Annotated in this window: 43 protein-coding genes (2 of these 43 running past the window's edge); 20 read left to right on the forward strand and 23 right to left on the reverse strand. The window is 45.6% G+C overall.

Annotation, left to right across the window (positions count from 1 at the left end; all coding sequences use genetic code 11):
• The 3 genes from gltS to folX all read right to left on the reverse strand — a co-directional run.
• Nucleotides 1–898, reverse strand: the 5' portion of a protein-coding gene (gene gltS / locus JM642_RS07680) for a sodium/glutamate symporter (RefSeq protein WP_037426727.1). Its footprint begins 326 nt before the window's first position; the window shows 898 of its 1,224 coding nt (coding positions 1–898); it begins with the start codon at nt 896–898; its stop codon lies off the left edge, out of view.
• Between the two features lie 550 nt (nt 899–1,448).
• Complete coding sequence (locus tag JM642_RS07685) at nt 1,449–2,339, reverse strand: TIGR01777 family oxidoreductase (protein WP_047537029.1); 891 nt, start codon at nt 2,337–2,339, stop codon at nt 1,449–1,451.
• A gap of 82 nt (nt 2,340–2,421) precedes the next feature.
• Nucleotides 2,422–2,790 (reverse strand): dihydroneopterin triphosphate 2'-epimerase, encoded by a 369-nt coding sequence (folX, locus tag JM642_RS07690; RefSeq protein WP_037419769.1) that lies wholly within the window; start codon nt 2,788–2,790, stop codon nt 2,422–2,424.
• 98 nt (nt 2,791–2,888) lie between these two features.
• Between folX and JM642_RS07695 the strand changes: the two genes are divergently transcribed.
• Both JM642_RS07695 and JM642_RS07700 read left to right on the forward strand, forming a co-directional pair.
• Nucleotides 2,889–3,995, forward strand: coding sequence for an AI-2E family transporter (locus tag JM642_RS07695; protein WP_203433354.1), 1,107 nt, complete (start codon nt 2,889–2,891; stop codon nt 3,993–3,995).
• 6 nt (nt 3,996–4,001) lie between these two features.
• A complete protein-coding gene (locus tag JM642_RS07700; protein ID WP_203433356.1) occupies nt 4,002–4,913 on the forward strand; it encodes a class I SAM-dependent methyltransferase in 912 nt (303 codons plus the stop codon).
• Nucleotides 4,914–5,502: 589 nt separating this feature from the next.
• Here the strand turns inward: JM642_RS07700 and JM642_RS07705 are convergent.
• The 3 genes from JM642_RS07705 to ackA all read right to left on the reverse strand — a co-directional run bounded on the left by JM642_RS07705 (nt 5,503) and on the right by ackA (nt 9,870).
• The gene (locus JM642_RS07705; protein WP_203433358.1) at nt 5,503–5,937 is read right to left on the reverse strand and encodes a hypothetical protein; all 435 of its coding nucleotides are present in this window, start codon (nt 5,935–5,937) and stop codon (nt 5,503–5,505) included.
• Nucleotides 5,938–6,395: 458 nt separating this feature from the next.
• Entirely contained in the window at nt 6,396–8,549 is a 2,154-nt protein-coding gene (pta, locus tag JM642_RS07710; protein ID WP_037419786.1) for a phosphate acetyltransferase, read from the reverse strand.
• Nucleotides 8,550–8,670: 121 nt separating this feature from the next.
• A complete protein-coding gene (gene ackA / locus JM642_RS07715; protein ID WP_203433360.1) occupies nt 8,671–9,870 on the reverse strand; it encodes an acetate kinase in 1,200 nt (399 codons plus the stop codon).
• A 141-nt stretch (nt 9,871–10,011) separates the two neighbouring features.
• On the opposite strand from ackA, the gene yfbV reads away from it, so the two are divergent.
• Complete coding sequence (yfbV, locus tag JM642_RS07720; protein ID WP_086023991.1) at nt 10,012–10,455, forward strand: terminus macrodomain insulation protein YfbV; 444 nt, start codon at nt 10,012–10,014, stop codon at nt 10,453–10,455.
• A gap of 14 nt (nt 10,456–10,469) precedes the next feature.
• Here yfbV and pflA read toward each other — a convergent pair whose 3' ends face one another.
• Both pflA and pflB read right to left on the reverse strand, forming a co-directional pair.
• Entirely contained in the window at nt 10,470–11,210 is a 741-nt protein-coding gene (pflA, locus tag JM642_RS07725) for a pyruvate formate lyase 1-activating protein (RefSeq protein WP_203433362.1), read from the reverse strand.
• Between the two features lie 63 nt (nt 11,211–11,273).
• Nucleotides 11,274–13,556, reverse strand: a complete 2,283-nt coding sequence (gene pflB / locus JM642_RS07730; RefSeq protein ID WP_203433363.1) for a formate C-acetyltransferase — start codon at nt 13,554–13,556, stop codon at nt 11,274–11,276.
• Nucleotides 13,557–14,584: 1,028 nt separating this feature from the next.
• Here pflB and focA point away from each other — a divergent pair.
• The gene (gene focA / locus JM642_RS07735; protein ID WP_037426738.1) at nt 14,585–15,571 is read left to right on the forward strand and encodes a formate transporter FocA; all 987 of its coding nucleotides are present in this window, start codon (nt 14,585–14,587) and stop codon (nt 15,569–15,571) included.
• Between the two features lie 272 nt (nt 15,572–15,843).
• A complete protein-coding gene (gene yfcC / locus JM642_RS07740; protein ID WP_203433365.1) occupies nt 15,844–17,412 on the forward strand; it encodes a putative basic amino acid antiporter YfcC in 1,569 nt (522 codons plus the stop codon).
• 154 nt (nt 17,413–17,566) lie between these two features.
• Here the strand turns inward: yfcC and JM642_RS07745 are convergent, their stop codons facing one another.
• The 4 genes from JM642_RS07745 to cysK form a co-directional block, all read right to left on the reverse strand.
• On the reverse strand, nt 17,567–20,221 hold the full coding sequence (locus JM642_RS07745) for a TonB-dependent receptor (protein ID WP_047537372.1): 2,655 nt from the start codon (nt 20,219–20,221) through the stop codon (nt 17,567–17,569).
• A gap of 652 nt (nt 20,222–20,873) precedes the next feature.
• Nucleotides 20,874–21,869 carry a TDT family transporter gene (locus JM642_RS07750; RefSeq protein WP_037419806.1) on the reverse strand — a complete coding sequence of 332 codons (996 nt, stop codon included), beginning with the start codon at nt 21,867–21,869 and terminating at the stop codon, nt 20,874–20,876.
• A 119-nt stretch (nt 21,870–21,988) separates the two neighbouring features.
• Nucleotides 21,989–23,065, reverse strand: a complete 1,077-nt coding sequence (locus tag JM642_RS07755; RefSeq protein WP_069455210.1) for a methyltransferase — start codon at nt 23,063–23,065, stop codon at nt 21,989–21,991.
• Nucleotides 23,066–23,285: 220 nt separating this feature from the next.
• Nucleotides 23,286–24,254 (reverse strand): cysteine synthase A, encoded by a 969-nt coding sequence (gene cysK, locus JM642_RS07760; protein WP_011622282.1) that lies wholly within the window; start codon nt 24,252–24,254, stop codon nt 23,286–23,288.
• Nucleotides 24,255–24,499: 245 nt separating this feature from the next.
• Here cysK and JM642_RS07765 point away from each other — a divergent pair, with 245 nt between their 5' ends.
• The 3 genes from JM642_RS07765 to JM642_RS07775 all read left to right on the forward strand — a co-directional run bounded on the left by JM642_RS07765 (nt 24,500) and on the right by JM642_RS07775 (nt 27,532).
• The gene (locus tag JM642_RS07765) at nt 24,500–25,792 is read left to right on the forward strand and encodes an RDD family protein (protein ID WP_203433367.1); all 1,293 of its coding nucleotides are present in this window, start codon (nt 24,500–24,502) and stop codon (nt 25,790–25,792) included.
• Nucleotides 25,789–26,910 carry a beta-ketoacyl-ACP synthase III gene (locus tag JM642_RS07770; RefSeq protein ID WP_069455208.1) on the forward strand — a complete coding sequence of 374 codons (1,122 nt, stop codon included), beginning with the start codon at nt 25,789–25,791 and terminating at the stop codon, nt 26,908–26,910. The genes JM642_RS07765 and JM642_RS07770 overlap by 4 nt, the downstream gene beginning before the upstream one ends.
• A 172-nt stretch (nt 26,911–27,082) precedes the next feature.
• Nucleotides 27,083–27,532, forward strand: coding sequence for a hypothetical protein (locus tag JM642_RS07775; protein WP_088585429.1), 450 nt, complete (start codon nt 27,083–27,085; stop codon nt 27,530–27,532).
• Between the two features lie 59 nt (nt 27,533–27,591).
• Here JM642_RS07775 and JM642_RS07780 read toward each other — a convergent pair whose 3' ends face one another.
• Together JM642_RS07780 and cysZ are read right to left on the reverse strand one after the other, a co-directional pair.
• Nucleotides 27,592–29,952: a carbohydrate binding family 9 domain-containing protein gene (locus tag JM642_RS07780; RefSeq protein WP_203433760.1), complete on the reverse strand. Its 2,361-nt coding sequence runs from the start codon at nt 29,950–29,952 to the stop codon at nt 27,592–27,594.
• 186 nt (nt 29,953–30,138) lie between these two features.
• Nucleotides 30,139–30,918 carry a sulfate transporter CysZ gene (cysZ, locus tag JM642_RS07785; RefSeq protein ID WP_037426752.1) on the reverse strand — a complete coding sequence of 260 codons (780 nt, stop codon included), beginning with the start codon at nt 30,916–30,918 and terminating at the stop codon, nt 30,139–30,141.
• Nucleotides 30,919–31,159: 241 nt separating this feature from the next.
• On the opposite strand from cysZ, the gene smc reads away from it, so the two are divergent.
• From smc to JM642_RS07825, 8 genes are all read left to right on the forward strand, one after another.
• Entirely contained in the window at nt 31,160–34,588 is a 3,429-nt protein-coding gene (gene smc, locus JM642_RS07790; protein ID WP_203433369.1) for a chromosome segregation protein SMC, read from the forward strand.
• A gap of 26 nt (nt 34,589–34,614) precedes the next feature.
• Nucleotides 34,615–35,655, forward strand: a complete 1,041-nt coding sequence (gene zipA / locus JM642_RS07795) for a cell division protein ZipA (protein ID WP_088585431.1) — start codon at nt 34,615–34,617, stop codon at nt 35,653–35,655.
• 98 nt (nt 35,656–35,753) lie between these two features.
• Nucleotides 35,754–37,823 (forward strand): NAD-dependent DNA ligase LigA, encoded by a 2,070-nt coding sequence (gene ligA / locus JM642_RS07800; protein WP_203433370.1) that lies wholly within the window; start codon nt 35,754–35,756, stop codon nt 37,821–37,823.
• Between the two features lie 161 nt (nt 37,824–37,984).
• Entirely contained in the window at nt 37,985–38,623 is a 639-nt protein-coding gene (gene pdxH, locus JM642_RS07805; protein WP_055648129.1) for a pyridoxamine 5'-phosphate oxidase, read from the forward strand.
• Nucleotides 38,624–38,641: 18 nt separating this feature from the next.
• Entirely contained in the window at nt 38,642–39,097 is a 456-nt protein-coding gene (locus JM642_RS07810) for a YaiI/YqxD family protein (RefSeq protein ID WP_203433372.1), read from the forward strand.
• 145 nt (nt 39,098–39,242) lie between these two features.
• On the forward strand, nt 39,243–39,818 hold the full coding sequence (locus JM642_RS07815; protein ID WP_047540190.1) for a YceI family protein: 576 nt from the start codon (nt 39,243–39,245) through the stop codon (nt 39,816–39,818).
• Nucleotides 39,819–39,989: 171 nt separating this feature from the next.
• Nucleotides 39,990–40,346, forward strand: a complete 357-nt coding sequence (locus JM642_RS07820) for a DUF3802 family protein (protein WP_037419846.1) — start codon at nt 39,990–39,992, stop codon at nt 40,344–40,346.
• Nucleotides 40,347–40,708: 362 nt separating this feature from the next.
• On the forward strand, nt 40,709–41,089 hold the full coding sequence (locus tag JM642_RS07825) for an STAS/SEC14 domain-containing protein (protein WP_037426761.1): 381 nt from the start codon (nt 40,709–40,711) through the stop codon (nt 41,087–41,089).
• A 67-nt stretch (nt 41,090–41,156) separates the two neighbouring features.
• On the opposite strand, the gene JM642_RS07830 is transcribed toward JM642_RS07825, so the two are convergent.
• The 3 genes from JM642_RS07830 to nhaB all read right to left on the reverse strand — a co-directional run bounded on the left by JM642_RS07830 (nt 41,157) and on the right by nhaB (nt 46,156).
• A complete protein-coding gene (locus JM642_RS07830) occupies nt 41,157–43,775 on the reverse strand; it encodes a cache domain-containing protein (RefSeq protein ID WP_203433374.1) in 2,619 nt (872 codons plus the stop codon).
• A 156-nt stretch (nt 43,776–43,931) separates the two neighbouring features.
• Nucleotides 43,932–44,459 carry a disulfide bond formation protein DsbB gene (gene dsbB, locus JM642_RS07835; protein WP_037426767.1) on the reverse strand — a complete coding sequence of 176 codons (528 nt, stop codon included), beginning with the start codon at nt 44,457–44,459 and terminating at the stop codon, nt 43,932–43,934.
• 95 nt (nt 44,460–44,554) lie between these two features.
• Nucleotides 44,555–46,156, reverse strand: coding sequence for a sodium/proton antiporter NhaB (gene nhaB / locus JM642_RS07840; protein ID WP_203433376.1), 1,602 nt, complete (start codon nt 46,154–46,156; stop codon nt 44,555–44,557).
• 302 nt (nt 46,157–46,458) lie between these two features.
• Between nhaB and fadR the strand changes: the two genes are divergently transcribed.
• Nucleotides 46,459–47,184 carry a fatty acid metabolism transcriptional regulator FadR gene (gene fadR / locus JM642_RS07845; protein WP_037419862.1) on the forward strand — a complete coding sequence of 242 codons (726 nt, stop codon included), beginning with the start codon at nt 46,459–46,461 and terminating at the stop codon, nt 47,182–47,184.
• Nucleotides 47,185–47,293: 109 nt separating this feature from the next.
• Here the strand turns inward: fadR and JM642_RS07850 are convergent, their stop codons facing one another.
• The 4 genes from JM642_RS07850 to sodB all read right to left on the reverse strand — a co-directional run bounded on the left by JM642_RS07850 (nt 47,294) and on the right by sodB (nt 52,934).
• Nucleotides 47,294–48,820, reverse strand: coding sequence for a SpoVR family protein (locus JM642_RS07850; RefSeq protein ID WP_037419865.1), 1,527 nt, complete (start codon nt 48,818–48,820; stop codon nt 47,294–47,296).
• Between the two features lie 9 nt (nt 48,821–48,829).
• Nucleotides 48,830–50,098: a YeaH/YhbH family protein gene (locus JM642_RS07855; RefSeq protein ID WP_037419869.1), complete on the reverse strand. Its 1,269-nt coding sequence runs from the start codon at nt 50,096–50,098 to the stop codon at nt 48,830–48,832.
• Nucleotides 50,099–50,163: 65 nt separating this feature from the next.
• Nucleotides 50,164–52,098 (reverse strand): PrkA family serine protein kinase, encoded by a 1,935-nt coding sequence (locus tag JM642_RS07860; RefSeq protein WP_037419872.1) that lies wholly within the window; start codon nt 52,096–52,098, stop codon nt 50,164–50,166.
• 251 nt (nt 52,099–52,349) lie between these two features.
• Entirely contained in the window at nt 52,350–52,934 is a 585-nt protein-coding gene (gene sodB, locus JM642_RS07865; RefSeq protein ID WP_011622352.1) for a superoxide dismutase [Fe], read from the reverse strand.
• Between the two features lie 227 nt (nt 52,935–53,161).
• Here sodB and JM642_RS07870 point away from each other — a divergent pair, with 227 nt between their 5' ends.
• Nucleotides 53,162–53,494: a Grx4 family monothiol glutaredoxin gene (locus JM642_RS07870; protein WP_007649079.1), complete on the forward strand. Its 333-nt coding sequence runs from the start codon at nt 53,162–53,164 to the stop codon at nt 53,492–53,494.
• Between the two features lie 106 nt (nt 53,495–53,600).
• On the opposite strand, the gene JM642_RS07875 is transcribed toward JM642_RS07870, so the two are convergent.
• Nucleotides 53,601–54,839: a uracil-xanthine permease family protein gene (locus tag JM642_RS07875; protein ID WP_037426776.1), complete on the reverse strand. Its 1,239-nt coding sequence runs from the start codon at nt 54,837–54,839 to the stop codon at nt 53,601–53,603.
• A 215-nt stretch (nt 54,840–55,054) separates the two neighbouring features.
• Between JM642_RS07875 and JM642_RS07880 the strand changes: the two genes are divergently transcribed.
• A complete protein-coding gene (locus tag JM642_RS07880; protein WP_037426779.1) occupies nt 55,055–56,137 on the forward strand; it encodes a DUF2066 domain-containing protein in 1,083 nt (360 codons plus the stop codon).
• A 76-nt stretch (nt 56,138–56,213) separates the two neighbouring features.
• Complete coding sequence (gene hda / locus JM642_RS07885) at nt 56,214–56,924, forward strand: DnaA inactivator Hda (protein ID WP_037419883.1); 711 nt, start codon at nt 56,214–56,216, stop codon at nt 56,922–56,924.
• A 112-nt stretch (nt 56,925–57,036) separates the two neighbouring features.
• Here the strand turns inward: hda and JM642_RS07890 are convergent, their stop codons facing one another.
• Nucleotides 57,037–57,671, reverse strand: the 3' end of a protein-coding gene (locus JM642_RS07890; RefSeq protein WP_203433762.1) for a hypothetical protein. It continues 1,318 nt past the right edge of the window; only the last 635 of its 1,953 coding nucleotides appear in the window; its start codon lies off the right edge, out of view; its stop codon occupies nt 57,037–57,039.

The following is a 57,671-nucleotide window of genomic DNA, read 5'->3' on the forward strand; positions in this document are numbered from 1 at the left end:
ATGCCATAGAGAGGAATAACGACAGTGCCACTGTGCCTATCACATCGATACTCTCAGTATGCGGTTTATAACCACGGGTGACTTCGGTGATGTTGGCGATGATAACGCCAAGAAACAGGGCATAGACAAAGTCTGGCATCTTGAGCCAATTCAGCTGATATTCGCTGACAAACACAGTAAACCATTTTGCCCCCGCAACGCAGATCAGCAGTACAAACAGGGTTTCGATGATTGTCTTGGCGGTAACTTGGTCCTCTTCGAGCTGATCATAGGTTACCAGTTGTGGATGCGTGGCGTGGTGCTTACGGCCCATGCCGTAACTAGATATCAGATTGTGCTTGCCAATGAGTCGCTGCGCGACAGGGCCACCGATAATACCGCCCATGACCAAGCCAAAGGTCGCCGCCGCCATGGCAAGTTCTAAGGTGTTGATGCCGTAGTTTTCGGCAAAGGTTTGTGACCAAGCAACACCTGTTCCATGGCCGCCAGAGAGGGTAATCGAGCCTGCGATAAGTCCTAAGATAGGGTCTAAACCAAGGAGGCTCGCGAGACTCACGCCAACCGCATTTTGAATAATAATATAGACCGAGGCCACGCCGAGAAAGATAAACACTTTCTTGCCGCCACTAAGCAGTAGCTTATAGTTAGCTGATAAACCTATGGTGCTGAAAAACATCAGCATTAAGGTATTTTGCATGGGTAAACTAAAGATGAGAGTGATGTCTTGGAAATGTAAAAAGGCAACGACTGCGGCGATGACCAGTCCACCTACGATAGGCTCTGGAATATTGTATTGTTTAAAAACACGCACATGGCGATTGATGGAATGGCCAATAAACAGCACGAAGATAGCAATTAAGAACGACTCGAGTTCGCCAATTGTGTAAGTGGTGTGCATGATAGTTCCTTACAAATGGTTTGTGTGGGAATACCGCTAGACTCAAGGTGAGTTAGGGTGACCCATCTCATTGTTTAGCTCTCGCTAATGCTAAGTGTTAAACGCGCGATCTAAGGACCGATTCTTGTCAATCCCCAAGGTTGGAGAAGAAATATTAAGCGCGAATATGAACCGTATTGGTATAGTTGATCAGCATCGCCACCGAGTGGGCGAGTACTGAAGATAATGGTCTTGCTTGGGGCGTTAACTGTGCTTCAGTGCGGGTGCTAACACGACAATATCGATAAGCAAGAGGCGAAAGTGTAACAGAAAAATGGGTTCATGTCGCTAAATAGTCTTTAGAATCATTGTGTTGTATTTATGTTTTGATGCTGTTGCCAAATCGGTCTAATCAGCCTTGTTGCACTAGGCTGATAAACAAATTCTATACTTGGTTTTTTATCTCTGATTTCTAAGTCATTCTTCAGTATCATATTAACGCTTGCCGATTGGCTTGATAACATTTTATTACCAAGCCAGTTACGGGGTATGAATGACGCCATAAAACAGATTAACTTGTGAGTAGGTCTTTAAGTGCTGGCTCAAGTTGAGCAAAACGGAAACTAAAGCCTGCGTCGAGCGCATGTTTGGGGAGAACAAATTGGCCTTCGATCAGCAGATCCGCCATTTCACCCATTGCGAGTCGTAAAACTGGTGCCGGTGCTGTCATAAAGGCTGGACGGTTTAATACTCTACCAAGAGTTTTAGAAAATTCAGCATTACTGACAGGATGGGGGGCTGTGGCATTAAATATGCCTTGGCAAGTTTCATTACAAAGTAGAAAGTCGATCAGGGCCACCATATCGTGGATGTGTATCCAACTCATCCCTTGACGGCCATGACCTATCGGCCCGCCAAGACCGAGTTTGAAGGGCGGTAACATTTTTGCCAGCGCACCGCCATGCCCAAGCACAATCCCCGTACGGAGGATACAAACGCGGGTTTTGCTCGTCGCTTTAAGTGCCAATCGCTCCCATTCTTTACAAATGTCATGGCTAAATTCAGGGTGGGGCACTGCGTGCTCATCAAGGGGAACCGCGCCTTGGCGGCCGTAAAAACCAATGGCTGAGCCACTTATCATTACCTGTGGTGGATTGCTACTTTGCAAAATCAGTTGGCTAAGCCTTGCAGTAATATTCCAGCGACTATCGCAGATGCGCTGTTTTTGCTGAGCAGTCCAACGTTTCGCCACTATCGGTTCGCCAGCAAGATTTATAACGGCATCGATATGATTTAAATCATCAATTTCGTCTAGTGAACTAAGATATTGATGCTGAGGGCCTAATAATTGCCGACTATTGGCAGGATGGCGAGTCAGCAATAACAGTTGGTGATGGTTGGCTAAATGGGCCACTAATTGCTGACCAATAAACCCACTTGCTCCCGTTATCAAAATCTTCATCGTCAAATCCTTAGGTGAGGGTGGCTATCTTTTATTTCAAACCTTATAAGCAATATACGGCAACGGACAAGTGGGGATCACTTTATTGATTTTTTTGGTAACACAGTTCCATCGATACCGAATCAGCAAAGCGCAAGGCATGGGGCTTATCGATTTCGACACTGGCAAATTCAACCCAAGGATGCTCGCTGGCAATGGCTAAGGTTTGGCTGGTAAGGTTTTCAAGTAGTGAGAAGCGATTGTTTTCAATCAACTCAATGATCTTTTTTGTGATAGTACGATAATTAAGCGCATCATCGACATTATCGCTGTTGCGAGCTTTGGCGGCGCAGTAATGGATAACGACATTAATGATTACATCCTGCCTATTTTGGATTTCATCTTCTTTTATGCCGATAAAAGTGCGCAGTCTTAAGTTTTTAATGCGTATAATCGCGGTTTCTGGTTTCATAATAACAATCTAGTATCTAATGCTTAGGTGATTGAGTTTGAGACATTTCTTAGGCTAGCCTAACAACTTTATCGAAGATCAAGAAGGATTTTTACTCCATGACACGATCCAATTCGCCGACTGCCGCCTATAAAGGTTTTGCAGTTATGGCTTTTGTAGTGATTATTTTGGCAGGGATAAAGGCCGCCAGCCCGATTGTTGTTCCCTTTGTTTTATCCTGTTTTATTGCGGTGATTTGTAATCCTGCGATTGTCTTGATGACTAAATATAGGTTGCCTAAATGGCTTGCCGTGATCCTGCTAATGGGGTTTATCGTGTTGATGGGCTTATGGCTCGCCTCTTTAGTGGGCAGTTCAATCAATGAGTTTTCTAAGCAGTTGCCCCAATATCGCGATCAGCTGGTGGAGCAGTTTTCTTGGGTGCTACATAAGTTACAGGCACTCAATATTCAAATCTCTAAGGAGCAAGTGTTAGCCTATTTTGACCCTGGCATGGCGCTATCTATGACCACCAATATGTTGTCGGGTGTGGGTAATGTGATGGCGAATTTGTTCCTTATCATCCTGACCATCGTCTTTATGCTATTTGAAGCGCAGTCTTTACCGAAAAAACTGCACTTGGCCTTGGATGACCCGGATATGCGCTTGCAACAGATTGACCGTTTTCTGCAATCGGTAAATCAATATATGGTGATTAAAACCCTCGTTAGTTTAGCGACGGGCTTGATAGTCGGTATTGGACTGGCCTTTATCGGTGTGGATTACGCGCTGCTTTGGGCGGTTATCGCCTTTTTATTCAACTATATTCCCAATATCGGTTCAATTATTGCCGCTATTCCTGCTGTATTGCTGGCCTTTATCCAATTAGGCCCTGCCGCAGCAGGCGGAACCGCGCTGCTTTACATCGGCACGAATATGGTGATGGGCAATGTGGTCGAGCCTAAATTTATGGGCCGCGGTCTCGGGCTTTCCACTTTAGTGGTATTTCTATCGTTAATTTTTTGGGGCTGGTTGTTGGGTTCTGTTGGCATGTTGTTGTCGGTTCCCTTAACCATGGTGGTTAAAATTGCCCTTGAATCCAGTAAGAGTGGTAGCTGGTTAGCCATTTTATTGTCCGATGATGTGGATGATAAACTGGTGAGCCAATCGACAAGCACTACTCCGGTTTCTGAACCTGTCGATACTCATTCAACTGATAAGAAGTAGTAGATAATGCAAGGTTTTATAGATGCACTGGCGACAATAAAAGTCAGTGAAGATGCCACGCGCTTATTCCACGGCCGCGGTGGACATTATCCAGGTTGCGAGCATCTTTGCTTAGACTGGTTCGCGCCCGTATTGTTATTGACCAGTTTTTCGGCCCTTGAGGCAGCTGAGCTCGCCCTTTGCCAACAGGCCATTACGGCACGTTGGCAAGTGATACAACCCAATCAGCCATTAAATTTGGTGTATCAATACCGCAGTGGTGGCGAAACCTTTAGTCAATTACTGGCGGGTGAGGTGCCAGAGCCTCATATCGTGACTGAAAATGGTGCGAGGTTTCAGGTACATTTACTACGTGGTCAAAACCACGGTTTGTTCCTCGACATGGCCAATGGCCGTCAATGGGTCAGAGCCAATGCACGCCACAAGAAAGTGCTGAATTTGTTTGCTTACACCTGTGGATTCTCGGTGGCAGCACTGCAGGGCGGCGCCGATGAAGTGGTGAATATGGACATGAGTAAGGGGGCACTTGCGATAGGTAAGCAGAATCATCTGCTGAATGGCTTTACCGCTGGCGCGCGTTTTTTAGGGCACGATATTTTTAAATCGTGGGGTAAATTGCGTAAGTTAGGCCCCTATGACATCGTGGTTGCTGATCCGCCGAGTAATCAAAAGGGCAGTTTTGTAGCAACTAAGGATTATGTGCGTTTGCTCAGGCATTTACCCGAGTTGTTAGCCGATAATGCTGAAGTCTTGCTTTGCTTAAATGCGCCAGAGCTTGACACTCAATTTTTGCGTCAGCAGGTTGCGGAGGCGGCTCCTGAGCTTGAATACCTTGAACGTTTACCTAACCCTGCATCCTTTGCAGACATCTCTGAGGAGAAATCATTAAAGGTGCTGCGGTATCGTTTAAAAGCGTAAACTACAGTAGTCATCAGGGTTAAGTGGCCTTGATGACTACTTTTATAGCATCGATATTATCTTTCTACGCAATTGCTCCCAGTTTGCACTCATCTTCTTATATGCTTTATTTATCAACCACAATTCTTTAGCACATCATCCTACACCGGCTGAAAGTCTTTCATGGTTTAATACTGCTTTTTGGCATTTTAGATGATAAAGCACCGATTTCATCTTTAAGTTGGAAACAAAACTGAAAGTTTTCTGTAATTGTTGATTTTGCTTTGGTATACTCAGCGCCACGGAAATTCCCTTTCCTCATGGGCAAAATGTCTGCATAGAACGACATGCCTTTGCGACCTTACAAAATCGAGCAGGAGTTGTTATGGAAGTTCATGAATACGAAAACGCTTACTACCAAGTTAAAGACGATGTGATGACGTCTTTACCTGCGCAGAACGAAGAAGAAGCGGTCTAAGTTCTGTAAGCCATTCGCTTACAGTACAATTCTGAGTCTGAAGTAACAAATACAAGCACATGAAAATAGCAACCTTAAGGTTGCTATTTTTTTATCTGAGTTTGGATACTAGATTGATGCGTTATCAAGATATTAGCCATTGACCTTACGTTTTTCAGGCATAATCTCAACGATAATCCATTTACCATTAATTTTATGTAGGCGAATGGTTCTGTCATCAATCCAAGGTTGCCCTCCCTTTAAGCCCTTCATCTTGACGACCACCATAACGTCTTTGGTGAACTTACGGAAAAAGTCGATATCAATATCATCAATTTCCATTTCGACATTAGTCATAGACAGGCTAAGCACATTACGTTGTACTGCGGCTGCAATGTAGTAGTGGGTTAGGACTTCTTTGAGCGGAGCATCAACGTATAACTTTGCTTTCTCTACATCTCGGTCAACATAAATGGCGCTAAAAAAGCCTAGGCTGACTTCTTCGGGCGTGAGCACGTGTTGTTCTTTGTCTGTGGGTTCGCCACAGCCAAACAAAAACAGTAATGAAAGGAAAAATAAGGTTCTCATGGCTTTTAGTTATAGGAATTTGTCACGAGTATCGCGATTTTAGCTGCTATGTTCAAGTTTTGTAATAATGGGCATCTTTGGCGAGAATGTCTTGACTCCTGTCTAATGGTTGTGGCATACCTTAAAGGATTCGCTTTTTAGGTTATCCACAGAATCTGTGGAAAAGTATGTTGAAGACTAGATGGATACTTTATAAGTGTCTGATACTCTAGCGCTTTATTGGCTGGTTAAAAAGTGACGCCTTTCTGTTAAGCCTTATTTCTGGCCTTTCCTTGTGGATATTTTTATAAAACTTTCCAGTCTATTCACAGCGTTTGTTTTTCATCAGCAACATTTTCACCGTATTTTGGCTTTAATTTAAGCGTTTAATGCTGTCTGTTTTGCGACCATTTGCCTCTGGAAATAAAAAAGCACTGAACAAGTCAGTGCTTTTAGGTTGAGCGTGTTGTTAGCTCAATTTACGATTTTTTAGCATCGTTTTGTGACGCTTGAATTGCCGTGAGGGCGATAGTGTAGACAATGTCATCCACTAACGCGCCACGGGATAAGTCGTTCACAGGTTTACGCATGCCTTGTAGCATTGGGCCAATACTGATCAGGTCAGCACTACGTTGTACAGCCTTGTAGGTAGTGTTACCCGTGTTGAGATCGGGGAACACAAACACAGTGGCTTGACCTGCTACAGGGCTGTTAGGTGCCTTAGAGCGAGCCACGTTTGGCATAACGGCCGCGTCATATTGCAGTGGACCGTCAATAACCAGATCAGGACGTTTTTCTTTGGCGATACGAGTGGCTTCACGTACTTTATCCACATCTGAACCAGTACCTGAGTTACCCGTTGAGTAGCTGATCATCGCCACTCTTGGCTCGATACCAAAGGCCTTAGCAGATTCTGCCGATTGAATCGCGATATCGGCCAGTTGTTCGGCATTAGGATCGGGGTTAATCGCGCAGTCACCGTAAACCAGCACTTGATCCGGCATCAACATAAAGAAGATGGAAGAAACAAGGCTCGAGCCTGGGGCTGTTTTGATCAATTGCAGCGGTGGACGAATGGTGTTGGCGGTGGTGTTAACCGCGCCAGAGACAATGCCATCGACTTCGTCTTGTGCCAGCATCATAGTGCCGAGCACCATGTTGTCTTCTAACTGCTCTTTGGCAACGACTTCGGTTAAGCCTTTACTACGGCGTAGATCCAACATTGGCTCTACATAGCGATCACGTACTTCATCGGGGTCGACAATAACAACGCCTTCACCCAGAACGACATCTTGCTGAGCCGCTATACGCAGAATTTCATCTTTTTTACCTAATAGCACGCAACGCGCGATACCACGTTCAGCACAAATGGCCGCGGCTTTGATCGTACGAGGTTCATCACCTTCAGGCAGCACCACGGTTTTGTGGGCGGCACGGGCAAGCTCGGTTAGCTTGTAACGGAACGCTGGTGGTGACAAGCGATGTTCCCGCGGAGAGTTTTTCGTGACACTCTCAATCCACGTTTGGTCGATATGGCTAGCGACATATTCCTGCACTAAGTCGATACGAACGGCATCATCGACAGGCACTTCATGGTCGAAGCGTTGGATATTTAATGAGGTTTGCCAAGTATTGGTATCAATCAGGAAAACCGGTAAACCTGTCTCAAAAGCTTGTTCACAGAGTTTAAGGATCTCTGGCTCAGGCTCGTAGCTACCTGTCAGCAGCAGGGCACCAATCTTCACGCCGTTCATGGCGGCAAGACACGCAGATACAATCACATCGGAGCGATCGCCAGAAGTCACCAGTAAGGAGTCTGTCTTAATATGGTTGACCATATTAGGCAAGCTGCGAGCACAGAAGGTGACTTTACGTAGACGGCGAATATTCATCTCACCGGCATTAAGAATCCGTGCGCGTAAATGTTTAGCTAAATCAGAGGCGCGTGGTGCGACTAAGTCTAGGTTGTAAGGCACGCTACCTAAAATGCGCAGTGGGCTTTTACCCGGCAGTTGGAACATGATAGAGGCATCAGAGCGTTGTACACCTTGATGATCAAACACTTCTGATAAGTCAGGGCGTGCACGACCTTCATCGTCCACCGGTGCACCAATCTTATTGATCACGGCACCAATCAGACGTTTGTTGTTTTTGCCACCCCAAGAGTTGTAGGCAATTTCGAGGCGATTCATTAACCCTGTTGGAGTATCACTGCCAGGAGTGGCAATGAAAATCACGTCCGCATCCATGGCTTTAGCGATAGCGTAGTTAACGTCATCGGCAAAGGGATGGTTGCGGGTAGGTACCAGACCTTCAACAATCAGGGTTTCGGTGTTGCTGGCGCATTCTGCGGCGCGGGCAATGATTTGCTCCATCAGCACATCGGTTTGATCGGCGCGGATCAACGCTTCAGCATGGGCCATATCGAAGGGCTCTAACGGATTAACCGTTGGCGATTTGCTTAAAATCGTGGTTGAGCGTTCTGGACCGTTGTCATTCGGACGAAGCTGTGAAATAGGCTTAAAGAATTGGACTTTTACCCCGTGGCGCTCTAATGCGCGCACCATACCAAGGCTTAAGGAGGTCAGGCCGACTCCTGTACCTATGGGGATTAACATAATATTTCGAGACATAAAAACCTCTAAGTTCGATGGTTTTTGGCAGAGTAGTCTCTGCGGATTTGCTTGTGTTTGTTTAGTTGTAGGTCACTAATAATAAAGCCGTTTGACGACGCAAACGGCTTAATGAGTCTTATTATTTACTAATGAGTTTAATTGAATCTTCGGCGATAACCCACTCTTCGTTGGTTGGGATGACCATAGCGACAGTACTGTTGCCGGCGGTGATAATGCCTTTCTTACCGAAGCGTGCCGCTTTGTTGCGCTCGCTATCAACATGGAAATTAAAGATTTGCAGCATGTTGAGTACTTTTTCGCGGATAATATCGGAGTTTTCGCCGATACCGCCAGTAAAGACTACGGCATCTAAACGACCAAGTGGAACAGTATAAGAAGCAATGTATTTCGCTAGACGGTAGCAGAAAATCTCCAGTGCTAAGGTTGCACCTTTATGGCCATCGGCATAACCTTCTTCGATGCCACGGCAGTCGTTAGTCAGTTCAGAAATCCCCAGCAGACCACTTTGCTTGTTCATCAGGTTGTTGACTTCTTCCAGCGTGTAACCGAGTTGGTGTACTAAGTGGTAGATGATCGATGGGTCGAGATCGCCACAGCGTGTGCCCATGACTAAGCCTTCAAGCGGCGTCAGTCCCATTGAGGTATCAACGCTCTTGCCGCCTTTAACCGCCGTCACAGAGGCACCGTTACCTAAGTGCGCGCAGATCACATTGGTTTCTTCTAAAGGCTTGTTCAACACTTTAGCGGCTTCACGGCTGACAAACAGGTGGCTAGTGCCGTGCATGCCATAACGACGGATACCGTGCTCACGGTACAATTTGTATGGCAGGGCGTAGATGAAAGCGCGCTCTGGCATACTTTGGTGGAACGCAGTATCGAACACCGCCACTTGTGGCAGTTTAGGGAAAGATGCAATGGCGGCGCGAATGCCGATAAGGTGCGCAGGGTTATGCAGCGGTGCTAGAGATGAACACTCTTCAATACCTTTGATCACATGCTCGTCGATGATCACAGAGCGGGTGAACTTTTCTCCACCGTGTACGATACGGTGACCAACGGCTTGAATTTGTGCGGCTAATTCAGGTTGACCGGCAAGGATTTTATTGACGATAAATTCAACGGCTTCACGGTGAGCGGTGAATGCACCTAAAGAGGACTCATGTTTTTCACCGTTGATTTTCCATTTAATGCGCGAGTCTTCTAAGCCAAAACACTCGGCGAGGCCAGAGATCTGATCGTCACCTGTTTGCGCGTCAATGACGGCAAATTTGAGTGAGGAGCTACCGCAATTGAGTACTAAAACCAGTTTATTAGACATGTGTAAACCTTTTGCCATTGTGTTTAAGTTAACGATTCAAAATCTTGGGAACACGCGAGTAATTTGCCATCACAGTCTTGGGGCGAAGTGCCAGATTGTGCTATGGTAAAAGCAGTATTCCTCTGTAGTAGGTGTCTAAAATTGAGTCTCAATATTCTCAAAACCTTAGGTGACGGTCGTCGTTATATGAAGACGTGGCCTATGGTTAGACAACTGGGTTTGTATTTTCCTGAGTATCGGGTGGTACGCGCCACTCAGCTTGCCATTCTGGTGATGCCAGTATTGGCAATTTTAGCGAGTGTGAGTCAGCTCTATACCTATGGTTGGGGATTTTTACCCCAAGCACTCACTATCGCGTTGTTTTTTATCAGCCTGCCATTGCAGGGCTTGTTATGGCTAGGCTGGCGTGCGCGCCATCCATTACCGTTATCGCTGTTCGACTGGAGTAATCAGTTGAGTGCGAAATTGTCTGCCATGGGCATTCATTGCCAATCCTTGGGCGCTAAGGCGTGTTACCTTGATATGGCGCTCATCTTAAAAATAGCCTTTGAGCGCTTAGATGCCAGTTATTGGGAGGAGCTTTAAGCCTCCCTTGGCGCTTAATATGCCGCGTTAATCCCCTGTGAGCTAAACACGGCTTTAATTTTTTCCATGGTTTCGCGACTAGGTGGTGCGACACCATCGAGTTGATAGCTTTCTCCCATCGCTTCCCACTTGTGTTTACCCAGCTCGTGGTAGGGCAGGAGTTCTACTTTTTCAATATTCTTCATGGGTTTGATAAATTCGGCCAGTTGTAATGCCGAGGCTTCATCATCAGTAAATCCACCCACAACCACATAACGTATCCAAGTTGGCTGATTGCGTTTGGTGAGGTACTCGGCAAATTGCAGCGTTCTGTGGTTGCTAACCTTGGTCAGTTCAATGTGTTTATCGTCATTCATCTGTTTGATATCGAGCAACACCAGATCGGTATTATCGAGTAGCTCATCAATCACTGGCGTGTACTTACGCACAAAGCCATTGGTATCTAAACAGGTATGAATGCCTTCTTTTTTACAGGCTTTAAAGAGTTCGGCGACAAACTCCGCTTGTAATATGGCTTCGCCGCCGCTAGCGGTGACGCCGCCGTTGCTGGCATCGAGGAAGGGGCGGTAGCTAATGATTTGGCTCATTAACTCGTCGACTTGTACTTCCTTACCGCCATCAAGATCCCAAGTATCACGGTTGTGGCAATATTGGCAGCGCATTAAACAGCCCTGCATAAAGGTGATAAACCGTATGCCTGGACCATCCACTGTGCCAAAGGATTCCACTGAGTGGATCCGACCGGTAACTGCCATTGTGACTCCTGTTGAAATAAGTGAGGCTGTAGCACATTGTACTACAGCCTTACCTAATTTAGCTTACAGACCTTTTGTGAACGTACGCGTGATCACATCTTGTTGCTGTTCTGGAGTCAGTGAGTTGAAGCGAACTGCATAACCAGAAACACGAATGGTCAGTTGTGGATACTTGTCTGGGTTGACAACCGCATCCTCGAGCATTTCACGGTTCATCACGTTCACGTTCAAGTGTTGACCGCCTTCGTGTCCTTCGTTGTGGGCAAAATATCCGTCCATCAACGCTGCTAAGTTGGTACGACGACCATCTTCATCTTTACCTAGAGCATTAGGTACGATAGAGAAGGTGTAAGAGATACCGTCCTGAGCGTGGGCGAAAGGCAGTTTAGCCACTGAGGTTAACGAGGCGATTGCGCCTTTTTCATCACGGCCATGCATTGGGTTTGCACCCGGTGCAAATGGCGCACCTGAACGACGACCGTCTGGTGTGTTACCGGTTTTCTTACCATAAACCACGTTCGAGGTGATGGTCAGAATTGACTGAGTTGGGATCGCGTTGCGGTACATTTTACGGTCGCGAATTTTCGCCATAAAACGTTCAACTAAGTCACAGGCGATATCGTCAACACGTGGGTCGTTGTTACCAAATTTTGGATAGTCACCACTGATCTCAAAGTCAACGGCAATGCCATTTTCATCACGTACAGGTTTAACTTGAGCGTACTTGATGGCTGATAGTGAGTCGGCTGCGATTGAAAGCCCTGCGATACCACAGGCCATAGTGCGACGTACATCTCTGTCGTGCAGCGCCATTAGCGCAGCTTCGTAGGAGTACTTGTCGTGCATGTAGTGAATGGCGTTCAGTGCTGTGACATATTGCGTTGCTAACCAATCCATTAAACCGTCTAAGCGATTCATCACATCATCAAAGTTCAGCACTTCGTCAGTGATTGGGTCGGCTTTTGGCGCGATTTGGATTTTCAGTTTTTCGTCAACGCCGCCGTTAATCGCATATAGCATGGTTTTCGCTAAGTTAGCGCGAGCACCGAAGAACTGCATGTGTTTACCCACAACCATTGGGCTCACGCAGCAAGCGATCGCATAATCGTCAGATTGGAAATCTGGACGCATTAAGTCATCGTTTTCGTACTGGATTGAGCTGGTGTCGATAGACACTTTTGCGCAGTACTTTTTAAAGCCAACAGGCAGTTTTTCAGACCAGAGCACAGTGATATTTGGCTCAGGGCTTGGGCCCATGGTGTATAGCGTGTTCAAGAAGCGGAAGCTTGATTTGGTCACCAGTGTACGGCCATCTAAGCCCATACCGCCGATAGATTCGGTTGCCCAAATTGGATCGCCTGAGAATAACTCATCGTATTCTGGAGTACGTAGGAAGCGCACCATACGCAGTTTCATCACGAAATGGTCAATCATTTCTTGAGCTTGTTGCTCAGTGATCACGCCGTTTTTCAGATCGCGTTCAATGTAGATATCCAGGAACGTTGAAGTACGGCCTAAAGACATGGCCGCGCCGTTTTGGCTCTTAACCGCAGCTAAGTAGCCAAAATATGTCCATTGGATCGCTTCTTTGGCGTTTGCGGCTGGGCGAGAAATATCGAAACCGTATTTTGCGGCCATTTTCTTCATTTGGCCCAGTGCGCGGTGCTGCTCGGCAATTTCTTCACGCAGTTGGATAACGTTAGATAAATCTTCGCCGGCTTCAAACTGGGCTTGCAGTGAGCTGAACTGGGCAAATTTATCCTTCATTAAGAAGTCGATACCGTAAAGTGCAACACGGCGATAGTCACCGATGATACGGCCACGGCCATAGGCGTCGGGTAAACCGGTTAATACGCCAGATTTACGGCACGCCATGATTTCTGGGGTATAGACGTCGAATACGCCTTGGTTGTGGGTTTTACGCAGTTCTGAATAAATGTATTTAACATCTTCATCTAGTACGCGATCGTAGGCGGCGCATGAGCTTTCCACCATACGAATACCACCGTTAGGCAACATAGCGCGTTTGAGCGGCGCATCAGTTTGTAAACCAACGATAGTTTCTAAATCTTTATTGATATAACCCGCGTCGTGGGAAGTGATGGTTGAAACCATCTTAGTGTCGAAATCAACTGGCGCATGGGTACGGTTTTCTTGCTTGATGCCTTCCATCACTTTGTCCCACAACTTGGTTGTGGCTTCGGTGGCACCGGCTAGGAATGACTCGTCACCTTCATAGGGAGCATAGTTTTGTTGAATAAAGTCACGTACATTGACTTCAGATTTCCAATCGCCAGGGGTAAAACCTTCCCATGCGTTGGCAAACAGTTCAGTTTTGTCGGTCATCGTACTAATACCTTTTGGTTGAGATAAAGGTCATTGGCGCTCATGGGGTAAGCCATGTTGAGTATAGGCCAATTGCTATTTCCTGATTAAAGCTCCCTTCAAGATGACGCCCTATGATGGGAACTGGAACTTGGGGATGTTTATCGCGCCAAGTGTCTGTCTATTGATACCCGATAAGATGACAAATATACGTTTAACGTGGATTATCGGCTATCGATAACTCTTTTTATAAATTGGTAAGACCAATTATCCATAAGCATATTAACATAGCTCTTACTGTCTCGCATCTTAAACGGGCGAGTTTGTCCTCTGTTAATCTTAAATTTGCTAGCGAGGTAGCATTTTTTTAGCACAATAAGGATTAAAGCACGCTTTTGTTGGCCCATTGCGGGCTGAAGCTATCGCTTATTTAACAGACTGTCGCGCTTTTAACCGGCGAAAGCTATCACCGTATCGATTGATTTTTAATGGTTACGATTTAATCTCCAATTGGCAGGTAAAGCTGCGATGAAAAAGGCCTGATTATACGGAATGCTTGGCGGTGCTAAAGCATTTAAAGTTATGGAGGTTGATGCGGAATATTGTTGTGTTGGGCTTCGAATACTGTGATTTCTTGTTGAGCTGCTATTTAAAAGATTGCAGCACTTAGTCAACAAGCTGCCATCTCAGTGAAGGATACTTATGCTTCACTCACTCTGTATAAGGTTAAATCTGCTTAATCTAGTCAGTGAATAATGCTTAGATGGGCGGTGATAAATTGGTAAAATGCAAACAAAATTGGTATGACCAATTAACCTATTGTGTTTACCTCTTCAAAAATTTTACATTTTACCTGTGAATAACATCACGCTTTGGCAAACTCTGCTTCACGGCGAACACGATTTGTATGTTACAAAGCGTGACTTTAGTGAGTCATCATTTAAGCAAGTCTTAATGTAAATTTTGATTGGTTTGATCTGCGCCTCGGCGCTGTAGGAGAGACCTATGTTGCAAGTTCGCGTTTGTTTATCGGGTTTGGGAGTACGGTTATGAAAGACTCACATGCTAACGCTCCACAGACATCATCAAATGGCTATGAGCCTGTGCAGGTTTCTTCGCATTTTAGTTGTTATCACCAAGCCGAAATCTATGGCAAAAGTAAAGTGGTTAAGGCGCCTTGGCAATCCTTTGGTTTAGCGGTGTTTGCGGGAGCCTTTATTGCTTTAGCCTTTGTGTTTTACCTGACAGTCACCACGGGCGCGGGCGATAGTGCATGGGGCTTAGTACGTCTTGTGGGCGGTATCGCCTTTAGCTTAGGGTTAATTTTGGTCGTGATTTGCGGCGGCGAGCTGTTCACTAGTTCAGTCTTAAGCAGCGTGGCTTGGGCGCAAAAACAAGTGACTACCAGTGAGTTACTCAAATGTTGGACGCGAGTTTACCTAGGCAACTTTGTCGGCGCCATGTTGATGGTCGGCTTGATTATGGCGGCGGGCTTATATGAGCTTGATGGCGGAAATTGGGGACTAAATGCTTTAAAGGTCTCACAACACAAGCTGCACCATACATGGATTCAAGCATTTAGCTTAGGTATTTTATGTAATATGCTGGTATGTCTTGGTATTTGGATGACCTTCGCCAGTCGCGAATCACTAACCAAAGCCATTTTATTGATCCTACCTGTAGCCATGTTTGTTAGTAGCGGTTTTGAGCACAGCATTGCAAACCTGTTTATGGTGCCGTTTGGGATAACAATTCAAGCTGTGGCAAGTCCGGAATTTTTTGCTTCCTTAGGTATTACCCAAGAACAATTTGCCGATTTAACCGTAACAAATTTTGTATTCAATAACTTAATTCCTGTGACCTTAGGCAACATCGTCGGCGGCGGCGTGATTGTTGGCCTCGGCTATTGGTGGATTGAGCAAGGACAACTTGCCTTACCCGATCCACAAAAATCCCATCAGGCCCATTTTTTCGCGTCACCATTGCATACTGAAAAGGCGAAAAATAGCCAAGAGACTAAGTCATTAAGGGACTAAGTAATTAAGAGAAAGTAATCAAGAGAGTAAGGCACTTAGGTTTGTGAGTCTCTCTGTGAGTGATATTTGCCTTAGGCTCATAAAAAAATGCCCAGTTTTACTGGGCATTTTTTTGTTTTTTCACCGCAAAGGCTTTTTTATGCAGATTACTTGTTTGTGATAGATGTGACCATTTTGCATATTCATGCAAGTGAATGAAGATTTTATATACTGATTTACGGCGCTTTAGTTTATAGTGCGGCCTTTTCCGTTTGACATAAAATGGCGCATCTATGACGACTCCACCTTCGACGAATCAGCCAACAGAAGCAGCTCAGACTGCTCCGGCATCATCCGCTTCACACACTCCCTCACCATTTCAAATGCCCGATACCTTAGTGATCATCTTTTTTGTGGCATTGCTTGCGGGATTAATGACTTACTTTATCCCAATCGGGTCGTTTCAAACCCAAGAGGTGCATTATCTGGCTGATGGTGTCGATAAAGCGCGGACGGTGGTCGACCCTACTTCTTTTGCTTATCAATTGGATGCTGCGGGCGAGCCTAGGTTACAACCCGTGGCATTGTTTAAAGGCGAGGGCGGGGTTGGCTTTTTTAACTTCGCCTTTGAGGGCCTAACTTCAGGATCTAAATGGGGCAGTGCGATTGGCGTGATCATGTTTATGCTGGTGATTGGCGGCTCCTTTGGAGTGGTGATGGCCACAGGCACCATAGATAACGGCATCTTAAAGTTAATCGATAAAACCCGTGGCAATGAAAAGTTGTTCATTCCGGTGATATTTACGCTGTTTTCCCTTGGTGGCGCCGTGTTTGGCATGGGAGAAGAGGCCATAGCTTTTGCCATTATCATCTGCCCATTAATGATCCGTTTGGGCTATGACGGCATCACCACTGTGATGGTGACCTATGTGGCGACTCAAATTGGTTTTGCCAGTTCTTGGATGAATCCCTTCAGTGTGGCGATTGCCCAGGGTATTGCGGGAATACCGGTTCTTTCAGGCAGTGAGTTTCGCTTTCCTATGTGGCTTGGATTCACCTTGCTCGGGATTGTTTTTACCATGCGTTACGCCCATCGCATTCAGCAGCAACCCAGTTTATCCCATAGTTTTCAGTCCGATGCTTATTTTCGAGAGCATCATGCCAATACGACATTAGAGAGTCGCTTTAATCTTGGCGATATACTGGTTTTAGCATTGTTAGTGCTCACTATGGGATGGGTGATTTGGGGCGTAGTGGTAAAAGCTTGGTTTATCCCTGAGATTGCCAGTCAGTTTTTTACCATGGGTATGGTAGCTGGCGTCATTGGCTGCGTGTTTAAACTTAATGGATTGACGCTTAACAAGGTGGCGCAGAGTTTTAAGGACGGCGCTAAAACCATGTTAGAGCCTGCTCTTTTAGTGGGATGTGCCTCGGGGATTTTACTGCTCCTTGGCGGCGGTGCACCGACTGAACCGAGCGTGTTAAATACGGTACTTAACAGTGCTGGCGGGGTGATTGGCCATCTGCCGGATGCGCTCTCGGCGTGGTTTATGTTGCTGTTTCAATCCGTATTCAACTTTTTTGTGACTTCAGGGTCAGGGCAGGCTGCCTTGACTATGCCACTGATGGCACCTCTTTCTGACATCGTTGGTGTGACGCGCCAAGTGGCGGTATTGGCCTTTCAATTAGGCGATGGCCTCACCAATATCATAGTGCCCACTTCAGCGTCTTTGATGGCCACTCTTGGCGTATGCCGCGTCGATTGGGGTAACTGGCTGAAATTTGTATGGCGCTTTATGTTGCTGCTGATGCTGGTCTCAAGCGTACTGGTGATTGGCGCGCATTATCTTGGATTTAACTAGGTGCGAGAATTTAGCTAGGCGCTAGGGGTAACCTGAAGCAGCGGGGTAAATAGGAGCTAAGGTTTGACTTAGTCATATTGGTTCAAAAGTATATAAAAAAACGGCATCCGAGGATGCCGTTTTTGTTGTGGTTTTCTATCTTCCTAAAGGGAAATTAGAATTTCACTTTGTATCCTGCAAATACGACACGACCTAAGATGTTATGAGTATCTGTATCGTATCCTGGATAGCCTAAGCTGTAGTTAACAGTTGGCATTGCATCAAACAGGTTACGAGCACCTACAGTGACTTTACCGTAGCTGTCGAAGTCGTAGTTCAGTGTCAGATCCCACGTGGTGAAAGATGAGAAGTCTTGTTTATTCGTGCCAACTTCTTGTTGTTGTGGCGTTTCACCATCGTAAGAATCAATGTACTTAGCAATCAAAGATGCAGAGAAGTCATCAATTGCATAGCTAAATGTCGTGTTGAAGCGTAGTGGCGGATAACCTTTAGTACCTAACACATCATAACGTTTAGCAATTGGGCTTGCTTGTTCGGTGTATTCCAGGGCATAAGTACCTTCAACTGCAAACTTAAATGTACCAATTTCCCCTAAATCGAAGTTTGACGTGAAAGATACGTCAAGACCCGAAGTTTGTACGCCGTCCATGTTGATGTTGCCTGCACCAATCTCATCGATAGTGCCATCAGCTTTACGTTTAACATAGATGTATTTAGGGTCATAGGCACCTAAGCCACCAATTGCTTCTAAGTCAACGATAGTTTGTGCACCGATGTAGCTTACTTGATCAGTGATTTCAATGTTGTAGTAATCAACAACAAAATCGATATTCTCAGTAATATTCCACACTGCGCCGAAAGCGTATTGAGCAGATTTCTCTGGATCTAGGTCTTTATTACCTGAACTCTTACGCAGATATTGGTTATCTTCACAAGCAGGATTACCGTTTTGTTGATCAGGTGGTAGACTTTGGCACAGAGTAGTATCTGTGACTCTATCGTAACTAGTTGCTGGTTTGCCTAACAGGTCATCTAGTGATGGTGCTCTAAAGCCTTGGCCATAAGATGCACGTAGCACTAAGTTATCTAAGGCTTCGTAACGTACGTTTACAGAGCTAGAAAGCTGACCAACATCTGGTAAGCTATATTGGTCGTAACGGCTTGCGAGCTTCACGTTCAAGTGATCTAAAACTGGTAACTCTAACTCAACGAATGCCGCTTTGTAGCTTCTATCGCCAGCAGAATCACCACCATAAGTCCCTAATACGTTACCAGCTGCTTGTTGAGCGTCACGGGAATCTTTGTATTCAATTTTTTGGTATTCCATACCAACAGCATAACCTAAGTCACCGCCAGGTAAGGAAATTGGAGCAAGTGCCGCCCATGACAATCCGGTGCCGGTTGTATTTGAGGTTGCTTTACGAGTAGCTGTGTGTAAGAAAGTATCTAAAGTGGCTTGAGTTGCGTTGCCACCTTCAACGAATGGGTTATACAAACCTTTATCAACCGCTTCTTGCAGCTTATCTTCGAAGACATAAGAGTCAGTTTCAATGTTTACAATTTGATCTGAGTATTGAACGTACCAGCTCAGAGAGCCTGCATCTAACTCAAGGTTTAAACCTGTTACTATGTCAACTACATTTGAGTCGAATTCCGTTGAACGGTCTGCTACGCCTTTCAAGCGATGATAAGCTTGAACTTCTGACGCATTAGCTGTGCCGAACGTTGGGTTTAATGGGTTATCGGCTGCTATGTATAGGTTAGGAGTCCACAGCGCAGTAGAAGATGTGATGGATTTATCACGCATTACGATAGCTTGACCAAACCACTCTAATTCATCAGTAATACGGTAAGTCATATTAGAGAATACAGAGTCTTTTGTTTGATCTGGGAGATAGTCAGTACCGTCAAACTGGTTAAAACCACAAGCTGAACCGTCTTTGGTGGTTACAATGCGATCGGCTGGACAATCTTTACCTGGAACCTGTAAGCCGGTATAGACAGGTGTGCCGAATGTGCCATCTGCGCCTTTCACTGGACGAGATTCAACTGGACGATATGTGCCTTCTGGCGCATACAAGCCGCTACGGCCGTATTTCTTATCCCAGTTAGCGGTTAAGTGAGGACGTTGGCCACCTTGCAGTGGATCAAATTGCTTGTGTTCGATGATTACTAAGCTGCTGCTTTTATCACTGGTATTACCAAAAGTGATAGAAGCCGACTTTTCATCTCTTCCGCCTTGAGTTGGGCTACCAAATTTTGCATCAAATGCTAAACCGTCGAAAGTCTTCTTAAGGATGATGTTGATTACACCACCGATAGCATCTGAACCATAAATTGCTGATGCACCGTCACGTAAAATTTCAATACGTTCAATTGCATCCATTGGAATTAAATTGAGGTTAGTGGCATCACCACCAAATGTAGCAGATGGCGCAATACGGCGACCGTTGATCAAGGTTAGCGTACGGTTTGAGCCTAAACCACGCATACCTGAGCTAGCATGGTTACTTGCAGAACTACCTGCATCGCTAATGAAGCTACCGGCAGTGTTAAATGGCATTTGTGCTAAAACAGCAGAAACATCGCTTAAACCTGTTTTTGCAATATCTTCAGCAGATAAAACTGTTACTGGTAACGCTGATTCCATATCCGTTCTTTGGATACGTGAACCTGTTACTTCAATGCGTTCTACCTTAGCGTTATCTCCTTCTTCAGCGTAAACAGCCATACTAGATAAAGCAGCTGTTGTAGCACCACCAATTAACGCAAAGCGAACCGCTTTGGCCAATGTTGAATTAGCGCGCATATCATTCTCCCTTAACACTTGTTATTTGTTTAGTTGTTATTTTAATTAAATACGGAACGTTATAGGAAATAAGTGCCTATTTAATTAGGCTCCAGATATAACCACAAGAAAATAACAAGTGCAACAGTTGATATTGATGTTGGTTACGATGTGTAAAGGTGTTTTGTTGCAAAAATGTTTGTCTTAAGTTGTTTTTTATTAGTTTATTACTGGCTTAGGGTGCGTTTAATCTTTTTTGCTAATGAAAACATGGCTTTTGTTTATTTTTGTTTGTTAATTTGTTTTTTATTTGTAAAAATTGAAAGCATTTGTAATAAAAAAATAATCATACTTTTTCAGTATGTGTAGATTTAAATTTAAGCAATATTAAATATACAGATTTTTATGCGGTATTTTGGAGTCTTTAATATTGAAAATATCTTAACGAAAGGATTTAAGAATGGTTTTATAAAGCTGTTATAGCCTTTATTAAATTTTTGAGAGTTCTTTATACTTAGTCAGTCTAAAGTTTTGTGAGTGAATTGATGGTGTGGATTTTAATTTGAAAAGGAGTGAATATAAATTCACTCCTTATTTTATTCTGTATGTTGTGTTATTAAATTTTTATTTAGTACGTTAAGTAGCCAAATATACTTACCGTATTTTATGCCTATTACTTAAGTTCAACTATAGTTGTGTCAATATTGGCCATTGGGTTGGGTAGATAATGAGTCAAATACCGAAGAGCGACGTAGGCAACGACGACAGTGGCGACACCGAGTTCAAAATCTGCCAACAACCTTACCCATTGAGTGAGATCGGTCATTTGACTAAATTGCTCAAGCCAGTGAGCGGTTTTAAAGAGTGCAGTAGCACCGATCACCATGGGGAAAGTAAAGGCTGCATAACCAGGGCTAAAGGGCAATTTAAGTAAATGGAAAAAAGCAAGGTAGATAACCGCTGTCATCAAAATAGCAATACTTGCTAATAAGGCGACTAAGGCGATTGATGGTTGCTCACAAACCGTTAAATAGCCTGCAAGTGATAAACTTGCGGGAGCAGCAAGGATGGCAATAGTGGGCTTAGCTGCGTCAGGAATCGCTTGACAAAAGATCAAGCGATAGAGCATCAGTGGCAGCATGACTAAATAGGCGATCATACCGAAGGCTAAAATGGTGTTAACTAACCAAGGTTCACCATTGCTGGGGAAAGACACAGCAGCCACTATGATGCCAATGGGTGGCACAAACCAGCTAGGCACCATATGTTCGAGTTTAAAGTCGATAGCACGATAGTAGATAAAGGCGCCTAAAAATACGATATGAATCGCAATGGCGGCTAACCAAAGGGCTAATCCCGCATGGGGAAAATAGTGACCGAGCAGGTTAGACACTACCATTAATGCCATGGCAAAAGTCGGTATTACGCTGCCGACGACGGGATGGCTAAGTTCATTTTTGAGCACTGTAGGATGCAGCAAAAACTTACCGGCTAGCATTAGTAACAGTGCTGAGGCAATAATTGCACCAATTAATTGACCCCAGCCATTCAGTGAAGGCATTACACTTTCCCAAGTCCACCCTAAGCTTGCGATTGCGAGTGCGAGTCCGCCCATAGGGCTAGGTAATTTTGCGGCCTGTGCGGTCCAACGTTTACGCTTTGAAGTCATATTACTTACCTCTCAACACTGACATTAATTCGATGTATCTATTTGTTAATGTCAGTGTATGACTAAGGTGTTAATAAATAAAATTGATTAATTTTATCCATTGATTCAGTTTTTATTAACTAGCAAGGTTTTCGTTTACAACGAAGCAAAGTATGCCCAAGCCCAATATTGTCAGTATCCTCATCGACGTATAAACCTGCTTGATGCAGCAAGGCCATCAAGTCCTTAGAGTGGTACATTCGACTATTGCCATTGGCCATTGCGGTGAAGTACAAGCTCGTGGCGTTAACACAATAGGCCGAGGCGGCAGAAGGCTGTCTATCCCAGAAGGTTTCGACAATAAACAACTGACTATTGGCTGTCATCGCATTTGCGGTGCGTTGCAAAATGCTCAAGATTTGCGCCTTAGAGAAGCAGTCAAGAAACTGACTCATCCAATAGGTATCAGCACCTTCAATAAAAGGGCGCGACTCATCGAGTAAGTCGGTGGCAAAGGTATGGACTCTATCGGTAACGCCATGTTTTGCAGCATTTTCTTTGGCAATGGCTAATTGCCCTGGAAAGTCCATCAGGGTCACTTCAACCTTAGGATCGAATTTGCAGCAGCTTAGAGCCCACTTTCCGGTGTTACCACCAATATCGACTAAGTGTTTTGGACTATGGGCAAAGACTAAGGGTAAAAGCTGCGGAAAAGCATGATCAGAATAATAATGATCAAATGCAAACCAACTCTCTTTTGCGGCGTGAGGCAGATCTTTCAATGCGGGATAGATAGTTTGCCAGTCACCAAATACACTCAGCCCCGCGGGTTTACCAGTGAGTAGCGCCTTATCCAGCGTAAATAATCCCTGATAACATACATCCTGCACAAAGTTGAGGTTGATTGCTGCCATATCATCATGCAGTAAAAAATGACCTGTTTTATCGAGGACATAGGCGTCTTCGTTAAGCCATACCAGCCCCATGCTTAGTCCCATATCCAATAACACCCCAAGGGCGTATTCACTCAACAGGTTCGTTTGGGCTAATTTCGCTAAGGTCACCCCTTGCTCACCAGCCTTATCAATAGTGGCGAGCACTTCAAATTTGAGTAGACAATGCGCGACCTGAAAACTCACGGGTCCAAAGGCAATTTTCTGTGCCTCAAACTTAGCATCAAAGGCGCTTAGCGCTTTTGGATTTTGGTAAAAAGACATAAAAGACTGACGTTAATCTTGGAGAGGGCTATTTATAGCGGACTGAATTGTTAAAGCTAGCATTGCACGGAAAAACTATGAACTGTGTCCAATTTCACCAATAAATCAGGCTCTTGATAGAAACAATATTCGTTCGAAAGAGATATGCATGGCAAGAATTAACTGACAGACATAAAAATACCCAGACGGAGCTGGGTATCTTTATCAACAAGCGATGAGATTACTGAATATTTTCTTCGTCGCCAAATTGGCCTTGGAACAATACTGATGATAAGTAACGCTCGGCAGCCGAAGGCAGGATAACCACAATGTTTTTATCCGCAAACTCTGGCAGGGCAGCGATACGGTTCGCCGCAACCACAGCTGCACCAGAAGAAATACCGACTAAAATGCCTTCTTCTTGCATTAAGCGGCGCGCCATGTCGATGGCTTCATCGTTGGTGACGGTTTCAACGCGGTCGATTAACTCAAGATCTAAGTTACCAGGGATAAAACCTGCGCCAATACCTTGGATTTTGTGCGGACCTGGTTGCACAGGTAATCCCGCTAAGGTTTGAGTGATAACCGGTGAATCTGCGGGTTCTACTGCAACAGAAGTAATGGCTTTGCCAGCCACTTTCTTCAGGTAACGGCTCACGCCAGTGATAGTACCGCCAGTACCTACACCCGCAACAAACACATCCACAGCACCATCTGTATCGTTCCAAATCTCTGGACCTGTGGTTTTTTCGTGGATTTCAGGGTTAGCAGGGTTATTAAATTGCTGCAGCATAATGTATTTTTCAGGCGCTGATTGACGGATTTCTTCCGCTTTATCGATAGCACCTTTCATGCCTTTTGCGCCTTCGGTCAGCACTAGGTTTGCACCTAGTGCTTTAAGCAGTTTACGACGCTCTAAGCTCATAGTATTTGGCATAGTTAACGTCAGCTTATAGCCACGGGCGGCTGCCACATAGGCTAAGGCAATACCAGTATTACCTGAGGTAGGCTCAATCAGTTCGTGATCTTTGGTGAGCAGGCCTTTTTTCTCGGCATCCCAAATCATATTGGCACCGATACGGCATTTGACACTGAAACTTGGATTACGTGCTTCGACCTTTGCCAGCACTTTACCTTGGCTTACGCGGTTTAAACGCACTAACGGGGTGTTGCCAATAGTATATGAATTGTCTTCGAAAATTTTGCTCATGGATTGCTTGCTCCTATGTTTGCACTATTGAATCATAATCGCCTGTGGCGCATTTAGAAGTGATTGTTTGTTCTTCTTTATTCGATTTGGTTATTAAAGATAATCCTGTTATTCGCAAAGCCCAATTGGCTGTGGGTTTAACTGTGTTAACCTCTTGCTAACATCAATAAAAAATTACGCGTATAAAAGAATAACCACTTGATGTTTCACTTATAAAACCGCTATCGGAACCGGATTGCCACACTATGAAGCAACAACAAACGGACTTGGGCAAAGATCCAAGAACTATGGTCACCCCTAAGGCATTCACTATTGCCGAATCTGTGCTTTACACCCCGTTAGCGACGCCATTAAGGCGGGCGCTGGCGATGTTAATCGACGGATTATTCATCACTATTTTAGCCGAACAAATGGATTGGCTGTTTGTTCTGCTGGTGGTGGGGATTATTTATATTGAGAAACGCAGTCGCCAATTTGGCCGCGTACTCAAATGGGGCCTCTATGCCGCCATGCTGGGATTAATGCTCTTTAGCTCGGCGGGAAATTTGTGGGATTTGCATCAATCCAATCAATCCACCCGCGACAAGGTCTCCGCGCCCCAGGATAGTAAGACTGTTGTTAAGGCGATTCCAGATCTTGTCTCCCTCGGACTCTGTGAAAATACGGATTGTGCCCGTGAACAAATCCGTTCTTTGCAACAGACGCTCGAAACTCAGACGCTGGAAAATGTACCCATTGAGGGCATGTCGGCAGCTGAGCGCCGCGATATGGTATTAGATACTTTAGCTAGCACGGATTTATCCGAGGCTGATAAAACGCAGTTACGTGATGAAATCATGGCGGGCACTCTCTGGCCCGAGGTGAAAGTGTTTGAAGTCACTCTCGATTCAGCCACGGATTCAACAACACCCTCACAATCACCAAAGCCAAGTCATTTGCTTGATGACAAGCTTGAACGTAGGGCGAACCCAGTGTCTGAACCACAAGCCGATGGATTAGCTAACGCGCATACCGATAAACAAGCCGCAGATGAAGATCTTAATTCCGTGCATCAAGCGGAAAGTAACAACACCAAAAACGTCGATGAGGAAGAAAGTGATACCCGCAGTGTGCTGGCGTGGATTAAAGGCTTTATGAGCGATATGGGCTTAGGGTTTGGTTGGGCAGCATTTTACTTTACCGTGTTTACCGCCAAATTTGATGGTCAGACCTTAGGTAAAAAACTATTAGGTATTCGCGTTATTCAACTTGATGGCGCTAAAATCAGCCTTTGGACCGCTTTTGGCCGTTATGGTGGCTATGCGGCGGGCTTTACGACAGGCTTACTTGGCTTTATCCAGATTTTTTGGGATGCCAATCGGCAGGGGATCCAAGATAAAATATCTTCCACAGTCGTGATAGACTTAGCGCAAATGCATAAAAAGCAACAATTAGAGCAGCAACAGGCGCAGGCTGAACACGCATTAGCCGCCGTGCCAACACAGAATAATGCGACGTCTGCTCACCTTACAACAAGCACCCGTTCGGAGCACCTATGAAACAGGTCGTTATTTCTGGCAGCGGTTTATTTACGCCGCCACACAGTATTTCAAATGAAGCTTTGGTGGAAAGCTTCAACGCCTATGTCGATATGTTTAACCTTGAAAATGCAGGATTAATTGAGCAGGGCCATGTTGCGCCGCTGTCTTATTCTTCCAGTGAGTTTATCGAGAAAGCCTCGGGCATCAAGCACAGATATGTGATGGTTAAAGACGGTATTCTCGATCCTGAAATCATGATGCCGCTTATCCCTGAGCGCAGCAGTGACGAGTTATCCATGCAGGCCGAAATTGGGGTTGAGGCGGCATTGATGGCACTGAAACAAGCGGACGTGAAGGCCGAGCAAATCGATTTAGTGATTGTTGCCTGTGCTTATACGCAGCGCGCTTACCCGGCGATGGCGATTGAAATCCAGCGGGCACTCGGTACCCGTGGCTATGGTTACGATATGCAGGTTGCCTGTTCTTCGGCCACCTTTGCCATTGTGGCCGCTGCCAATGCGATTGCGACGGGCTCGGCTTCACGGGTGTTAGTGATTAATCCCGAAATTTGTTCGGCGCAAGTGAATTACCGTGACCGTGACAGTCACTTTATCTTCGGGGATGTCGCGACCGCTATGGTGCTTGAAGAGCAAAGCCTAGTGGCCGCGAGTAAAGGCTTTAATATTGTTTCAAGCCGTTGTTTTACCGACTACTCGAACAATATTCGCAGTAATTTTGGCTTTCTCAATCGCTGCGATCCAAGTTCGGCGCATCAGGCAGATAAGCTATTCCACCAACAGGGGCGCAAAGTCTTTAAAGAACTGTTGCCGATGATTTATCAGCATTTAGATGAGCATCTGGCCGAGCAATCCCTCACGCCGCAGTCCTTTAAGCGTTTGTGGTTGCATCAAGCCAACATCAATATGAACCTGTTTGTGGTGAAAAAACTGCTAGGGGATGAGGTGACGCCCGATCAGGCGCCCGTGGTGCTCGATGAGTATGCCAATACCGCCTCCGCCGGCTCTGTGATTGCTTTCCATAAATATTCCGCAGACTTTAATGCGGGCGATTTAGGGCTATTAAGCTCTTTTGGTGCGGGTTACTCCATCGGTAGCGTGATCCTGCAAAAACGCTAAATCGACAAAAGCCCCATTGCCAGCAATAGGGCTTTTGCTTTTATATCAGCACATTGGTTAAACGGCTTGATGCCGTACCTTAACCGAAAATGCCTTTAATCAGTACTAGACCGTTTGCAGTCTTGATAGCACTTTCTTTATAGCCTCAATTCAGATACCAGAGCCAATAACGATGATGCTTTTTTATCCCGATTCGGATATTCCGTTCCATCCCAATCCTGGCTGGTTTCTTGGCGCCTTTAATTGTTATGACCGAGAGGAAACCCTAGGGGAAACACTCAATCGCTACGATCCTTTAGATCCCGTGCAGCTGCAAGCGCTGTACGATGCTTATGTGTTTGATGAGTTTGGTGAACAGTTGGGATTTACCTCTGCCCACAGGGCTGCAATGGCGACAAATCTAATCGCTGCGCTGAGTGAGACAAAGCATGATTTTGTCGCCTATTTAGCGATTGATGAGAGCGAGGAGGAATGGTGTTTTCCTTCAGCGTGGGCATTCCCGCGGCCACGCTATCCCTTTGAACAGGCGTATCTTGCGCTGCTGCGGCATTGGGGAGTGGAGCTCACCGCAATAGGGATTGCGCTTCCCAGCCCAAGCTTATTGGGGATCCATGAGTCTTAGTTAGCATTCCGATTTAAGCCCACAAGCCTTGTTGTGGGCTTTATGCTAAACCTTCCTGCCTAGAGCAACCAGGCGTAGCTTAGCTTCATAAAATAGGTCTTCTCATCCCGAGTGAGCCGCGTGAGCTCATCATCCGAGGTTAAACTGTCGGAATAGCCCAAATAGAACACGCTCTGGGGATTAAGTTTGTAGCCGTAGAGGATTTCATTGCCTAAGTGAGCCGCTTCGCTATCGGGCGACGAATACAAATACTGCGTAAGATTACGCTCGATTTGGGTGTAAATGCTCGATAGGCGAATAAAGCTCTGCAGACTCAGTTGCCAGTGCAGGCGCACATCTGAAAGGTTTGCGGTAAAGAGTTTATCCTGCTCGACCTCCATATGTTGATAAAGATGAGAAATCTCCACCGATAAACCGTTGGCGATTTTCCAGTTCAATATTGGATTGATTAAGGTCTTTGTGCCTAATCTATCATTGAGAAAATCAATCTCATCGCCGTAATGGATCTCCAGCTCAAGGCTGAGGGCTGAAATCGGCGTAATGGCTCCGTAAAGCCAGCCTTGAGTTTCCTCATATTGATTGCTGTTACCTATTACGGCGAGTTGCGCTGTATTATGGCGTGGTCCGACCCGCTCACGGGTTTCTACCCCAAAGGACAATTCACTTTGTAGTGCGCCATACATTTCCCAAAAGATCTCAAATTCTTGCTCGAGCTGTTCTCCCGCTTGATTGTGGGTGATATCCCAATCACCGCCAAATTTTATCTTGTTAAACACCACTTGCGGATACCAAATTAAACCACCTCCAGCCATAAAGGTGCGATAGTCAATTTTCTCTACAAAGCCCAAATCGGCACGAAAATTAGGGGAAACATCGTGATATTCGCTGTAGGCAAACCAATCGCGGGCATTGTGTTCATAGGTCAGTTGATACAAGGCGCCACTAAAATCCTCATCTGATTGGCTACGTAATACTTGTTCATTCACTTGGCATTGGCCAAATTCACAGTTTAAGGGCGTTTGACCGCAGAGTAGCCCTTCTGTGAGTTCTCCCTCCACAGTGCCACAAAATTGTTGGTACAGGGCTGTGGGGTAACGTGTCTGGGAATGGGCGACCTGAGCGGTAAGTATATCTTGCTCAGTAGGCTGGTATTTGGCATCTAAACTTATCACATAATTGTGGTAATCATTATTATCATCGGTTTGTGCAGCAAATTCAGTCAGTTGATTGTCGGCACTGCTCTTTGCCGTGATAAGACCCCCAAAGGAAAAGGTTTTATCCATATCGAAGCGGTAACGCGCAGCCAGATTGAGGCTTTCCTCTGCTAATGAGGCGACCTCTGAACTTAAATTACCCGGCATTAAAAAGGTGGCTTGGCTGTCATTGGCGGCCAGCAGTGCCCAGGTGTGTTGCTCGGTTTGGCTGGTGAGTTTGAGTCCGTAATCCGGCGATACGATATTGCGGGTATGTAGCAGATTCACTTGGGTATCGAAGTAGTCTTTATTATCGAGGAAGAAGGGGCGTTTTTCGTCGTAAAACAATGCGAAAGTACTGTTAATATCGAGCTGACCAGCATCGGATTCGACTTGAGAGAAATCGGGGTTAATGGTTGCATTCAACAAGGTGCGGGCATTCATTCCCCAGCGTAAATCAAACCCCGGTTCATAGTCCGTATCTGTTTGCCAACCATGTGCAGTTTTATGTTCATTGCGAGTTGCTACAAAAGCGGGAGTAATTTGCAGATCTTGCCCTTGCTTGGCTGAAGCTAAACCTGTGGCGACACCGAGCTGACAGAGCTGGCAACTGATGTTGCGGTCAATTTTATGGGTGGAGAGACGATGGTTTTCATTACGTGGATAGTAGCGAATAAGCTCAAATCCCCAGTCTTGAATAGGCTTTTTATCGTCAAAGTTGAATAGCCGTAATGGCAGCTCGACTTCCACCTGATAGCCATCGGCGGTGATTTTACCGGCGGTTTTCCAAATACCATCCCACGCTTCGCTCTCTTCGCCAGTGAGTTCATTCTCTATCGAGTCTAGTTGCACGCCCAGCGGGTTGATAAAAAACTGATAGGCCAAGCGTGCGTTATTGAGGGTATCGAGTTTGATCCCCACCAGATCATCACCCCAGAGATTATCCCTGTCCTTGAGAGTGGCACGAATGCGTTGAGGCTGACTGTCTTTGGCGATAAAGGCCACAAATAGGCTGGTTTGGGTGGCGTAGATTCTGGCCTCGGTATAAACCGGAGCGGCAGTGTTTTCTCCGGGCTGAGTCTCATAGCGTAACTCGGCCAGCGCCGCGTGCTGCCACACTGCCTCATCAAATTCACCATCAATCTCGGCGGTATCAGTTAAGGTTGGAATCGTTAACTGAAATTGGCTAACTGAGCCGGCCTGACTCGGTAAGCTCAGAAACATCATGCTCGATAGCAGAAAGGGGAGAAACGTCTTCAACAACTGGGCCCAAAATAATCCGTAAATTACGCGCAGTGTGCCAGAAGTTTTGAGTTAACAAGAATGAGTAATTGTTACAAGGATTGTATTTAAATTGGATTGAGTTAGAGCCAAAGCGCACTGGATGGCATGCATCCAGTGCGATAAGGAGGATTATTCAGGTGCGACCACAGGATTACGGTAGGCTTCACGGTACTTATCGACCCACATGGCGGTGGCGCCACAAATAGCCACAGGCATCACAATAAAGTTCACCACAGGGATCATCGAAAACAGTGTCACTGTTGCGCCAAAGCTGAAACTGGTGCCGCGGGTTTGATTCAGTGCAAAGCGCATATCCTTGAAGCTCACCTTGTGGTTATCGAAGGGATAGTCGCAGTATTGAATCGCCATCATCCAAGCACTAAATAAAAACCACAGAATAGGCGCCAAGGTTTGCCCGACCATTGGCACTAAAAATAGCAGTAAAAATACCAATGCACGGGGCAGATAGTATTTCAGCTTGATCCATTCACGGCCAAGAATGCGCGGTAAGTCTTTGACTAAGTCCATGCCTGAACCGGTATGCATGGGTTTGCCGGTTAATAGTTGTTCAACCTTTTCGGCCAGTAAGCCATTAAAAGGCGCGGCTAGCCAGTTCATCACTGAGCTAAACACAAAGGCTAGCATCACCAACATAGTGACAACCGCCAGTGGCCAGAGCAGAAAGTTAAGCCAGCTTAAATACTCAGGCAGTTGGGCATTCATCCAAGTAAAGAGCAGATCGAGCTGACCGACAGCCACATAAATTACGGCGGCAAAAAGTAACAGGTTAATCATTAAAGGAATAAATACAAAAGTACGAAGACCTTTACGTGTGATCAAACCAAAGCCATCGAGAAAATAATTCACACCACTTTTAGCCTGTGAGGGCGAGGGAAATTTCTGTGTCATATCGTCATTCCAAGAAAGTTGAGATACAGCCTGAGAGACAGATAAGTACGATTGTGATCAACTCGTCGCGAGATGACAAGCTAAAAGCCGCATGAATTCAATAAAAAGCGTTACAAAATGCAGCTTGCTTTGCTAAAGTTGGCCTCAGAATTCTATGACACGACTCGGGCTAATATTGGCCTGCACCGATATCTGCCATCGCCCTGATGGCTTTTTAAACTGAGACGCGCTAACTGGCACTATGAGATTAAAACAAATAAAACTTGCCGGCTTTAAGTCGTTTGTCGATCCCACCAAAATTCCGTTTTTACAGGCATTAAGCGCCATTATTGGCCCTAATGGCTGCGGTAAATCGAACGTGATTGACGCCGTGCGTTGGGTGCTTGGCGAAAGCTCGGCCAAACATTTGCGCGGCGACTCCATGAGTGACGTGATTTTTAACGGCTCCAGCGCCCGTAAACCTGTGTCTGTGGCAGGCGTTGAACTGGTGTTTGAAAATAAAGAAGGCCGCCTTGCGGGCCAATATGCCAGTTATGAAGAAATCTCGGTCAAGCGTCAGGTGAGCCGTGACGGTGAATCTTGGTATTTTCTCAACGGCCAAAAGTGTCGCCGCAAAGACATCACCGATCTATTTATGGGCACAGGGCTTGGGCCGCGCAGTTACGCCATTATCGAGCAGGGCACGATTTCACGTTTAATCGAATCTAAACCCCAAGACTTACGTACTTTTATCGAAGAGGCGGCGGGGATTTCTCGCTATAAAGAACGGCGGCGTGAAACGGAAAATCGTATTCGTCACACCCGTGAAAACTTAGAGCGTTTAGGGGATATTCGCAGTGAGTTAGCCAAACAACTGGAAAAGCTCAGTCAGCAGGCTAAAGCCGCAACACAATATCGCGAGCTAAAGCAGGCTGAGCGTAAAACCCATGCTGAATTGCTGGTGATGCGCTACCAAGAGCTGCAAAGCCAGATGGCGAGTTTATCGGATCAGATTAGCTCGCTTGAGCTGCAACAAGCGGCAGCGCAATCCTTAGCGCAAACGAGTGAGTTAGAAAGCACTGAGCTGCAAGTTACGCTTTCACAGTTAGCCGAGCAAGAGCAGCAGGCGGTCGAAGCCTATTATCTAACGGGTACTGAAATCGCAAAGCTTGAGCAACAGTTGCAGAGCCAAAAGCAGCGCGACGCCCAGCTACATACTCAGCTCGAGCAATTGAGCGAGCAAATCACCCAAAACCAAGCCAAATTAGCCGCTTATCAAGCTAGTTTTCAAGCGCTTGAGCTAGAGCTTAGCCAACTTGCGCCGCAACATGAGTTGCAGCAAGAAATGCTCGATGAGCTGCAAGCCCTGTGGGAGATGAGTGTTTCGCGCAGTGAGGCGCAAAGTGAAAGCGCCAGAGTGCTGGCGGCAGCCGCCGCTCAGCATAAGCTGCAATTAGAATTACACCGCAGCAAACTGGCGCATCAGCAGCAATTAAATGCCCATAAAACCCAGTTACACCAAGAACAACAGCAAGAGTTAGCCTCACTCAATGAGCATGCCCTTGAAGATAACAGCGCATCACTCAATGACGAGATTACCCAGTTAGAGCAAGCATTAGCTGAACAAGTTGAAATTAATCAAGAGTTTGAATCCACTCTGGCTACCGATACTCACGCGTTAGATTTGGCGCGCGGTGAGTTTGAGCTGTTATCGCAGCGTTTAACTTCGATGCGGGTGCGGTTCGAACTGGTTGAACAATGGCTGGCGAAACAAGAAGAGTTAAGTGATAAGCCGCAGCTGTGGCAAAGCATTCAAGTGGAAAACGGCTGGGAAGCCGCGGCAGAGCTGGCGCTGCAGGGATTAATGACGCTGCCCGTGGGCGTTGACGCTAATGAGATAGGGTTTTATGCCGATGCGGCCTTGGCGGCGGATGCGCATCTCGATGGTTCTCCCATCTTAGGGGCAAAATTGAACCTTGCCCCTTGGCTTAAGGGACTTAAATGGGCCGATAATCTGGCCAGCGCACAAGCACAAGTGGCGAGCTTGGCGGCCGATGAGCGAATTGTGACCGCTGATGGTTATCTGCTTGGCAAAGGTTTTTTGATTGCCAAACAAGACAATAGCCAATCGTTAGTGCAACTGAGTAAAGAACAAACTCAATTAAGCGAAGCGATTAATGAGTGTGAGCAGGCGCGGGTAATACAGCAGTCAAAGCTCGATGCGTTGGCGCAGCAATTAACCCAAGTACGTGACAGCTTAAGCCAAGGTATCAAACGCTTACACCAATTACAGCTCGATAAAGCCACCAAATCTACCCAGCTTAATAACGCAGAGGCCCAGGCCAAGCAGCGCGAAGTGAAACGGGGACAACTAGCAGAAACCGTTGCGCGAACGCGCAATGAGTTAGCCGAGCTGGCTGAGCAGTTAATGCTGCTTTCGGAACAAGAGGATGAATTGGCGGAGGCGCTAGCGTTAAGCCTTGAGAAACAGCAACAACAAAGCCTTGAAGCCCAAGGGGATTTAGCCCGTCACCAAGCGCTAAAGGCACAAATTAGCGATGCCGAGCGCCGCTTAGCGAGCCTAAATACCAGTCTGCAATCGGTCACCACTCGGATGGCGGTGAGCACAGAACAAATTGAATTACAGCGGGTCCGTGTCAGTGAATTAGTCCACTCACAGGAAACACTGTCAGCCCAGCTTGCCAGTGTTGTCGCACAGCAGGGTGATCAGCAAACGGCAAAGCTGAGTGAACAACTGGCGCAGCTACTCAATCAGCAACAGAGTCAGCAACAGGCACTTAAAACGCTCAGGGCACAACAAAGTTCGCTCACTGAAACGCTAAACAGTATAGGATTAAAGCAAAAACAAGAGCTTGGTAAGCTTGAGGGCTTGACTCAAAGCCTCAGCACGTTAAAGTTACGTCGTGAGGGATTAAAAGGGCAGGCTGACAGCCAGTTGGCAGCCCTGGCGGAACAGCAAATTGTGCTTGCTCAGGTGATTGATTCACTGCCTAGCGATGGTCAGCCAGACAAGTGGCAGCGTGATTTGGATCAGATCCGGCAAAAAATTATCCGCTTAGGTGCAATAAACCTCGCGGCGATCGAAGAATTTGAGCAACAAAGTGAGCGAAAATCCTATTTGGATCATCAAGATGAAGATCTCAATAAAGGGCTTGCAACACTAGAAGAAGCCATTCGTAAAATCGACAAGGAGACCCGCACCCGCTTTAAAGCCACATTTGATGCAGTCAACGAGGATTTAGGGCGATTGTTCCCCAAGGTGTTTGGTGGCGGGCGTGCTTACCTTGCGCTAACGGAAGACGATTTATTAGAAACGGGCGTGACCATCATGGCCCAGCCGCCAGGTAAGAAGAACAGCACAATCCATCTTCTTTCCGGTGGTGAAAAAGCCCTAACGGCTTTATCATTGGTATTCGCTATTTTCAGGTTGAATCCAGCTCCCTTCTGTATGTTAGACGAAGTGGATGCGCCCTTAGACGATGCCAACGTAGAACGTTTCTGCCGATTATTGAAGGAGATGTCGCAGAGCGTACAGTTTATCTATATCAGCCATAACAAAATTACGATGGAGATGGCTGATCAACTTATCGGTGTGACTATGCATGAGCCGGGTGTATCCCGTATAGTCGCAGTAGATTTAGAGCAAGCGGTGGCGATGGCCGACGCGTGATAACTAGAAGAAAGACAGGGTAACCAATGGAAGATTTGCAACTAGTTTTGTTCGTTTTAGGCGCCATAGCCATAGTTGCTGTGCTGGTGCATGGATTTTGGTCTATCAGAAGACAACAGCCTAAGTCATTGAAAGATAGTCCGATGGGCAATTTCTACAAAAAGCAGGCAGAGCGTGGCGAGGCTGCCCCCAAGCGTATTGATGCCGATGGTTTCGACGCCGATGGTATTGGCGCGGTCAGAGTTCGTAAAGCGAATGAAGCTCATACCCCAGAGGCACCTGCGTTTAACCCTTATTTAAAGCAAGAAGCCAAAGCACAACTGCAACCAGTGGAACCCGTTCAAGTTGAACCTAAACCACTGTTTAAGCAAGAACCAAGCATGGCGCAGCCCGACTTTAATTTGCAATCACCGAGTGTGAAAGAGCAACACCGCGGCCCTAAAGCATCGCGCCAAGAGCCAGTATTGCAAAGCCATACAGCGCATTTAAATCAAGCTCACGTTGGCCAATCCCATGCGGCGATAGTGGCGCAAAAGGCGGCTGAAGAGCAACGTGCCCAAGTGCAAATGCCCACCCAAACCGCGTTGTTTGATGATGAAGAGGCGTATGAAGAAGAGCAACCTCAAGCCGTTGAACAGGCCGATGATGATTTAGGTGAACCACGTGATGTACTCGTACTGCACGTAGTGGCGAAAGAAGGTCAGCAACTTAATGGTGCAGAATTATTACCTTGCTTCTTAACCCTTAACTTTAAATATGGCGATATGAATATTTTCCATCGTCATGTGGATAATGCTGGTAATGGTAAGGTGTTGTTCTCCATTGCTAATATGGTAAAACCTGGTGTTTTTGACCCAGACAATATGGAGCAATTCAGCACCCAAGGCGTCGTATTCTTTATGACTTTACCTTGCTACGGTGATGCGCTAATGAATTTCTCTATCATGCTTAACTCGGCGCGCCAATTGGCGGATGATATCGACGCGGTTGTGCTCGATGGTCAGCGTCAACCTTGGGGCGAGTTTACTAAGCAAGATTATTTACACCGCATTCGCGCAAACGCTTAATGCACCGCCGCGAGACCGCGGTGATGGACAGATGGGGCCGCTAAATGCGGCCTCATTTTTTGCAACTTTTTGATGCTTAAGAATTCTGGATAATGAATATGCAAGACATTCAACTCGATAAACGCCTATCTGAACTGCTTTCACAAGCTGTTACGTCGGAAAATGCGCAGCCATTGATGCAGGCGCTCTGCCAATCTCTGAATGAACACAATATTCGTTATTATGTCGACGATGCGCCAAGCATTACTGACTCAGAATACGACAGATTAATGCAGCGGCTGAAACAGCTTGAGGCCGAGTATCCTCAGTTTGTTGCTGCCGATTCGCCCACCCAAAGAGTGGGCGGCATGGCGCTGGCAAAGTTTGAACAAATTACTCACCTTAAACCCATGTTAAGTCTTGATAATGCCTTCGATGAGGTGGACTTTAGCGCATTTCATAAGCGTGTCAGCGACAGAGTGGGGCAAGTGAGTTTTTGCTGTGAGCCGAAACTCGATGGTTTGGCGGTGAGTATTTTGTATCGCAATGGGGTGCTTGAACGCGCCGCGACCCGTGGCGATGGCACTGTGGGTGAGGATATTACTGAAAACGTTAAAACCATTAAGTCGATTCCGCTCAAACTGCGCGGTGACAACTATCCCGAATTGGTTGAAGTGCGCGGCGAAGCCTTTATGCCCAAGGCGGCATTTGAGGCGCTAAATGAGCGTGCACGCTTAAAGGATGAAAAACTGTTTGTGAATCCGCGTAATGCGGCAGCGGGCAGCTTACGTCAGCTCGACAGTAAAATTACCGCGTCACGGGCGCTGTCTTTTTATGCCTACGCCTTAGGTGTGGTGGAGCCGACTTCCCACGAGTTAGCTAAGACGCATTATGAGCAATTGCAGCAACTTAAATCTTGGGGGCTACCAGTCAGTAGCGAGATTAAAGTCTGCGACGAACTCAGCCAAGTCTTTGCCTACTATCAAGATATATTGACTCGCCGCAGCGATTTACCCTTTGAAATCGATGGTGTGGTAATGAAGGTGAACGATATCGCCCAGCAGCAAACCTTAGGGTTTGTGGCCAAATCTCCCCGCTGGGCGATTGCCTATAAGTTCCCCGCGCAGGAAGAAATGACCCTACTCGAAGGCGTAGATTTTCAAGTGGGCCGCACTGGCGCGGTGACTCCAGTTGCGCGCCTAAAACCTGTGTTCGTTGGCGGCGTGACCGTATCGAACGCCACTTTGCACAATGCCGATGAAATCGAGCGTTTAGGTGTGATGGTGGGCGATACCGTAATTATCCGCCGCGCCGGCGATGTGATCCCGCAAATTGTGGCCATAGTGCCAGAGCGTCGCCCTGAAGATGCTAAGGCGATTGCCTTCCCGCAACATTGCCCCGTTTGCGGCAGTTTGGTTGAGCGATTAGAAGGTGAGGCCGTGGCGCGTTGTAGCGGCGGCTTATTCTGTGAGGCCCAGCGTAAAGAGGCGATCAAACATTTTGCCTCCCGTAAGGCATTAGATATCGACGGCATGGGCGATAAAATCGTCGAGCAGTTGATTGATAAGGAGTTGGTTCAAAGCCCGGCGGACTTATTTAAACTCACCGCCTCTATGATGACCATGCTCGACCGTATGGGAATGAAGTCTGCCACCAATCTCGCGCTGGCGATTGAAGCGGCTAAAACCACGACTTTGCCACGTTTCCTCTATGCCTTAGGCATTCGAGAGGTGGGGGAGGCGACGGCGGCGAACCTTGCGACACACTTTGGTAGTCTAGAGGCACTGCGCGTAGCTACCATTGAGCAACTTATTCAAGTTGAAGATATTGGTGAAGTGGTTGCCCAGCACGTAGCGCATTTCTTTGCTCAGCCCCATAACCTAGAGGTGATCGATGCTTTGATTGCGGCTGGTGTCAACTGGCCTGCGATTGCAGCGCCAAGTGCCGATGAACAACCATTGAAGGGGCAGACTTGGGTGTTAACGGGTACCTTAAATCAACTCAACCGTAACGATGCTAAGGCGCAGTTACAGGCCTTAGGCGCCAAAGTAGCGGGCAGTGTGTCGAAAAATACCGATTGTTTAGTGGCGGGCGAAGCAGCGGGTTCTAAGCTTTCCAAAGCGCAGGAGCTTGGCGTGAAGGTGATTGGCGAAGACGAATTGCTCGCGCTGCTCGCTGCCAATACCTAATGCGAGTTTGATTTGATGAGTAAAACGCCTTGCTTAGCAAGGCGTTTTTGTTGAGGGTTCATCTTGGTTGGGCGCGGTTTTCTGGCGGAGCCATGATAAACTTGATCTATCCGCAGATTGCACAGATAGCAATCATTGTGCGCTTATAAAAAGGAAAACCTATGACAGATCTCAGTGATATTCGCCGTGAATACACCAAAGGTGGCTTAAGACGCGCCGATTTACCCCAAAACCCGATGCAGTTATTTGAATTGTGGATGACACAAGCCAGAGATGCGCAGCTGAGTGATCCTACCGCGATGTGTGTTGCCACAGTGGATGAACATGGCCAACCTTTTCAACGAATTGTACTGTTAAAGCGTTTTGATGAAACAGGTTTTGTGTTCTTCACTAACTTGGGCAGTCGCAAGGCACAGCAGATTGCGGCCAATAATAAAGTGAGTCTACATTTTCCTTGGCATCCGATTGAACGCCAAGTGTCGATTCTCGGTGAGGCGCAGCCGCTTTCTACCGCCGAAGTGCTGAAATACTTTATGACCCGCCCCAAGGATAGCCAGATTGCCGCTTGGGTGTCGCAGCAGTCGAGCAAACTGAGTGCCAGACAAGTGCTCGAAGGTAAGTTCTTTGAAATGAAAGCGAAATTTGCTAAGGGCGATGTACCATTGCCGAGCTTTTGGGGCGGTTACTTAGTTAAGCCGTCAAGTATTGAGTTTTGGCAAGGTGGAGAGCATCGCCTGCATGACCGCTTTCTCTACACTCGCCAAGCGGATGAGTGGATGATTGACCGTTTAGCACCCTAATGGCTTTAGGAGCTTAATGTGGAACAGTATAAGATTTGGGTGGATGCCGATGCTTGCCCAAACCCAATTAAAGAGATTTTATTTCGCGCAGCTGAGCGAAAGGCGCTGCCGCTAGTGCTGGTGGCGAACCAAATGCTACGGGTGCCACCGTCACCGTATATCAGTCAAGTGCGTGTTGGCTCAGGCTTTGATGTGGCGGATCAATACATTGTCGACCATGTTGAGGCCACACATTTAGTCATCACTGCCGATATCCCGTTGGCGGCGCAAGTGATCGAAAAGGGCGCGCTGGCGCTCAACCCCCGCGGTGAACTCTATACCACTGACAATATTCGCCAAAAGCTTACGATGCGTGATTTTATGGAAGATTTACGTTCATCGGGTGTACATACAGGTGGACTTGATACTTTGTCTGCGGCCGATAAGCAGGCTTTTGCCAATAGTTTAGACAAATGGCTTGTGCGGGTTAAATGATAGTTCACTGGTCGCTAATCAATAAAAAGAGTATCTTTAGTGAAGCTTAGGTGATCTTTGTCACGGTTTGCTAAGTGCTGAGCAGCTTTGTACTTCATAACAAGGAGCTGCTGGGTCTTACAACTCACAATTGAGGATGGATACGATGAATAAATGGATAGGAATCGCGGCATTATCGACGTTGATGAGCTTCAGCTCCGTTGCCCAATGGCAAGTGATTGAGCAGGATTCTAGGGTCAGTTTCGTGTCGGTAAAAAAGGGTGATATTGCTGAGGTTCATCATTTTAAGCAACTAAAAGGTACTCTGAAGGATACTGGCCAATTTGAGCTAACAATTCCGCTGATAAGCGTAGCAACGGGTATTGATGTGCGTGATGAGCGTATGCAGCACTTATTGTTTGAAGTGTCACTGTATCCTGAACTTAACTTGAGCGCCCAAGTCGATAGTCAAATGCTCAAAGCGCTTGCAGTGGATGAGTCAAAGGTTGTTGACATCGAGGGCAAAATTGCCCTGCATGGAAAACAGCAAACAAAAACTTTTTCGGTAATTTTGACCAAAGTATCTGATAATAAACTGATGGTTAGTAGTTTTCAGCCGATAATTATCAATGCCAATGAATTTGGCTTGGTTGCTGGGGTTGATAAGTTGCGTGATATTGCAGGTTTATCTAGTATTAGCCAAGCCGTTCCGGTGTCGTTTGTACTAACCTTAACTCAGTAACAACAATAAGATTGGTTTAGATCAATACGTCAGCTGTTGTATTTAAGATAAGGTTATGAGGTGGCTGACGTATAATGCTCATACTGACCACTTAATGGGTGGATGTTGAGGCTTTTTAGATGTTAACAGTGTCCTTAATGGCGCTCGATTTAGTTGTTTTAAGGGTTAAAAATGGTCACAGATAAAGACGGTTACATGCATTTAATCCAGTATTTGACTGAGCATCTTGGCTTGTTCGAAACGCCTGATACCCAAAATGTGTCCGACGATACCGTGATGGAATTGTTTGAGGAACAATTATCCGCGCAGATTATTATGGTCTGTGGTCAAAATCCGTCACTCTCCTTTAGTGAGCGTAATACCATTATCCGTGAGGTCGATGCCATCGTGTATGATCTCGAGGAAATTCTCGCCTCTGTAGCCAATCATAGGGCAACACCTGAGCAAACGCTGTTTATCACTGAATTTTCAGGACTCATCAAAAATTTATTTGATCAAGAGATCGCAAAATTTCAATCCCATGCTTAATGTTTGAGGCTAGTCATCGGGTTACTCTTACTCCCATTGCTTATCGTTAGCTCTTGGGAATTGAAGTCGTGTTTTAATCCCGTTCCTTGCCTTCAGCAATTGCATATTGGTTTTTCCATCATGGCTTGTCTCTTCACGCTGGATTGATTGCCGTTGTTAGTAACAACCCTTTGTGCTCATTTTTCTGTTTTCTGTCGATATTCGCACAAAAGCCTATGTGGTTAGGGGAGATAAGCTATCACTCTGCTTATTTTGCTTTCCGAGCCGTAGAAAAATCACCAGTTGTTTAAGCATCTTTGCTTACAGGGTATATCTTTACTCTATAACGATATTTTTGGGTGATATACGAAGGGAGATGCATAATGTTAACCATATGTCCTAGCTATGCCGATGATTTATTAACCATTGCTGTTTCCGGTCAGGTAACGCATCAGGATATTGAAACCATTTTGTTTCCGGCCATTGAAGCTAAGTTATTGGATCATGCTTGTATTCGTTTATGGTATGAATTTAGTGCTGATTTTATGGGTGTTACAGTTGGAGCACTTTGGGACGATGCTTTACTCAGTGTGTTCCATTTCAGTGATTTCGCGCGGGTAGTGATGATTGCGGATACGCAAATGCTTGGGACTATGGTCAATACGTTAGCTTTTATGTTGCCTTGTCCGGTTAAAGTCTTTGGCGAAAATGAGCGTGTACTGGCTAAGGAATGGCTAGACGACGACAAAGTGATTGCACTGTAACAGAGAGTAACTGCTCGGATTGTTGATGCTTAATTTGTAAAGCATAGAGCCGGGCGGCAAAGAGCTGTTACACCGTAGCCAACGGCCAATAGCACTCGATTTGAGTGCCTAGATTGAGTTCGCTGTTTACGATTAGCTCGCCATTTAACTCATATTTTATCCACAAATTGAGGCAGGATAGCGTTCCTGTGCATTGTCTTTGAAGTATGTCATGCCTGAGTTGCTCAAGATGAGCTGTCGAGATCCCCACACCATTATCCTGTAGCAGTATATGTAATTCATTACCTCGTTTATCGAGTTGCAACAGTATTTCGCGATGTTGATGATGCTCTTTAAATGCGTGTTGTAGAGTGTTATTAAGCAATCGATAGAAAAACTGCAAATATTGCCAAGCATTACCATCGATAATTAATAGTTCATCGCAGTTAAGATTTACTTTCACCTGTGCTTTGAGTAATTGTGGCTGTAATAGGCTGAGTAAATGTTGGAGAAACTGCGCTAAATGGAGCGGGCGTATTTCACTATGTTGATCAGTAAATAGCTGCGATATTTGTCTTAATCTTACGGCCTGTTGACTCATGAGATGCACCGCTTTAGCAGACTGGTCGACATATTCATCTTGACGAATCTGACATACTTGAGCGAGGAGGCGATCCTGCTCTTGCATCATTTGATTAATCACTTCGGCGAGGAAGTGCTGCATGAGTTTTAGACTTTGCTGTTTATTGAGGTTGAGTTGGATTTGCTGTGTAATTTCATGATTGAGCTCACCTATCTGCTCCCTCATTAAGGCGAGTTCTTGCTGGGCTAACTGAGTTTGATGTTGCTGTTCCTTCATTTGTTGCTGTTGTTGTTCTAGCAGTTTTTCTTGTGCTTTCTCTTGGCGCTTTTTGAGATCCATATTAAAGCCAATTGCACCAACGCCGATAGAATTATCTTCATCATCTCGGATATCAAACTTTGTCATCTGGTAAATAATTTCACCACGGGGAGTTGGTATTGGCTCTTCAAAATGCAGAGCATCGTGGCGATGGTTTACCCGTTGATCGTTCTGTTGGTAGAGTTGAGCGAGAGGAGCTGGGAAGAGTTCAAAATCCATGGCACCGATAATTTTTCGCCGTTCGATACCGAGTACTTCGCAATATTTATGATTGACCAAGGTGTATCTGCCATTTAAGTCTTTGATATAAATGATGGTAGATGCAAAGTCTAATAAAGATCTTAATTGTTCCTTATGTCGATTCAATTCCTGTTGAACATGTTGTTGACTAAGTAACTGTTGTTCCAGTGCGAGATTGCTGGCATCTAAACTCGCCATAGCGATTTCAAGCTGTTGAGTACGCGATAAAAAAGTCTTTGCGAGTAATCCGACTTCGTCATGGCGCTCTTTGGCTTTGAGTTCGATGGAGGCAGAGTCATTGCGTTTAAGCGCTCTGACCATTTCCATTATAGGAGCCATGATTAGCCTATGTTGCAGTATGAACAAGGATATAAGGCCTAGCATTTGGATTGCGACTAAAGAAAGCCCCACCTTTTCAATCAGTTTTTTAGCGGTGTCTTGTAACGGCGCGACTGGTGTGACGACTAAAATTTTCCAATAAGTATGTGGCATAAGAAAAACAGAAACGAGTGAAGGCGCCTTTAGGACAGGATCCATTGTCAATGCGATTGAAGCGATACGTCGGGAGGTTGTGAAATGGTTTTTCGCGTTGTCATTCACAATTGCAGAGAGCATTTCTCGCTCATTATCGCTGCTTAATCGAGTGAGATTATCCATTTGCTCTTGAGTAAAAACGCGCTCAGCAATTGCTTGGTCGATAAAACTGCGATCTGCCAACTGAAGCGCTGATGCTATAGGAGTAAAAGCGTGCTCTACTTTAGCTAACGCATCAAAGCTCATTAAATGGTGTGTCGTATCAGACTGAGATTGGCGTGTATTATCACGATTAGGAAAAGCCAGTATTTGATTTTGATGGTCAATAGCCACGACATAGCCACTGACATCCAACATGGCATTGCGTAACAGCTGGTTGAGTTTTTCTAGACTAATATCCGTGGTAGCTGCACCGATAAATTGATGATCTACCCACATGGCGCTTGATGCGGTAACCATAGGTTCATGGGTTGTGGGATCGACATAGGATTTAGACCAAAAGACTTTACCCGCGGGGAAAAAACGGGTTGGTCGATACCATTCTTCAGTATGATAACTTGGGAAGTTATCACTGTTGTAGCTGTCTATCGCTACCAACTCACCGCGAATATTGTGCGCCCAAAACAAGCTGTCACGGAACTTTTGCCGATTAAATGCGCCTGGCTCAGGCCAAATACCGCCACCAGAGATGATGTCTTTTTGACTTTCTATCGAAAGTAAAACGGGAATACTTTTACTGAGCTGTTCAGGTTCATGGCGGTAGAGCATGGCGATTTGACTAATCGCATTCACTTGATTTTCGACTTGTGAGGTCATCTCCTGCAGTTTTGCAATAATTATTTGACCGTGATTCTGATTAAGCAACGTCTGTTGCTCACTGATTTGTTGGGTCTGGATATTAAGGATGACCCAAGCAGTACTGAAAATCAGTATGCTGGCGATGATGAGTTGGAGCAAGCTGAGCTTAAACGGCAGGCTTTTTTGCCATTGGGTTAACGAGGCTTGTGGCGCAATGATAGGCCGTTTATCCATGTTATACGGGGTCCAAATGCCGCGATCATTGAGCCAGTTTAGCTTTTTTTGATCTAATTGCCATTGGCTTAAATCAAAGTTAAGTCATAACACTAACTAAAGTTATAAATGGAGAGGCATAAAAATAAGGCAGACCTTAAGTCTGCCTATTGAAACTTATTTATAGAGTGACGGTTTATTTGAGCCGCTGAGAATTGGCACAATAAACAGTAATAACATCACTAGATAACCACTAAAGGCAACGACCATCCATTCGGCCATTGTCACTCCCATAAATTGCCATGGCACATCGGTACACATACCCGTCGGCATCATGATGGCAGGAAACCATTCATGCAGTGGCATCCAGGCTGGAAATTCGGGTAAAAACGAGCAGGTAGAAAACGGTGAGGGATTGTTTTGCATATCCACTAAGGCTAATGCTAGCTTTAGGCCCCATGTTGCGCTTATTGCCCAACCCAGTGCTCCCAAAATTCGAACGATACGGTACTTTGGCACCGTCATTCCCACAAGTCCTGCAGCCAAAATACCGAATACAGCGAGTCTTTGGTAGATACACATCACACAGGGATCTAATTTCATCACGTATTGAAAATATAAAGCGGCCGCTTCAAGGACAATCGCAGAGCCTGTCAGAATAAACCAAGATGCACGGGAATGGGCAAAGCGAGTGAATGCTGTCAAAAGTGAACTCCGTATCAACAAAAAACGCCCTTGAAGATAGGGCGTTTGTTTGACTGTACTGAACTCATAAAGTTCAGTCAACTCTGATATTTATGTTAGTGAGCTGCCGCAGGCGCTAAGGCTTCCTTAACACTGTGGTGCAAAATTGCATGGGAATCATAGAAATACTGCGTCATTTGCTCTAAGAAACCCATTTCAATCGCCATTACACCCACAACCGATAGGACGATCGTGTAAGGCAATGCCATCCATACCATTCTGCCGTAGGACAAGCGGATGAGTGGTGCAAGTGCTGATGTCAGTAAGAACAGGAATGCAGCTTGACCATTGGGTGTTGCAACTGAAGGCAAGTTAGTTCCAGTGTTAATTGCCACAGCCAACAGGTCGAATTGATCGCGGGTAATTTGACCATTAATCAAAGCCGCTTTGACTTCGTTAATGTAGACCGTCCCCACAAACACGTTATCACTGACCATAGAGAGTAACCCGTTAGCAATATAGAAAATCACTAATTGGGTATTGCCTTCGTGGTTCAGCGCCCATTGGATCACGGGAGCAAATAGTTGTTGATCAATAATCACTGCGACCACGGCAAAGAATACCGCTAACAGCGCCGTAAAGGGGAGAGCTTCTTCGAAGGCTTTTCCTAGGGCATGTTCATCGGTAATACCGTTAAACGCAGTGGCTAAAATAATCACGGATAAACCAATCAAGCCGACAGAGGCTAAATGTAACGCAAGACCTGCAATCAACCAAACCCCAATAATGGCTTGAACAATAAGCTTCATTTTATCTTTATTGGTACGACGTGCATCTTCATAGGCTGCATAGTCACAGAGGATTTTATGAACAGCATCAGGTAATTGCGCACCGTATCCAAAGATACGGAATTTTTCGACTAAGTAGCAGGTTAAGATACCAGCAATCAGGACCGGCACGGTAACTGGTGACATACGAATTGCAAACTCACCAAACTGCCAGTTAGCTTGGGCGGCAATAATTAAGTTTTGTGGTTCGCCCACCATAGTACACACGCCACCTAATGCGGTACCGACGCCTGCGTGCATCAATAGGTTACGTAAGAAGCCGCGGAAAGACTCCAGCTCAGCTTCGTTGAGTAGGGCATCACCTTCCTCGTTTTTATCTTCTGAGGTATGGTCATGATCGGCAGAGAAATCTTTACCCGAGGCAACTTTGTGGTAAATAGAGTAAAAGCCCACTGCAACGGTAATAATTACTGCAATAACGGTTAAAGCATCTAAAAAGGCGGATAGGAATGCTGAAGCTAAACAAAACATTAAAGACACTAAGATTTTAGATCGGACTTTGGTGATCATCTTAGTAAACACGAATAGCAGCAGTTGCTTCATGAAGTAAATGCCAGCCACCATGAACACTAGCAATAATAACACTTCAAGGTTAGCTTCAATTTCGTGTAGCACTTGACTGGCTGAAGTCATGCCAATTGCAACCGCTTCGATGGCTAACAAACCGCCGGGTTGTAATGGATAGCATTTTAACGCCATTGCTAGGGTGAAAATAAATTCAAGCACTAATACCCAACCAGCCACAAAGGGACTGACATAGAAAAAGAGTATTGGATTGATTATTAAAAACGACAGTATTGCGATCTTGTACCACTTAGGTGAGTTACCTAAGAAGTTTCCAATAAACGCCTGACTCATTGTCATCGGCATGGCATCCTCTCTTCTAATTATGTTTTAAATTTCACAAGTTATTGTTAGTGACATATGTTTTAGGATTCAGTCTAGCCTAAAGAGAATGCTAATGTAACGAGTTACTCAAACCCAGATTTCAAAAAGCGGAGCTAATCGGCAAAATTGGTACAATTGCTATTGATTTGTGTCGATTTATTAAACATTTTTGTGACAATTGTACGCTGATGAAGCGGGGAGTTTCAGTCAATGGTTTCCATTTTTTACCGCTCTGGTATGATCAGTGACCATTATTAAAGCACAACAACTGGATAAGTGGGCTGATGATTATCAATGCCAAAGGACCTGCAAGTTTTGCAGAGAAGTATATTGTAAGATCGATTTGGGAAAATAAGTTTCCTCCAGGGTCCATTTTACCGGCTGAACGTGAGCTTTCTGAATTGATCGGCGTGACCCGGACGACGTTGCGTGAGGTGTTACAGCGTTTAGCGCGTGATGGTTGGTTGAAAATTCAACATGGCAAGCCGACTCGTGTCAATAATTTTTGGGAAACTTCGGGTCTGAATATTCTTGAGACGATTGCAGATCTCAACCCTGAGGGCTTCCCTGTACTAGTGGACCAATTACTCTCTGCTCGTACCAATGTGAGTGCAATTTATTTCCGTGGCGCACTGCGCAACAGCCCTGATACTGCGATGGAAGTATTGGCTAAAATCCATCAGTTAGAGGATACCGCTGAATCCTTTGCCGAGTATGATTATCTGTTGCATCATACGTTAGCGTTCTCATCGGGTAATCCGCTTTATGTATTGATCTTGAATGGCTTTAAGGGACTATACAGTCGAGTTGGGCGTTACTATTTTAGTAGTCCAGAGGCTCGTCAGTTGGCACTTAATTTTTATAAAGAGTTAGAACTGTTAGCGAAAGCGAAAAACTATCTCGATGTGCCTGCATTAATGCGTACCTATGGGATCAATAGTGGCAAAATGTGGTTGCAATTGCGTGATGATATGCCGTCTTCAATTGCTCAACAGGATTCGCATTCGTAGCTGACGCTGAGCATTCACTATCTGGGTGCTTGTTAACATCAGGTCAAATAAAATATGAAAGCCGTTTTCGCTAAAACGGCTTTTTTGTATGTTGTCTTACCACGGATTATCAGTCCGCTTTGGGCTGCTCAGGGCATGTAGCTAATAATGTAATACTATTATCAGCGTTGGCTTGTTCAAGGCTAACACTAAAACCCCAAAGACGGTGCAGATGCTTGAGCACTTCTTTGTAGCTATTAGCAAGCGGGATATCTTTGTTGGGAACATACCTTAGCGTAAGGGATCTGTCGCCGTTTATTTCAACATTATGCACTTGAATATTGGGTTCAATATTAGACAAATTGTACTGCTGCGATAATAAATTACGAATATCTTGATAGCCCTGTTCATCGTGGATGGCGGATACGGATAAATAGTTACGTTTTTCATCATCATGGATGCCAAACAGCTTGAATTGACGGATCACTCTTGGTGACAGGTATTGGCTGATAAAACTCTCATCCTTAAAGTTCTGCATCGCAAAGTGTAGGGTTTCGAGCCAATTACTCCCCGCAATATCCGGAAACCAGGCTTTGTCTTCATCAGTCGGAGCCTCACAGATGCGCCTAATATCGGTAAACATCGCAAACCCTAGGGCATAGGGATTGATACCGCTGTAGTATCGGCTGTTATATTCAGGCTGCGCTACGACGCCCGTATGGCTTTGCAAAAACTCCATCATAAAGCGGTCAGTGACAACACCATCATCGTATAAATGATTCAAAATAGTGTAGTGCCAAAAGGTTGCCCACCCCTCATTCATGACTTGTGTTTGTTTTTGCGGATAAAAATATTGTGCCATTTTGCGTACGATCCGGATAATTTCCCGCTGCCATGACTCCAGCAATGGCGCATTTTTTTCAATAAAATAAAGAATGTTTTCCTGCGGCTCGGCGGGAAAACGGCGCTTAGTGGTCGACGGTTGCTGCTGTTGATGGGTGGGAATAGTGCGCCACAAATCGTTCACTTGGCTTTGCAGGTAGGCCTCGCGATCTTTTTGCCTCGCTTGTTCTTCCCTAAAAGAGATTTCAGCAGGACGTTTATATCTATCAACGCCATAGTTCATTAAGGCGTGGCAGGAGTCAATCACGCTTTCAACTTGCTCGACACCGTATTTTTGCTCGCAATCGCTGATATAGTTTTTAGCGAACACCAAATAGTCGATAATCGAACTCGCATCGGTCCAGGTTTTAAATAGGTAATTGTTTTTAAAAAAACTATTATGTCCAAAACAGGCGTGCGCCATTACTAATGCTTGCATTGTGATTGTGTTTTCTTCCATGAGATAGGCGATGCAAGGGTTGGAGTTGATCACGATTTCATAGGCGAGCCCCATTTGCCCACGTTTGTAGCCTTGTTCGGTCTCAATAAAGCGTTTGCCAAAGGACCAATGGGTATAGCCTATGGGCATCCCAATACCGGCATAGGCATCCATCATCTGCTCTGCGGTGATGATTTCGATTTGATTCGGATAGGCGTTTAATTTGTAAATTGCTGCCACCCGTTCAATTTCCTTTAAATAACTTTGTAGCAGCTCAAAGCTCCAGTCTGGACCATCGCTTAAGGCTGTACGTGTTTTTGCTTCTTTAATCCCCATAGAGCCCCCTTAAACCGCCTGTTTTTTAAATAATTCTCTAAAGACAGGGTAGATATCTTCGGCTTGACGAATATGTTGTACCGCTATGTTGTCGTAGTGTTGTTTTAGGGATTCGTATTCACGCCACAGGGTTTGATGGGCACGATTGGTGATTTCGATGTAGCTGTAATAGCGCACCAGTGGCAATATTTTTTGTTCTAACCATTGCCTACAGGTTGGTGAATCATCGGCCCAATTGTCGCCGTCGGATGCTTGCGCGGCGTAAATATTCCACTCATTGGCAGGGTAACGCGCCTGTTGAATTTCGTGCATTAATTTCAAGGCGCTCGACACTATGGTGCCGCCAGTTTCCTGGGAATAGAAGAACTCATGTTCGTCTACTTCCTTCGCTTGGGTATGGTGACGGATATAGACCACCTCGAGGTTTTTGTAGGTACGAGTGAGGAACAAGTACAGCAAGATATAGAAACGTTTCGCCATATCTTTTGTCGCTTGATCCATCGAGCCTGACACGTCCATTAAGCAGAACATGACCGCTTGGCTTGAGGGCACCTCGCGCCTTGCAAAGTTGTTGAAGCGTAAGTCAAAGGTATCGATAAACGGTACTTTAGCAATCTTCTGCTTTAACTCCTCAATTTGTGCTTTTAAATCCAAAATCAGCTCAGCTTTTGTTCCAGGTATATTTTCAAGCTCTGCCAGTTCCTGTTCCAACTCTTTGAGCAATTTCTTTTTACTCGCCGACATGGCGATACGGCGCGCCAAGGATGAACGCAGTGAGCGCACAATATTGATATTGGCAGGCACCCCATCATTGGTGAATCCCGCACGGTAGATTTGATACTCAACGAGCTTGTTGAGACGGTTTTTTTGTAGATTCGGTAGCTCTAAATCTTCAAATAACAACTCAAGGTATTCATCCTTTGAGATTTCAAATGCAAAGTCATCATTACCTTCACCTGAATCGGAGGCATCACCTTTACCCGCTCCGCCGCCAGCACCTCCCGGTGGTCTGTCAATTTTATCGCCACGGGTGAATTGGTCATTCCCTGGGTGAACTCTGTCTCTTACGCCTCCTTTACCTTGATGGAACATAGGTTCACTGATATCCCGTGTGGGAATACTGATTTTTTCACCTTTATCTACATCCGTTACACTGCGACGCGTGACGGCATCGCTGACGGCTTTTTTGATTTGTTGCTTATATCGGTTGATAAAGCGTTGGCGGTTGACTGTACTTTTTCCTTTCGCATTCAACCGTCTATCGATAAAGTTCGCCATACGCACCTCCCAAACCCCAGCGAAGGCTTTGGCAACACCAAAGCCTCGTTTTTAGTGAGCGCAAGTTAAGAGGATTTACGAACCCGTAAATACCACTCAGACAGGAGTCTGACTTGTTTTTTGGTATAGCCTTTCTCCATCATTCGATTGACAAAATCATCGTGTTTACGTTGATCGTCAGTCGAGGTTTTGGCGTTAAAGGAAATGACTGGCAGTAAGTCCTCTGTATTCGAGAACATTTTCTTCTCGATCACAGTGCGTAGTTTTTCATAGCTGGTCCACAGTGGGTTATGGCCCTCATGACTTGCGCGAGCGCGCAGGACAAAGTTGACAATTTCGTTACGGAAATCTTTTGGATTACTGATGCCCGCAGGTTTTTCGATTTTTTCAAGTTCGGCATTCAGTGCGGCGCGGTCAAACAACTGGCCTGTTTCTGGATCGCGATATTCTTGATCCTGAATCCAAAAATCGGCATAGGTGACATAACGGTCGAAGATATTTTGGCCGTATTCAGAGTAGGACTCTAAATAGGCGGTTTGGATTTCTTTACCGATAAATTCGACATATTTAGGAATTAAGTAGCCTTTTAAAAACTCCAGATAACGTTCGGCGGTATCGCTAGGGAATTGCTCCTGCTCAATTTGCCGTTCAAGCACATAGAATAAATGCACTGGATTAGCGGCAATTTCGGAATGGTCAAAGTTAAATACCCGTGACAGGATCTTAAAGGCAAAACGGGTAGAAAGGCCGTTCATTCCCTCATCGACGCCTGCATAATCGCGATATTCTTGGTAGGATTTTGCTTTAGGATCAGTATCTTTTAAGCTCTCACCATCATAAACTCGCATTTTCGAGTAGATAGAAGAGTTTTCTGGGACTTTGAGCCTTGATAGTACGCTAAATTGCGCTAGGGTTTCTATGGTTCCGGGGGCGCAAGGTGCTTGAGATAGCTCAGAATTTTGTATGAGCTTTTTGTAAATCTGCAGTTCTTCCGATACCCGTAAACAATAAGGCACTTTGACAATATAAACCCTGTCGAGGAATGCTTCGTTGTTCTTGTTATTTTTAAAGGTTGACCATTCTGACTCGTTAGAGTGTGCCAAAATAATCCCGCTATAGGGCAGGGCAGACAAGCCTTCCGTGCCGTTATAGTTACCTTCTTGCGTCGCGGTCAGCAGTGGATGTAGCACCTTAATCGGCGCCTTAAACATTTCCACAAACTCCATTATCCCTTGGTTAGCGCGACATAATGCGCCGGAGTAGGCATAGGCATCGGCATCATCTTGGGAGTAATGTTCCAGTTGACGAATGTCAACCTTACCCACTAAAGAGGAAATATCTTGGTTGTTCTCATCCCCAGGCTCGGTTTTGGCAATCGCCAATTGATCGAGAATAGAGGGATAGACTTTGACCACGCGGAACTTAGAAATATCGCCACCAAACTCGTGCAGACGTTTCACCGCCCAAGGTGACATGATGGTTTTGAGATAACGGCTGGGAATATTGAATTCATCCCGCAATAGTTGACCATCTTCGTCCACATCGAAGAGACAGAAGGGATGATCATTCACTGGGCTTCTTACCCCATTAGCGCTCAGAATATAAATGGGCACTTTTTGCATCAATGATTTAAGTTTTTCTGCCAGTGATGACTTACCGCCACCCACTGGGCCGAGTAAGTATAAAATTTGCTTAGATTCTTCTAAGCCTTGGGCTGAGTGTTTTAGGTAGGCAACGATTTGCTCAATCGCATCTTCCATACCGTAAAAGTCTTTAAATGCGGGATAGCGTGAGATGAGACGATTCGAAAAGATACGGCTTAGGGTTGGATTTTTAGCCGTATCGATAATTTCAGCATCACCGATGGCGAGCAGTAATCGCTCAGATGCTGACATATAAGCACTGCGATCTTCTTTACAGATATCCAGAAATTCCTGCAAAGTGTATTCTTCATCGAGTTTTTGTTCGTAGCGCTTTTGGTAATGCTCGAAAATGCCCATATAAACCCCCTGAAACGCCAGTGATGTTATGGAAGGGATAACTGATTTTTCAGCTTCCTACACTAATCTTAGACACAAACTTGCTTGCTGTGTCAAAAAAATATCAAATAAAAACAATAACAAATGATTGCAATTGCAATTATTGCACTTGTAGTTATTAGGTGAAGTTTAACGGGAAGTCGAAGATGAATGATTTTTGAGGTAATAAAAAAGAGCCACTAGGGCTCTTTTTAAGGATCGCTGAGAGACGATTAACCTGCGAAGTTTTGGTTCACGAAGTCCCAGTTAACTAATTGCCAGAAGTGAGCCAAGTAGTCAGGACGTACGTTGCGGTAATCGATGTAGTAAGCGTGTTCCCACACGTCAACAGTCAGGATTGGTGTTACAGTGCTGTCAGTCAGAGGTGTTGCAGCATTGCTAGTGTTAACGATAGCAACAGTGCCATCGGCTTTTTTCACTAACCAAGTCCAAGCGCTACCAAAGTTGTTTACCGCAGAATCAGTAAATTGTGCTTTGAATGCGTCGAATGAGCCGAAAGCCGCGTTGATGGCATCAGCCACAGGACCTGTTGGCTCACCGCCAGCGTTAGGCGCTAAGCAGTTCCAGTAGAAAGTGTGGTTCCAAACTTGAGCTGCGTTGTTAAATACGCCACCAGTAGAAGTTTTGATGATTTCTTCTAAAGATTTACCTGCGAAATCGGTTCCTTCGATCAAACCGTTTAGCTTAACAACGTAGGTGTTGTGATGCTTGCCGTAGTGGTATTCAATGGTTTCTTGAGAAATGTGTGGTTCTAGTGCGTTCTTTGCATATGGTAATGCGGGTAATTCGAAAGCCATTAGTATCTCTCCATGGTCTTAGGTTATCGTTTTTTAAACGTGCTCACTGGACACTATTGTACCGATAAAATTTGTGATGTGAATCATTGTTTGGCTAATTGATTAGATAGGCGTCATCGAAAAACTAATTGCAGGCCATAACCTTACAAACTGTGGGATTTTGTTCTGTGCTTAGCTGTCGTACAATAGCCAGCATTGAGTCAATGTCATCATACTTAGGAATTAAAATGGAAACAGTAGAGAAAATTAAACAGCAGATCGCTGAAAACCCAATCATTGTATATATGAAGGGTTCTCCTAAATTACCTAGCTGTGGTTTTTCATCTCAGGTAGCCCAAATCATGATTAACTGCGGCGAGCAGTTTGCGTTTGTGGATATTCTCCAGCACCCAGATATTCGTGCTGAATTACCTAAGTATGCAAACTGGCCAACCTTCCCACAACTGTGGATTGAAGGCGAGCTGATTGGTGGCTGTGATATCGTGGTTGATATGTACCAAAAAGGCGAATTACAGCCATTAATCAAAGCGACCGCAGAAAAGTACAAAACCGCAGAGTAATTACTCGTCACAGAGCGATGAAGAATAACAAAAAGCCGCTAAGTGAATAACTTAGCGGCTTTTTTATTGCCATATTCCTACTGAATGAGGAATTGAAGGGCAACACTTAGTGTGATGCCGCATCTCTATCGTGGTGTTTGCTCGCAGGTAATAGCAGATTCATGGTAATGGCGACAATCCCGCAAAGACTAATGCCTGTAAGGCTAAAAGAACCAATACCAAAGGCCATACCGCCAATACCGAAGACTAAGGTGACACCGACAATGCTTAAGTTACGCGGCTCGGATAAGTCCACGTGATTACGGATTAAGGTATTTAATCCTACAGCGGCAATTGAACCAAATAACAAACACATAATGCCGCCCATAACTGGAACGGGGATAGTTTGCATCAGTGCCCCTAATTTACCTACAAACGCCAAGGTAATGGCAGTGATGGCTGTCCATGTCATGATCCTTGGGTCGAAGTTACGGGTTAAAGTGACTGCACCTGTGACTTCTGAATAGGTGGTGTTTGGTGGACCACCGAAGGCTGCTGCGGCGATTGTTGCTACGCCGTCACCAGTTAAGGTGCGGTGCAGGCCAGGTTTTTTCATAAAATCCTTACCAGTGACATTGGAAATAGCCAAGATGTCACCGATATGTTCAACCGCAGGAGCAATGGCAACAGGGATCATAAACGCAATCGCATGCCAGTTAAATTCGGGGGCGACAAATTTTGGAATGGCGATCCAACTTGCTGCAGTGACTACCGCAAAATCGACGATACCAAATGCTAGACTCAGGCTGTAGCCAACGATAATGCCAGCAAGAATGGGCATCACCTTGAGTAACCCTTTAGCAAAAATCGCTACGGCAATGGTGGTACAAAGGGATACAAGCGAAATGATTAATGCCGTATTGGTTGCGACTAAGGTTAGACTGCCGTCGCCACTTTTGCCCAGCGCCATATTCACGGCAACAGGCGCTAAGCCTAGGCCAATGATAATGATGACGGGTCCTACAACTACAGGTGGTAACAGCCGATGAATAAAGTCAGTGCCGCGTACTTTAACTAAGGCGCCTAGGCATACATAGACCGCGCCTGCGGCCATGATACCGCCCATGGTTGATGGGATCCCCCAAGTTTGTACCCCGTAAAGAATAGGGGCGATAAAAGCGAAGGAGGAAGCCAGAAAAATAGGCACTTGGCGTTTAGTGATTAATTGAAATAGTAGGGTACCAATACCTGCGGTAAAGAGTGCAACACTGGTGTCGAGTCCAGTTAACAGTGGCATCAGTACTAGGGCGCCAAATGCGACAAACAGCATTTGTGCGCCCTGCAATGGAATAGCAAGTCGTCTCATTTATTATTCTCGTAAATTTAGGGTAAACCGCGAGATGATAACAGTTTGTTGCAATATGATCTTTATTAAATGATATATTTGCGGGTGGCGATCACTGTTTTATGGCTTGTCAGAGTAGCGATCCTTATTCAGAGTATCGAATAAGGCTAAGACTCGCTAAAGGCGCGAACTATGGTACAATTTGCACTATCTGATGTTACTTCAACTACCCAAAGATGCTGAAATTTCTATTAAAGCCAAGCTTAGTCGCGTTTTTATACTGCCTGTTTACCGTTAATAGCCTGCAAGCTGTTGAAGTGAGTAAATTAGATGAGGCCGATGTACCGGTCACTTCCCGTGCGGTTCCAGAGCGTAATAGTGCGCTGAAAACCGCTTTAGAAAAAGTGATCATTAAAAACACGGGGACGGCCCGTTCTTTGGACAATAGCGTCATTCAATCGCAGTTGGCCAATCCTGATGCTTTGCTAAGTCAATTTGGTTATGTTGAACAAAATGGTCAATTGCTGCTGAAAGCAAATTTCGAGCACAGACGAATTGTGTCCTTGTTGCGTCAAGCACAACTCCCTGTATGGGGCACCCAGCGTCCATTGACCCTGTTTTGGGTGGCGATGCCCGGTGAAGGTGACACCATTCTATTAAGTGATTCTTCCACATCGACCGAGCGTCAGGCGTTTAGCTCTTTCTCTGATGAACGTGGGATACCTGTGCTATTGCCTATCCTCGATCTTGATGAACTCATGGGGATTAACCCGAACGATGTCAAAGGCATGTTTGCAGATATAGTGGCCAGTGTCTCTGGACGTTATCAAGCTGATTTCTTAGCGCTTGTTGCCATTGAGCCAGCAGGGAACCAGGTGCGTTATCGCTTAAATCTGTATTCTAAAACTACGATTGATTCATTAACGCCACCATTGTTTAGTTTTAATGGCAGTGCCGAAAATAGTGCGCAGGCGATCACAGCGATGATGGCTGCCCTAGGGGATTACTATTTTACTAAGTATGCTATTGCGGATTCTGGAGAGCAGGTTGGCGCTAGTGTGACCTTTGTGAACATTGATAAAATGGCACAAGTTGTCGAGGTCGAAAAGTATTTAAAACAACTGAGTGCGGTTAAGAATGCGACTTTGTCGCGCATTCAAGGTAACACTGTGACTTTTTCGTTAGATCTATTTGGCTCACAGACAGACTTTGAGCGTTTATTAAGTTTAGAGCCGAGAATTTCGGTGGTCGCTCCTGGAGAGTTTTCCGCCAGTGCGAGCCCTGCAGGTAAAACTGTCTATCAATGGCGGTTACCTTAAACTTCCCTCGTAGAGGCTGGGAAATACTCTACCCAGTCGCGTGGGGTTGATAATTTATTGATATTGAGACGTACGAGTGCCATTAAACTCACCGCTACAACTTTCATTGCCGGTTTATCTGCCAGACGATGAAACTTTTAATAGTTATTATCCTGCAGCGGGTAATGATGAACTTATTCAAAAGCTGCGCGCTAATGCTGAGGGGCATGGTGAAGCGGCTATCTATGTTTGGGGACCCGTAAAATCGGGACGTACTCACTTAATGCATGCCGCCTGTGCCCATGCGAATGAGCTCGACCGCCGCAGCTTTTATCTGCCACTTGGGATCCATGCGAGTATTTCGACGGCGCTATTAGAAGGTTTGGAACAACTTGATTTGATTTGCATTGATGATGTGGACGACATCGCAGGCCACCCCGTTTGGGAAGAGGCGATTTTTGATCTGTATAATCGTGTTGCTGAAAATAAACATTGCGCGCTGGTGGTGAGTGGTCGGTCTGCGCCTGCGGATGCAGGGTTTTTATTACCCGATTTAGTCTCAAGAATGCAGTGGGGACTCAATTATCAACTCCAGCCTATGGCTGATGATGAAAAACTCGCAGCATTGCAACGCCGTGCTGCCATGCGTGGGCTGCAATTACCTGAAGACGTTGGACGTTTTTTGCTCAATCGAATGGCAAGAGACCTTCGTACTCTGTTTGATGTGTTAGATAAACTTGATAAAGCATCTTTAGTGCATCAGCGCAAACTCACCATTCCTTTTGCAAAAGAAATGCTGCACCTCTGAGCCGATACCGTATTAGCAAAAAGCCCGTCGCATAATTACGATGGGCTTTTTTATATCTCCAAATGAGCTGAAATACTGAAATCTTGTCTATCTGCTCGCTTAGATCAAGTGACTACTGCTGCGGATGGCGATGACGATCGCCACTGAAGCGCAGCTCTGGCTCGGCTATGCTATCGCGACTGGCTGCGGTACTACTTTGTTGTCCTTTCACAATGGCAGCATTGGGCGATATCCCTAATGTTTGACGCCAGCTTTGCCCTTGGGTCATCGGGATGGGTTCGGGCAGGCTTGCTAGCAAGGTAATACCATCTAACTCGGGTAACATACCATCGATCACTAAGGCTGCACGGTTGAGCAAATTATCGGCGCCAATGCGGCCTCTTTGTCCCCAGTTGACGATAATCGTATCCGCGGTGATTACATCGGGTGCATTTGTCACAGCTACATCCCGCAGGATCTGATAGCGATAGCTCATCATCGCTTCTTCAAATAGCATTGCAGTGTCTTCGCGGGTGCTGGAATAATTGTAAAAATCATTGGCGATATCACCGGAGAAAAACGTACTGACATCCGAAGGTTGGTAGGCTTTTTGGGTGGCAGTGGCTTTCGCACCCAAGAAGCTCACTCCAGCAAGCCCAGTCATTTCGGTACTCGTGAGGGGATAACTGCGGCTTACTTGATCTGAAATCAAACTCTTACTGGCATTTCGGCGACTATAGTCATCCAATAGTCTTGGACCTGTAAGTG

It is taken from the genome of Shewanella sp. LZH-2 (assembly GCF_016859145.1).
Taxonomy (GTDB): domain Bacteria; phylum Pseudomonadota; class Gammaproteobacteria; order Enterobacterales; family Shewanellaceae; genus Shewanella; species Shewanella xiamenensis.

Coding starts and splice junctions, on each gene's coding strand:
- fadR (WP_037419862.1), top strand. CDS start 46,459: ATGATTATCAATGCCAAAGGACCTGCAAGTTTTGCAGAGAAGTATATT.
- pflB (WP_203433363.1), bottom strand. CDS start 13,556: ATGACCGACAAAACTGAACTGTTTGCCAACGCATGGGAAGGTTTTACC.
- ligA (WP_203433370.1), top strand. CDS start 35,754: ATGCAAGACATTCAACTCGATAAACGCCTATCTGAACTGCTTTCACAA.
- yfcC (WP_203433365.1), top strand. CDS start 15,844: ATGACGACTCCACCTTCGACGAATCAGCCAACAGAAGCAGCTCAGACT.
- cysZ (WP_037426752.1), bottom strand. CDS start 30,918: ATGACACAGAAATTTCCCTCGCCCTCACAGGCTAAAAGTGGTGTGAAT.
- cysK (WP_011622282.1), bottom strand. CDS start 24,254: ATGAGCAAAATTTTCGAAGACAATTCATATACTATTGGCAACACCCCG.
- sodB (WP_011622352.1), bottom strand. CDS start 52,934: ATGGCTTTCGAATTACCCGCATTACCATATGCAAAGAACGCACTAGAA.
- JM642_RS07695 (WP_203433354.1), top strand. CDS start 2,889: ATGACACGATCCAATTCGCCGACTGCCGCCTATAAAGGTTTTGCAGTT.
- JM642_RS07850 (WP_037419865.1), bottom strand. CDS start 48,820: ATGGGGATTAAAGAAGCAAAAACACGTACAGCCTTAAGCGATGGTCCA.
- pflA (WP_203433362.1), bottom strand. CDS start 11,210: ATGGCAGTTACCGGTCGGATCCACTCAGTGGAATCCTTTGGCACAGTG.
- JM642_RS07855 (WP_037419869.1), bottom strand. CDS start 50,098: ATGGCGAACTTTATCGATAGACGGTTGAATGCGAAAGGAAAAAGTACA.
- ackA (WP_203433360.1), bottom strand. CDS start 9,870: ATGTCTAATAAACTGGTTTTAGTACTCAATTGCGGTAGCTCCTCACTC.
- focA (WP_037426738.1), top strand. CDS start 14,585: ATGAAAGACTCACATGCTAACGCTCCACAGACATCATCAAATGGCTAT.
- JM642_RS07875 (WP_037426776.1), bottom strand. CDS start 54,839: ATGAGACGACTTGCTATTCCATTGCAGGGCGCACAAATGCTGTTTGTC.
- JM642_RS07755 (WP_069455210.1), bottom strand. CDS start 23,065: ATGTCTTTTTACCAAAATCCAAAAGCGCTAAGCGCCTTTGATGCTAAG.
- JM642_RS07685 (WP_047537029.1), bottom strand. CDS start 2,339: ATGAAGATTTTGATAACGGGAGCAAGTGGGTTTATTGGTCAGCAATTA.
- JM642_RS07745 (WP_047537372.1), bottom strand. CDS start 20,221: ATGCGCGCTAATTCAACATTGGCCAAAGCGGTTCGCTTTGCGTTAATT.
- JM642_RS07750 (WP_037419806.1), bottom strand. CDS start 21,869: ATGACTTCAAAGCGTAAACGTTGGACCGCACAGGCCGCAAAATTACCT.
- JM642_RS07780 (WP_203433760.1), bottom strand. CDS start 29,952: ATGATGTTTCTGAGCTTACCGAGTCAGGCCGGCTCAGTTAGCCAATTT.
- JM642_RS07700 (WP_203433356.1), top strand. CDS start 4,002: ATGCAAGGTTTTATAGATGCACTGGCGACAATAAAAGTCAGTGAAGAT.
- JM642_RS07860 (WP_037419872.1), bottom strand. CDS start 52,098: ATGGGCATTTTCGAGCATTACCAAAAGCGCTACGAACAAAAACTCGAT.
- JM642_RS07830 (WP_203433374.1), bottom strand. CDS start 43,775: ATGGATAAACGGCCTATCATTGCGCCACAAGCCTCGTTAACCCAATGG.
- pta (WP_037419786.1), bottom strand. CDS start 8,549: ATGTCTCGAAATATTATGTTAATCCCCATAGGTACAGGAGTCGGCCTG.
- nhaB (WP_203433376.1), bottom strand. CDS start 46,156: ATGCCGATGACAATGAGTCAGGCGTTTATTGGAAACTTCTTAGGTAAC.
- zipA (WP_088585431.1), top strand. CDS start 34,615: ATGGAAGATTTGCAACTAGTTTTGTTCGTTTTAGGCGCCATAGCCATA.
- pdxH (WP_055648129.1), top strand. CDS start 37,985: ATGACAGATCTCAGTGATATTCGCCGTGAATACACCAAAGGTGGCTTA.
- JM642_RS07820 (WP_037419846.1), top strand. CDS start 39,990: ATGGTCACAGATAAAGACGGTTACATGCATTTAATCCAGTATTTGACT.
- JM642_RS07705 (WP_203433358.1), bottom strand. CDS start 5,937: ATGAGAACCTTATTTTTCCTTTCATTACTGTTTTTGTTTGGCTGTGGC.
- JM642_RS07815 (WP_047540190.1), top strand. CDS start 39,243: ATGAATAAATGGATAGGAATCGCGGCATTATCGACGTTGATGAGCTTC.
- JM642_RS07770 (WP_069455208.1), top strand. CDS start 25,789: ATGAAACAGGTCGTTATTTCTGGCAGCGGTTTATTTACGCCGCCACAC.
- JM642_RS07775 (WP_088585429.1), top strand. CDS start 27,083: ATGATGCTTTTTTATCCCGATTCGGATATTCCGTTCCATCCCAATCCT.
- JM642_RS07825 (WP_037426761.1), top strand. CDS start 40,709: ATGTTAACCATATGTCCTAGCTATGCCGATGATTTATTAACCATTGCT.
- JM642_RS07765 (WP_203433367.1), top strand. CDS start 24,500: ATGAAGCAACAACAAACGGACTTGGGCAAAGATCCAAGAACTATGGTC.
- folX (WP_037419769.1), bottom strand. CDS start 2,790: ATGAAACCAGAAACCGCGATTATACGCATTAAAAACTTAAGACTGCGC.
- JM642_RS07880 (WP_037426779.1), top strand. CDS start 55,055: ATGCTGAAATTTCTATTAAAGCCAAGCTTAGTCGCGTTTTTATACTGC.
- JM642_RS07870 (WP_007649079.1), top strand. CDS start 53,162: ATGGAAACAGTAGAGAAAATTAAACAGCAGATCGCTGAAAACCCAATC.
- smc (WP_203433369.1), top strand. CDS start 31,160: ATGAGATTAAAACAAATAAAACTTGCCGGCTTTAAGTCGTTTGTCGAT.